The sequence below is a fragment of the uncultured Agrobacterium sp. genome (assembly GCA_913777615.1).
In the GTDB taxonomy this organism is placed as follows: domain Bacteria; phylum Pseudomonadota; class Alphaproteobacteria; order Rhizobiales; family Rhizobiaceae; genus Agrobacterium.
The window spans coordinates 167,900-224,927 of the sequence record CAJYTK010000017.1 but is presented as its reverse complement, the minus strand read 5'-3'; the positions used below and the strand labels follow the sequence as shown (position 1 = coordinate 224,927).

The window sequence follows — 57,028 nt, the reverse complement described above, 5'->3', positions numbered from 1 at the left end:
TGAAGGCGACACCTATGTCGGCTCCTTGCTCGTCATCGACAATGATCTCGACGTGCGGCCCAACTACGCACCTTGGATCGCCGCGCTCTGGGTCGATCCTGATTATCGAAAACAGGGCGTCGCTGCTGCTTTGATCAAAGACGCCCGCCAGCACATTGCGCTACTTGGGCGTGGCACCTGCTATCTCTGTGCGACAGCCGACAAGCGGCCGTATTATTTGAAACAGGGCTTCACCCTGCTGGAAGAGGACGTCACCGGTCTCGACGTGTTTTCCATCGAGACGCGGTAGACGTCACCACCTTTCAATGAGCGCGTAATGCGCCTGCCACCTTATGGATGTGGGCCGCGCCGATGCCGCAGCATCCGCCGATCATCGTTGCGCCAGCGTCCGCCCAGGTGCAGGCGAAGCGCGAATAGACGTCGTCGGTCAAATCAGTCCGTGTGCCATGCAGACCCTCATTGGCAGCGGAATCCCCCTGCTCTCCTTCGAAGGCGTTGGCATAAACGCCAATTTCCAGCGAGACGCCCTTTTCCTTGAAGGTGTTGGCAGCCGTCTCGACTGCAGCTTTCATCACCTCCGGCTTGCTGCAGTTGAATAGCAAGGCCGCAGCACCCGATCCCGCTATCCACTCTGCGGCGGCGCGGACGGTTTCACCGGACCGCAGTTTCGGTTCGGCTCCGTTCAACTGCGCCAGTTCATCATCCAGAGTGAAGGAAATCCAGAAGGGTTTGCCCGTCTTCGCAACGGCCTCACGGACGGCTTCACCTTCGGCTATCAGGCTGAGGGTCTCTCCAAGCCAGACATCGACAGAGGGCTCGAGATTGTTCACCAGAACACGCAGATAATCCTGAACGCGGGAGGCATCGAAATTCTCCGGCTCATAGGAGCCAAAGATCGGCGGCAACGAACCTGCGACGGTAATCTTGCGACCGGAGGCATCAGCGGCCTCACGCGCAAGACGACCGGACAGTGCAATCAGCGACGCTCCCTGCTCACGGAACCGCTCCTCGCCGATGTGAAACGGCACCAGCGCGTAGGAATTGGTGGTAACGACGTCGGCGCCGGCTTCGATGAACTCCGCATGGACCTGACGGACAATGTCCGGCGCATTGATCAGCGCGAGAGCCGACCATTCCGGCTGCCTCAGTTCGGCACCCAGCCGCTGCAATTCGCGGCTCATGCCGCCATCGAGAATGCGAATATCGCCCATTCAAAAAACTCCTGGTATTTGCGCCGCTAGATTAGCGTCTGACTGGCACCTGCGCTTCGATAATCCCGAAGCAGCGGGCAATGATAGCTGTGAGGATGAGATAGAAGACGGTCACGACAAGAAGCGGCTCGTAGACGAGAAGAGTGTCTTGCCGAACCTTGTAGGCAACTGCGTAGAGGTCCATCACCGTCACGGTAAAGGCGAGCGGCGTGGCTTTCAACTGCATCACCACCTCGCCTGCGATCGTGGGAAGCGCGTTGCGGATGGCGCGTGGCAGCCAGATGCGGCGGGCAAGCTTGAACCGGCTCATACCGAACGCGCGCGCGGCTTCAAGTTCACCCTTCGGCACGCCGAGAAGTGCCCCACGCAGGACCTCTGCCTCATAGGCCGCGTAGTTCAGAGTAAAGCTGACGGCAGCGAAGAAAAAACCTTCACGCAGGATCGGCCACAAAAAGCTCTGCCGCAGGCCAGGGATCATCGGTAGAAACGAACCGACGCCGTAATAAAGAAGCCAAAGCTGGATCAGCAGGGGCGTACCGCGAAAGAAGGTGCAGTAGCCGCGTGCCAGGAGCCGCGTGATCCTACCACCGCTGACCTGAGCGAAGGCAAGGCCAATCGCCAGAATGAAGCCGAGGCTGACGGAGATGAACAGAAGGGCGATGGTCTGCCATGCACCGGTGAGGAGAAGCGGCCAGTATTTTTCAATCCAGGAAAACGTCATCTTGTCTCCCTCACGCCAGCGACGGCTGGCCGCGGCGCACGCGCCGTTCGATCAGCCGGAAGACAAAATTGGAGACAAGCGTTATCGCCAGATAGATCAGTGCGGCAGCCATGAAGAACAGGAAATAATGCTTGGTGCTGGCCCCTGCCAGCCGTGTGGCGAGCGCCAGTTCCTGATAGCCGACGACAGCCACCAACGCGCTATCCTTTGTTACCGACAGCCAAAGATTCGAAAGTCCAGGCAACGCGTTCGGCAAGAGAGCGGGAAGTACTACGCGGCGAAAACGCAAGAACGGTGACATGCCAAACGCCTTGGCTGCCTCGATCTGGCCATTCGGGATAGACAGGATCGCGCCGCGCAGGACTTCCGTCATATAGGCGCCCTGCACAAAACCAAGGACAGCGACAGCCGCGACGAAGCCGTTGACCTCCAGCGGCGGTAGGCCCGCCATTTGCAGCAGGCGGTTCAAGCCGTCCGTTCCGGCGTAATAGAGGCCGACAATCAGAATGAGTTCCGGCACCGAGCGGATCAGGGTCGTGTAGAGATTGAGAATGATGCCGAGAGCCCGGTTATCGGAAAGCTTGCCAAGCGCACCCGCCATTCCGATGACTATACCGATTAGATAGGCGCCGGCGGAGATGGCAAGCGTCGCGGCAGCACCAGACAGCAATGTGCCTCCCCATCCCGGTGGATAGGGAGACAAAAGCTGAATGATGCTGTCAGGAGCTGCCATTTGCGAGAAGAACCAGACTTACTTCGCGCCGTAGATATCGAAGCTGAAGTATTTCTTGGTGATCTCGTCATACTTGCCGCTGGCGCGCACAGCTGCGAGCGCCGTGTTCAGCTTCTGCTTCAGTTCCTGGTCGTCCTTGCGCACGCCGCCGGAAACGCCACGGCCCAGAATTTCAGGATCGTCGGCAACATTGCCGGCATCGGCGCAGCAATCCTTGCCGGTATCGGTCTTCAGGAAGTCATTGAGAACGAGCGAATCACCGAAGACATAGTCGATGCGGCCGGCGGCCAGATCCTGGAAGGCTTCGTCCAGCGTCTGGTAGGTTTTCTCGTCGGCGACGTCCTTGAAGTACTTGGCGTAGTAAGCGGACTGAATGGTGGCAACCTGAATGCCGATCGTCTTGCCCTTTACATCTTCAGCCGTCGTACCCGGCTTGCCGTCCTTGGCGCCGATGAGCTTGGCTGGGGTGTTGTAATATTTATCGGTGAAGTCGATGACCTTCTGACGCTCGGCGGTGTTGGACATGGACGACCAGATCACGTCGAACTTCTTGCTTTCAAGCGCCGGAATCAATCCATCCCAGGAAAGCGCGACGATGGAGCATTTCTCCTTCATCTCAGCGCAGACGGCATCCATCAGATCGATTTCCCAGCCTTGCCACTTGCCGCTGGCATCCTGGGCAAAGAAAGGTGGATAGCTTTCATTCATGACGCCAAAGCGGACTTCGGCGCTGGCAGAGAAAGCCGATAATGCGAAGGCCGTGCCGGCCAGCAGGGATGCGACGAATTTCATATCAAACTCCTGTGTGACAATCAGTTGGCAAGCGCGCCGGTAAAATCTCGGGTCCGTGCGCTGATGGGGTTGCTAAAGACCTGCTGGGGAGATCCCTCCTCCTCCACGCGGCCCTGGTGCAGAAACATGACATGGCTGGACACATCGCGGGCAAAGCGCATCTCATGCGTCACAAGCAACATGGTGCGGCCCTCTTCCGCCAGATCGCGAATAACTTTCAGCACTTCGCCAACCAGTTCCGGATCTAGCGCCGATGTCGGCTCGTCGAAAAGCATGACGGCGGGCTCGACGCAGAGCGCACGGGCAATAGCGGCACGCTGCTGCTGCCCACCCGAAAGAAAGGCTGGATAGGCATCCCTCTTCTCGTAGAGACCCACCTTGTGCAGCAGCGCTTCCGCCTTCTCGACTGCTTCCGCGCGCTTTACGCCCATGACATGGACCGGGGCCTCGATGACATTTTCGAGAACGGTGCGATGAGCCCAGAGGTTGAAACTTTGGAAGACCATGCCGAGGCCGGTGCGCAATCGCTCCACCTGACGCCAACTTTGCGGGACAGACTTGCCATCGCGCCCATGCCTGACCGCGATCTCTTCGCCATTGACGCGGACACGGCCTCTATCGGGTATTTCCAGAAAATTGATGCACCTAAGAAGGGTGCTCTTTCCCGAGCCGGAAGACCCGATGATGGAGATGACATCGCCCTTCCTTGCCGTCAGCGAAATGCCCTTCAGAACCTCTTGATTGCCGAAGCTCTTGTGGATGTCCTCCACAGCGAGGGCGCAAGGCGCGTCGGTGGTCATTCGTTTTTCCTGACAACATCAAAGGATACCGCAAAAGTGAGCGGCGTGGCGATCTTTCAGCCGGAATAGACGCTCTCTCGCCATACCGAAAGGAAAATAATTCTACAGGGATAGAAAGTCATAAAATTACCCGGTGCGGCAGGCCGTACCGGGTAAAATTAACGCGTTTCCGACCGGAATCAGATCGGGTTGATGACGCCGCTGAAGAGCAGGCCAAGCAGCGCGACACCGATTACGATGCGATACCAGACGAAGGGCATATAGCTTTTCGTCGAAACTAGCTTGAGGAATACGACGATGACAGCATAGCCGACGACAAACGAGATCAGGGTTGCGAGGGCAGTCTGGCCCCAGCCGACGGTGTTTTCCTGACCGATGCTTTTGAAGAGCTGGTAAAAGCCGGAGCCGAAAACGGCGGGAACGGCGAGCAGGAAGGAGTAACGTGCAGCGGCTTCACGCGTGTAACCCATGAGCAAGCCAGCAGTAATCGTTCCGCCGGAACGGGACACGCCGGGGATCAAAGCCATGGCCTGCGCGAAACCGAAAATGATCGCATCGCGCCAGATCAGTTTGTTGATCGGATACTTCTTCTTGCCGATACGATCCGCCCAGCCCAAAATAATACCGAAGACGATCAGCATGACAGCGGTGATGTACAGATTGCGTAACGAGTGCTCGATCGCATCCTTGAACAACAGCCCAAGTAACACGATCGGCACCGAACCGACGATGATCATCCAGCCAAGACGCACATCGGCAGGGTCGTACGAACCGCCAAGCCTGAGGTGATGCCGAAGCCACGCGAAGGCGATCCGCATAATGTCCGACCAGAAATAGACCAGGACCGCCAGCTCCGTGCCGATCTGAATGATGGCGGTGAAGGCTGCACCCGGGTCTTCACCGGTGCCCAAAAATTCCCCGGCTATTCTCAAATGTGCGCTTGAAGAAACTGGCAAAAACTCTGTAAGCCCTTGAATAAAGCCGAGGATCGCGGCTTCTATCCAACCAATACCCATGCTGGTCCGTCCCTGAACTGACAAATCACTGCGCGCGAAATTATGAACTAATCCGGGCAGTTCGATGTTGCGGTGCAAAAAAATGTGAATGATGAGAGCCGGCGAATGCCGCGGCAAATCCTTCCTCCCAAATTGTCCGAAAATCAAGAGGACATTCTTCGCAAGAATGGTTCAGAAAAACACATCGCATCGATGTCAAGGTGCGCACTTATCATGTCCAAGTAAAGTATTACCTCAACATGAATGCGAAACAAAAAGTAGCTCGAACATTATAAATCCATATTTATTGCGACGAATGTGACGAATATTTTTGCATTCCTGGCGAGCACTTGTCGCTCAGGCTGAACCAAATCCATCCGCCATGAATCTGGGTTGATCGATCCCCATTCGTGCAGCAGTCAACCGCCGCCTTCGATGTCCGCTGTCAGTCCTGCCGTCCCGGCGAGGCTTATGCGCGGCATCTCGAATGGCTGCATGTAAACCAGTGCTCAATTCAGCGCAGCAGAAAGGCAATTGCCGCTTTCGTCAAACGCCCGTAGGGCGGGCGCAAACGGTTGGGAATGCTGAATCGCCCCTGGGAAAAGACGCCCTTGGCATGGCTCATCCGTCGAAAGCCCTCTATGCCGTGATAAGCGCCGATACCGCTTGCGCCGACCCCGCCAAAAGGAAGATCATCCTGCGCCACATGCAACACGGTGTTGTTGATACCAACATTACCCGACGTGGTGTTGGAGAGAATCTTGCGGCAGTCCTCGCTTCTTTCGTCACCAAAGACATATAGCGCCAGCGGTCGCGGTCTCTCGTTGATGTAAGCAATGACCTCATAGATATCGCGGTAGGTCAGCACGGGCAGGATCGGCCCGAAGATTTCATCCTGCATCACCGCCATATCGTCCCTTGGGTTGAGGACGAGCGTCGGCGAAATGACCCGTCGTCTCGGTTGCTCATCTGCCTTTCCACCGACCGGCCGCAAGGTCGCACCCTTGCGCTCGGCATCGTCGAGTAGCGCCTTTAAGCGGGTAAAATGTCTGTCGCTACAAATGGATGTGTAATCGGCGCTTTTCGAGCCGTCCGGATATGATTTCGAAACCGCTCGACCGAATTTATCGACAAAATCACCAACCTCGTTCTCTTGAACGAAGACATAGTCCGGAGCAACGCATGTCTGCCCGGCATTAGCCAGCTTTCCCAGGACAATGGCAGCCGCGGTCTCCTGGCTTGCCTTGCCCGGAAGAATGATGGTGGGACTTTTACCACCAAGCTCCAGCGTTACCGGAACAAGGTTCTCGCTCGCAGCTTTCATCACCGAGCGTCCGACTGCGGTGCTGCCCGTGAAGAACAAATGGTCGAATGGCAAGCCGCTGAATTCGGCGCCGATGGCGGCATCTCCCAGAATGACGGCAACCTTTTCTTCGGGCAACGCGTCCGCGAGCATCGCCTTCATCAAAGCGCTGGTTTCCGGTGTAAGTTCCGATGGTTTCAGCATCACACGATTGCCAGCTGCAAGTGCGGTTGCCAGCGGCACCATCGACAGCAAAAAAGGGAAGTTCCATGGTGACAGGATGCCGATGACACCGAGCGGCTGATACTCGACCCAAGCTCGCCCGCGCTGAAACAGTGCCGCCACGTGTCGTCGCTCCGGCTTCATGAAGCGCTTCAGATTACGGTCGAGATAATCGATCGCCCTTATTACGCCGACGATATCGAGAAGCGCCGTCTCATAGGGAGACCGTCCGCCGAAATCCGTATCTACCGCTCGTTCTATCTTTTGCCGATTTGACGTCACGACCTTGCGGAGTGCCTTCAGATCTGCGCGGCGCTGCTCCAGCGTCGGTTGTCCGTCTTGAATGAAGGCGTGTCGTTGCCTTTGCAACATATCGGTTGCCATGCTCATTCGGCAGCCGCCAGAGGCATGACGGAGTCCACAGCCGACGCGACTGTTTTAATGCCGTTCTTGCATACGACGTGCGCCTCCCCCCACGTTTTGAGGGCAGAAATGACTGGCTCCATGCTCTGGCCAAGTACGGTGAGGCTGTAATCCACCCTTGGCGGCACGACAGGAAAGACGGTACGGGAAATCAGACCGGCGACTTCCAGTTCACGAAGCTGCTTTGTCAGCATGCGCTGCGTCACGCTTGGAATACGGCGGCGCAACTCGTTGAAACGCAAGGTTCCCTCGCTCAACAGGTGATAGAGAATGACGCCTTTCCATTTTCCATCGAGATAACACAGCGTCGATTCCACCGGACAACCGGGAAAGTTATCCTTCAACTTGGCGCGGGGTCGGGACATCAAGAGGCTCCGTTTTTCGGGATCGATGAACGGCTACAGTATCCTTTTTGTCTGTATAGACACAAAATGTGCATTCTTGCAGCCTGTGCTGCTTTCTATCAAATAGCCCCCAACGCAACAAGCGAAGGAAAAGCATCATGCGAGCCATCGGTTTTAACAGCTGCAAACCCGTCACTGAAACAGACGCCCTAGTGGATTTCGAACTGCCTGCGCCAGAGGCCAAGGGGCGCGACATTCTGGTTGAAGTGAAGGCCGTTTCCGTCAATCCGGTAGACACGAAGGTTCGGCGCAACCAATCGCCGGAAAACGGCCAGACCCGCATTCTCGGCTTCGATGCCGCTGGCATCGTTAAGGCCGTTGGCGACAAGGTGAGCCTGTTCAAACCGGGCGATGAGGTGTTTTACGCGGGCGCTATCAATCGTCCTGGCACCAACAGTGAATTCCACCTCGTGGATGAGCGAATCGTCGGCACGAAGCCAAGCAGCCTGAGCTTCGAGGAGGCTGCGGCACTGCCGCTCACCGCGATCACCGCCTATGAGGCACTGTTTGACCGCCTCAAGGTAAAGGACAAGGTTCCGGGCGGCAGCGATGCTATCGTCATCATTGGCGGTGCCGGCGGCGTTGGCTCTATCGCGATCCAGCTCGCCCGACATTTGACGGACCTGACCGTCATCGCCACAGCGTCCAGAGCAGAGACGAAAGAATGGGTTCGGCAACTCGGCGCACACCATGTGCTGGACCATAGCAAACCCCTCTCTTCTCAGGTCGAAGCGCTCGGTATTGGCGCGCCTTCCTTCGTCTTCTCCACAACTCATAGCGATGTTCACCGCGCCGATAGCGTAGAGCTGATCGCGCCACAGGGACGCTACTGCCTGATCGACGACCCGGAAGACGGCTTCGATATCATGCCGTTCAAGCGCAAGGCCATTTCGGTTCACTGGGAGATGATGTTTACCCGCCCGGTTTTCGAGACTGTGGACATTCTGGAGCAGCACAACCTGCTGAACCATGTCTCCGACCTAATTGACCAAGGAAAGATCAAGACGACGCTGACAGACGTGTGCGGCAAGATCAACGCCGCAAACCTGATCAAGGCCCACGCTTTGATTGAAAGCGGCACCGCCAAGGGGAAGATCGTGCTCTCGGGCTTTTGAGCCGGCGCGCATCGTTCGCGCCTCTGTCCGATGTTTGCGACCTAACTAATGCCTTAGAGCGCTTCCTTCTCAGACGGAGCGCTCTAAGCGCCTAAACTCAATCGCGGGCTGGCTCTACGTTAGTCGTCTTCCGGGTCAGACGGGCAAGGCCAGGTGGCTGGCTTGGTCAGCCCCTGCGGAAGCTTCGTCTTGTCGTCACCACAGGCGATATCGATCTGTTTCTGCTCTAGTCCAGTGGCTGCGGAAAGATCCAGTCCTTCAATATGCGCCAGCAGCAGGAAAGAGTCGGAGAAATCGATTGAGCCGGTAAACTTGGCTCCCTCGAAACTGGCCCGAGAAAGATTGGCCTTGGTGAACTTGGTACCTGTCAGCACCGCACCATTAAAATCTGCGCGTCCAAGTTCTGCTTTGCTGAAATCGGCATTATCGAGCTTGGCGTTTTCGAAGTCGGCACGCTGCATTTCGGCGCTGTTAAATTTGGCATTGGTGGCGTTCACGTCGCTGAAATCGCTCCGGTAGGCCTCAACCTTCACGAGATTTGCCCCTTCAAGTTCAGAGGATGCCAGCGAACTGCGGATCAACTTGGCTTTTTGCAAATTAGCCTTCTTGAAGGACGAGCCTCGTAGATCTGTGTAGGTGAAATCCGTTCCGTGAAGGTCTGCACCATCGAGAATACTGCCGCCAAGCATGAGAAGGCGTTTGTTGCACTCGCTCCAATCTATGCTCGCTGCTGCATCAGCCCGGCAACTCGCCGCCATCGCAGGCTGGCTACCAAGAGAGGCAGCGCAAGCCACAAAAGCAGCAGCCACCGAAATAATGTTTCTCCGCAGCGCGAAAACCAAAGTGGCGCTTTTCGTCATGTACTCACTCCCAACCCCCGCCGGGGGCCATATCAACCCGATTGTCGCTTAGGGTCTAAGCCCGATCAGAACAGGTCTAGTACTAGTAGATGATCCTGCCCGTAGCTGCAAATGTCTCAATCGATCAGGACGATCGATGTTATAACCTCAAAGACTGACGGTTGTTCAAAAATGATGGCTTGATGCATTTCAAATCGCGCATCACAGATGCAAACGCATCGCGACCCGGCGCTCTGGATCGAGACCGGAATCGACTTGCGCCTTTAGTCTTTTCAGCAGGAATGCCGGCGTTTCCACCGCCGAAAGAATCCGAAAACCAAGCTTTTCGTAGAAGGGGGCATTGAAGGGCGCATAGCGATCTGTGGTCAGAACCGCCTCGGAGCACCCAAACCCACCTGCGCGCTCGAGCAAAGCGAGCATCAAAGCCTTGCCGATGCCCTTGCCCTGTGCCTCACGTTCCACGTCGATTTCGACGATGTGGAGCGTACTTTCTTCCATCAAACCAAGCGCAAATCCGACAGTCCGGCCACCCTCCTCGGCAACCAGAAGCAAATTCTCCTCCAAGCTCTGCTGAAGAAGATGGACTGGCGCGCAGGATGGCTCCTGCGATACGTCGCAAGCCTGAGCCCAGGTGACGAAGGCATCCAGTTCGATGTCTGCAAGACGGTCGAACTCCTCTTGTCGACCATCCCGAATTATAACCATGAAGAGGTGCTCCTAGAACACGGTCCGCTCGGATATCTCGCCAACAACTGTTCAGGCGGGCCGCGCCGATATTCGCATATTGGTGTGAGTCGGCGCTTCGCAGAACATCTTTGCTAACGGCGGTCCGGGCGGGCCGCGCCAATACTTACATATTGGCGTAGACCGGCCCTTCGCCGCCTTGTGGCGGAACCCAGTTGATATTCTGGTTGGGATCCTTGATGTCGCAGGTCTTGCAGTGGACGCAGTTCTGCGCGTTGATGACGAAAGTCGGCTCGCCGTCCTTCTCCACCCACTCATAGACTCCGGCGGGACAGTAACGCGTCGACGGTCCGGCATAGACGTCATGCTCGGAACGCTTCTGCAATTCCATGTCCTTGACCTGAAGATGGACCGGCTGATCCTCTTCATGATTGGTGGATGACAGATAGACCGATGACAAACGGTCGAAAGTCAGCACGCCATCCGGCTTTGGATAGGCAATCGGCGTGTGCTTTGCCGCCGGTTCCAGGCTCTCAGCATCCGTCTTGCCATGCTTCAGTGTGCCGAAGATGGAGAAGCCGAAGAGCTGGTTGGTCCACATATCCAGGCCGCCGAGGCCAACGCCGATCGCAGTGCCGAACTTCGACCAGAGCGGCTTTACATTGCGTACCCGCTTCAGGTCCTTGCCTATATCGGTGCTGCGCCATTCGTTCTCGATCTCGATCAATTCATCATTGGCGCGACCTGCTTCGAGTGCCGCCGCAATCTTATCTGCCGCCAGCATGCCCGACAGAACGGCGTTGTGACTACCCTTGATGCGCGGAACGTTGACAAGGCCGGCCGAGCATCCGATCAGAGCACCACCTGGGAATGTCAGCTTCGGCACCGATTGATAGCCACCTTCGGTAATGGCGCGCGCGCCATACGAGAGACGCTTTCCACCTTCGAAGGTGGGCGCAATGGCTGGGTGCGTCTTGAAGCGCTGGAATTCTTCGAAAGGATAGAGATAGGGATTCTTATAGTTCAGGTGAACGACGAAACCGACGGCCACCATATTGTCCTCCAGATGATAGAGGAACGAGCCACCGCCCGTTTTCATTCCCAGCGGCCAGCCGAAGGAGTGTTGCACAAGGCCTTGGCGGTGGTTTTCAGGCTTGACCTGCCAGAGTTCCTTAATTCCGATGCCGAATTTCTGAACGTCGCTGTTCTTCGACAGGTCGAATTTCCTGATGAGTTGCTTGGCAAGCGAGCCGCGTACGCCTTCGCCGATCAGCACATATTTGCCCATCAGCGCCATACCGCGGGTGAAGTTAGGCCCCGGCTCTCCATTTCGCTCGATCCCCATATCGCCGGTCGCGACGCCGATCACTGCGCCTTCGTCGTTATAGAGGACTTCGGTTGCAGCAAAGCCCGGGTAGATTTCAACGCCAAGCGCCTCCGCCTTCTCCGCCAGCCAGCGACAGACGAGACCGAGCGAGACGATATAGTTGCCGTGATTGTTCATCAGCGGCGGCATCAGGAAGTTCGGCAGGCGAATCGAGCCGGCAGGTCCCAGGAACAGAAACTGGTCGTCCTTGACTTCGGTCTTGAAGGGATGCCCCTCTTCTTCGCGCCAGCCGGGCAACAGACGGTCGATACCGATGGGATCGACAACTGCGCCGGAGAGGATATGCGCACCCACTTCCGAGCCCTTTTCCAGGACCACAACGGACAGATCCGGATTGACCTGTTTCAGCCGAATAGCTGCAGAGAGGCCAGCAGGTCCCGCGCCGACGATAACGACGTCGAACTCCATCGATTCACGTTCCGGCAATTCCATTTCTTCCGTCATAAGATCCTCGTCAGTTCGCCGGTCCCGTCCGGCTTTTCGTTATCCTGCCCTACACCATCACGCAGCCAAAGACGTGTGAAAAAACGTCGTCGCAACAAGCAGTTCGCGTCATCTGTCTTGGCAAAGGACAAGCGCTTTGTCGAGACCAATAGCAAGGAAGCGCGGTCGCAGCCATCGAATTGTCTGACAACCTGATGACAAACGCTTACTTTTACGTTCACGTAATACGAAGAATAGGAGTGCATGATGAGATGGTCAAGAGAAGAAGGTGCGCTGAGGAGTTGCTTTAGGCATCGCGTCTACAGGTAGCGAATCGCGCTGATTTCGAAGCTGCGTTGGAGGCATCCAACAATCGAAGACAATTTGCTGACCGGAACGCTTGGCAGTTCCAGGAGAGGCTATTAAACCTGTTCCCGTGAATGGCATGACAAAACGGCAGTAGAGATAATGGACGTACCGACGCTCACGACGCAGCGCTTTACTATGCGGAGCTTGATTGAAAGCGATGCAAAAGCTTTGTTCCCAACTTTTTCAAGTGCCGACCAGTGCCGATTTATGTCTCAGCCTCACTTTGAAGATATCGCGACATTTTCCGATTGGCTGAACGATAAGGAGTGGCCCGGACAAACCTGGATCGCCATTGACCGCGTGACCGACGAGGTTGCAGGTCGCTACGTCGCTTTTCCTGGTCGCGACGACGCCGTCATCGAGCTTGGATATATCACAGCCGCTGAGTGGCAGAGACAAGGAGTGGCGCACGAATGTATGACCGCGCTCATCGCCCATATCTTTACCATGGGCCGATATCGCAAACTTTACATGGAGATCGACGCCGAAAACCGCTCCTCCATTGCTCTGGCGGAAAGTTTGGGCTTCCTGCGCGAGGCGTACCTTCGCCAGCACGAAACAACCCATAACGGCGTCTGCGATCTGCTTGTCTATGGTCTACTCATCCGCGAGTGGCGCCAGCGGCAGGGAGAAGCAAGCTAGAGCGTTCCCCGCTCAAATTTCCAGAAGCGTCGATGGGCTTAGCCCGGTTAAAGCCTGTCGAACACGGAACCTGCCCCTGGTGAAAAGAGGCGCTCATAGGTCCTGATGAGATAGCCATCCGTCATTCCGGCAACGAAATCGCAGATGACACGCAAATCCCCGCCTGATTTTTCATAAAGGGGGAAGACATCGTCTGGCAGCAGCCGTTCGGCATCGGACTGGAGCGCTTCAAACACGGCAACAACCATTCCCTGGCCTTTGAACTCCATATGCTGGACACGCGGGCTTTTGATCACGTGTTTGCGCACCACATCCTGAAAGGCTTTCAGCAGTCGAACACGGTCCGCTCCAAGCTTCACACCGTGACGCAAGAGTGGCGTTTCGAACCGCTCGTCGTCCGCAAAGCGCGCATCCGTGATGAAATAGCCGACCAACATGCTGATGAACATTTTGCGGTCGCCGCTATGACCAAATAGCCCATCCACGATTTCGCGATAGACGTCATTGCCGCGCTTATTCTTATGGTTCTTGTTGAGCATCGCAATGAAGCTCTCGCAATGCTCCGCCGTCACCTCCTTCTCGAAGGCATCCCTGGTGATGAGCTGCATGGCGATGGCATCTTCAAGATCGTGGACCCCGTAGGAGACGTCGTCTGCAACATCCATGATGGTGCAATCGAGCGATTTGAAGAGGGACTTTGCGTGCTTGCCATCTTCACGCGTCGCCGTCTGAAAGAGATCGCGGTCGGACTCCGGCAGAGGATCAAGGATCCAGTCCACCACATCCGTCTCGCAATCCATGTAGCATTTTGGCGGCTTGGAAGCCTGCGTGTCGATGATGCGAAGCGTCGAAGGTCCGTCGTGCAGTTTTGGCACTCGCCCGGAATGAGCAGCTTTCGAATAGGCGACTGGGTATTTTAGAATACCTAAGAGCGTGCGCCGCGTGAGGTTGGCGCCGTGAGCTTTTGAAAATGTCTCAAGCCGGCTGAGAATGCGTAACGTCTGGCCGTTTCCCTCAAACCCTGCTTTTTTGATGTCGCTGATGACGCCATTGCCGTTGCGCCCCGCTTCATTCGGATCTGCCGTAACGCGCATGCAGTAATTCAGCGCGACCTCGCCTCCATGCCCGAAGGGCGGATGGCCGAGATCGTGGGCGCTGCCGATCGCCTGGATGAGGCTATGCTCTGGCAATTCGTCCGTTACCGGATGAAAAGGAAAGGACTTGCGCAGGTGCTTGACCAGACCCGCAGCGATCTGCGCCACTTCCAGCGAATGCGTCAGGCGGGTACGGTAGAAATCGCTGTCGCCGAGATTGAGGATCTGCGTCTTGCTCTGGAGGCGTCGAAAGGAGGTGGAGTGAATGATCCGCCCATAATCGATGTCGCTTTCGCTGCGGGCGTCGTCGCTCTTGCGGTTTTCGACTTTTTGACGCTCGGTCCACACGTTCAAGCCCGCCTCTCCAAACACAAAATTCTTCGGGGCTGTCTTACCGACGCGCAAGAGGCGGCGCAAGCAAACGCTGCCAATCTCAGCCGATGAACCCTTTTCAGGACTGGGCGCAGGGGCTACAAGCGGCAGCAATCGTCACGAGCATAAAGGACACCGTCATGGATTTGGGTATTTCCGGCAAGCGCGCATTGGTTCTGGCCTCATCTCGCGGCTTGGGTCTCGGCATCGCGACGGCGCTTGCGAAAGAAGGCGTCAACGTGCTCATGGTCGGACGCAGCGGCGAAAAGCTGGGCGCCAATGCCAGTAGGATCAATGCGCTTGGCAAGGGTAAAGCCGACTGGGTCTGGGGCGATCTTGCCGAAGAAAACTTTGTGCCGTCGATGATTGAGGCGGTGAAGACGAAGCTCAGCGGCATCGATATCCTCGTCAACAACACCGGAGGGCCGACGCCAGGGCTGGCACAAGATATCACGACGGACAAGCTAGACACCTTCTTTCAATCCATGGTGCTGCGCGTCGTCGCTCTCACCAACGCATTTCTTCCGCAGATGAAGGAACAAGGCTGGGGCCGAATACTGACGGTTGCCTCATCGGGCGTGTTCGAGCCCATTCCCAATCTGGCGCTGTCAAACACGCTTCGCGGTGCGCTCGTCGGCTTTAACAAGACGCTTTCCAGCGAAGTCGCAGGCTTTGGCATTACGGCCAACATGCTCCTACCCGGTCGCATTCACACCGATCGGATTGATGAACTGGATGGCGCCAATGCCAAACGTCTCGGTAAGAGCCTAGAAGAAGTACGCGAGGCTTCGGTAAAGAGCATCCCCGCTGGTAGGCTCGGCACCGTCGAAGAGTTCGCCGCCGCCGGAGCTTTTCTCTGCTCTGAACCCGCAAGCTATATTACGGGCACAATGCTACGTGTCGACGGCGGCGCAGCGAAATCGATCTGATTGCCTTCACCGGTGCTAGATTAGAGGCTTTAACTTGAAAGCCTTTACGGCTTAGTATCCGGGAAGGCTTTATTGGGGAAGCATCATGCGGGCACTGCGAACAATCTTGACTATCTTGGGCGCTCTGATCGCGCTGATCGGCCTCGTGTGGATCGGACAGGGTAGCGGCTATTTCCCCTACCCTGCGTCCAGTTTCATGATCAATCAAGGCCCTTGGATACTGCGCGGCGCACTAACGGCAGCTGGCGGCTTCATTCTGATTGTCGCAGCACGCCGTCTGCTCCGCTGAGCGCTATTTTACCAGCTTTGGCAGGTCGGCGATAAGGGTATCCCGTGTGGCGAAGCTGATTGGCTCGTCGCTCTTCCAATCCTCGATATTCAGGCTTGCAAATACGACCTTCCGATCACCCCTCTGCGCCCATCCGACAAACCAGCCAAGCCATCGATCCCCATCATAGGTGTTGGCCTTGGTGCGCATGCGACCGGACCCTGTCTTCCCATGGACAGTCCAACCATCTGCGGCTGAAAACTGCGGTATGATCGCTTCCGTTCTGGCGATGGCCTCTTTCGAAACCGGCAATTGACCATTGACGAAGCGGCGAACGAAAGTCGCTTGCTGATCGCCGGAGATCTTCAGCGACGACATGAGCCATGCTTCCGTCAGGCCATCTGTCTGGCCCGCTACGCCGCTGACATCGGCATTGCCGTAGTCGAAACGGCGAACATAGTCGGCAAACTTCGCCTTACCGAGCCTGCGCGTGATCTCCTGCGAGTACCAGACAATGGAGTCCCGCTCCCATATCGTCGGATCGACAGCTTTCTGCTCGCGCTTCGGCCTTTTCCATTCCTTCTTATAGGTCCAGCGCGGCGTTGTCGCATCCTTCAGGATACCGGAATCATATCCGATGACGGCAAGCGGCAGTTTGAAGCTGGATTGCGGTGCAAAACCTTCGTTGCACGTTCCATCCCGATGCAGAACCTGACCGCTTTTGGCATCGAGAATGACGGTGCAACGCAACCGTTCTGCCGCGATGGCCTCAATGGAGGACATCCCGGAAACTGCTGTTGCGAGAAGAAGAATCGATCTCAGCTTCTTTGTCGTGGTTGTTGGCATGGGCACTTAAGTCTCCTGTACTCGACCGCCCGCTTGAGCGGAACGAGCACCACTTAAGACCGTTTGCCGGCGTGGCACAAATAATGATATCTACCTCCTGACATGAATTAAACTTGGCCTCACTTACTATCATGGTTCGTCCTCACCTTCCGCTCAACGCTTTACGCGCCTTCGAGGCGGCGGCCCGCCACTTGAGCTTCACACGTGCCGCCATCGAACTTTGCGTCACGCAAACAGCCATTAGTCATCAGGTAAAACTGCTTGAAGAGCGACTTGGCACCGCGCTTTTCAGACGACTTCCGCGCGGACTGATGATCACCGACGAGGGCCTGGCCCTACTTCCGACGCTTCGCGATTCCTTCGATCGCATGGCCGATATTCTCGAACGCTTTGAGGACGGGCATCTACAGGAGGTGTTGACCGTAGGCGCCGTCGGAACCTTCGCAATCGGCTGGCTGCTGCCGCGTCTCAGCGTATTTCAGGAGCGTTACCCATTTATCGATCTCCGTCTCTCCACCAACAACAACCGGGTAGATATCGCTGCTGAGGGCCTGGACTACGCAATCCGCTTCGGCAATGGCGCCTGGCACGACACGGACGCGGAAGAACTTTTTTTCGCTCCGCTATCGGCACTTTGCATCCCGGCGATAGCGCGGCAACTCGCAAGCCCCCACGACATCGCGCATCAGACACTGCTTCGCTCCTACAGAACCGACGAATGGCCCGAATGGTTCGTCGAAGCCGGTGTCCCTATCCCCCGGATCAAAGGCATCGTGTTTGATTCCTCGGTTCCTATGGTCGAGGCTGCCCTTCAAGGTGCGGGCGTGGCACTTGCCCCGCCGCTGATGTTCCAGCGACACTTGTCATCAGGAACGCTCGTGCAGCCATTTCCAATGACTGTATCGAAGGGCTGCTACTGGCTCACACGGTTGAAGTCCCGTCCGGTCACCAGTGCCATGGCCAGTTTCGCTGATTGGCTGAAAGACGAAGCCGCAGGAATGCCGTCGCCTCGTGTAAAAAACTGAGGCTTGCCTGCTTGCCATTCACAATTCGCTGTGCCATCACGCGCCCTCCTCAAAACAGGCAGGCGCGAATGCGCGCCTTTGATTGCCCGGATGCCCGCATTCCGGCACAGCTTTCTTGTCGACGTAAGGACATTTTGCCATGACACGGACACTCGGCCTCGATTTCGGCACGACCAATACAGTTATGGCGCTTTCCGACACAGGCACCACCAGCCACTCCATGCGCTTCACCTCAAGCGCTGGAACGACGGACAGCATGCGCACCGCCCTTTCCTTCATGAAGGACAAGGGACTTGGCGCTGCAGCGCTGCAAGTCGAAGCCGGTCAGGCAGCCATTCAGCAGTTTATCGATCATCCCGGCGAATGCCGTTTTCTGCAATCGATCAAGACATTTGCTGCCTCGTCGTTGTTTCAAGGCACGCTGGTCTATGCGAAGCGTCAAAGCTTTGAAGACCTGATGGAAGTGTTTCTACGCAAGCTCAAGACCTACGCGGGAGACGAGTGGAAGGACGATGTTTCCACCGTAATTGCCGGACGCCCCGTGCGCTTTGCCGGCTCCAATCCCGATGAAGCATTGGCGCTTGCCCGCTATAACGAAGCGCTGACGCGCGCCGGCTTTCCGCAAATTCATTATGTCTATGAGCCGGTAGCAGCGGCGTACTACTTCGCCCAGAGCCTGAAGAAAGACGCGAACGTTCTGGTTGCCGACTTTGGCGGCGGCACCACCGACTACTCCTTGATCCGCTTCGAAAAACAGGCAGGGCAGCTTTCCGCAACCCCGATCGGCCATTCCGGCGTCGGCGTCGCTGGCGATCATTTCGACTTCCGGATGATCGACAACCTGGTTTCGCCGGAGATCGGCAAGGGCAGCAAGTTCAAAAGCTTCGACAAGGTTCTGGATGTTCCGTCGGGTTACTATGTCAATTTCGGGCGATGGAACCAGTTGTCCATCTTCAAGACATCGAGAGAGTTTGCCGATCTGAAATCTCTGCTGCGCTCCGCGCTGGAACCGGAAAAGCTGGCGCTTTTCGTCGAACTGGTGGAGCATGACGAGGGCTACCCCCTGTATCAGGCGATATCCTCCACCAAGATGGCGCTTTCCTCTCAGGAGGAAGCGGAGTTCAACTTCGCGCCGCTGGGTGCCGCCGGACGAAAGATGGTGAAGCGGTCCGATTTCGATCGATGGATCGCGGACGATCTCGCCAAGATCGAAGAGGCTCTCGACGAGGTTTTGACCAAGACGAACACTGCACCTCAGTCCATCGATAAGGTCTTCCTCACCGGTGGCACCTCGTTCGTTCCTGCCGTACGACAACTCTTCACGCGCCGGTTCGATGCAGACAAGATCGAAAGCGGCGGAGAACTGCTCTCCATCGCCCATGGTCTTGCCATGATCGGCGAAAGCGGGGACATTGAACGATGGGCCGCATGATAACCGGTCTCACGCCCGCGACGGTTTTGCTGGTGCTGCGTTGGAACATCGGTTAGTTTGCCGGACATGATCTCGGCGCAAGACCTCTCCCCGGCAGAACTGGCTGCACTTTTGCATTTTCATGCGGATGCAGGGGTCGATTGGTTGCTGGAAGATGCGCCTTTGGACCGCTTTGCCGAGTTCGCGGCAAGCCGTCAGGCGCGTGCGCCGCAAAGCGGCGCGCAACCGCAACAACGCGAAACGCAGAATGCGCCGCCACAGCCACCCTCTCCGTCCAGACAGGGCTCTCCAACGGCAACGCGCACACCGGCGGCAGCACCGTCCACCCCCGTCACTGTGGCGCTTCCCGACGACCAGGCGATTGCTTCGGCACGCTTTGCCGCCGAGAGCGCGCGGTCGCTCTCCGAATTGAAGACAGCGCTCGAAAGCTTCAACGGTTGCAATCTTAAGAACAGTGCCCGCAACACGGTGTTTGTGGAAGGCGATCCCTCCTCCGGCATTATGGTTATCGGCCCGATGCCCGATGCCGACGACGACCGGGAAGGCCTTCCCTTCACAGGCAAGACAGGATTGCTTCTAGATCGTATGCTGGCAGCGATCGGGCTCGATCGCGCAAAACTGATGCTCACCAATGTCGTCCCATGGCGCCCTCCGGGCAACCGCTCGCCCTCCGGTCCAGAAATGGAGATATGCCGTCCCTTCATCGAGCGGCAGATCGCATTGGCCGAGCCGAAGGCACTGTTGCTTCTCGGCAACTTCACCGCGCGTTTTTTCTTCGGCGGTTCCGGCACGATCCATACTCTACGTGGGCAGTGGCGAGATGTCGCAGTGGGTGCTGGAACAGCGAGCGCAATTGCAACGCTGCACCCGCAGGAGCTTTTGAACGCTCCCGCCAGCAAGTCCTTGGCCTGGCAGGATTTATTGGCATTTCAGGCACGTCTGCGCGATATGTGAATGCTTCCTTTTTGATCAATGTAAATGAAATGTGAAAATTGCCATGCAAATGACGCATAACAGCGGCGCATTTGCCCTGATTGCCGAATCTATGCCGCACTGCAATAAGCCAACTGTCTTGGGAGGAACAGGTTTAAGGAACCAAGGCAATGACTACTCGCTTCCGTCCGGTTCATTCCGGCTTTGAAACGCTCCGATTGGCGGGCCTCGGCCCACGCTCCACTCAGGGCTACCACCGCTTCGGCGTAACGAACGAACAGTTGACCGCTCGCGCCTCCACGCAGCAGGTTCGCACGACCCGTCCGTCTGCGGTGTTTGTAGACTTTCGTGAACGCTAAGCGCCCTGCGTCCTGTTGGACGCACGTGGACGCGTCATATTTTTGAATCCGCGCATCGTGTTTTTTCGAGAATCGTTTCGGATTTTTGGGCTGATGCTTCAGGATTCAGTTTGGCACAGACGCGCCCGCGCAGGTTTAATTCGCAACAATGTTCATCAAGCGCCTTTCGTCCGAGAGGCGCTTTCGAATTTTTAGAAACGCTTCAGCATCGGCGCAAAAACTGACAGCGTTTCTCAAAAAAAGACAGTGGATCAACCCGCTGCGGAGCCTTTGCGCGTTCTAAACGAGGCACAACGCTCTTGGCTCTTGGCTCTTGGCTCTTGGCTCTTGGCGCTCGCCGCGTCATCATCTAGCGAGATGCATCCGATCCTCAAGCATTGATTTTGCGCTCTCGAAAGCGTCCTCGACATGCTTGAACTTCCTTGCCTGCCAACGCGAATATTCCAGCAGATAATCGCGAGAAATCCACATGGCGCTACGCGGCGTGTCGTCGATCCAGCCGACGCTGCCCTGTTCCGCCGCTCTGTTAAGGAGCCGCTGCAAATGCGTTCGCGACATCATGAAGGTCGTAGCCATGGCGCGGACATCGACATAGCCGATGTCGACCTTGTCTCTTTCATCGCGCGTATCGCGGATCCGGATGATGAAATCGTCCATGACCAGTCCCCCGGCTTCGGTCCAGAGGAAAAGTCCCACTCGCGGCGTCGGCTCCACCCACTCCTTGTCAGCGAGGCACGCCCTTGCGGTTGCGGGGTGAGCAATCTCTATAAGTCCCGGACGCGCCATCAAAGTAGACGCGCGATGACCATTGTCCATACCATCGATAGCCGCAAGATTGGCCAGGTACCATCCGAAGATGCCTGTCTCGCTGATTTGCGTGGCGCGGTAGCGCTTCGGTCTTACCGCTGGGACGCGATGAACTTTCTCGATATAGCGATAGAGTTCAAGTTGATCGAGATAGTTCTGAACGGTGTTGCGGCTGGCCACTCCAAGCGGCGTAACCATTTCGCGCAATTGCGCAACGGTGAAGCCGTTGTCACCGTATTCGGCGTTCAGGGCCATCGCCGCCTGCGTCAAAAGCCATTTCTGATGGGCCGACAGTAGCCGTGCCAAACGCGGATTTTGGTTGAATTTCCCGCGCAGGACCGCAGCCAGATTTTGTAGTGCGGACAAGAGAGCAGGATGAGCGGCGAACTCTTCATGGGAGTAGCTCACGACGATGCCCCCCTCACGGGAGACCTCAAAAACGTCGTGCGGCTGCGCAGACAAAAACGTCTCACGACGCCCCGGTCCTGCTCACCGCTTCGCAGACGAACCCGTTCTGGCCTGACGTTCCCACTCAAGATGCACCACCCAACACCACAACCCAAATCTGCATATATCACATTACTCGCGTGATATACATGATTTTATTAAAATTCACAGGTGTTTAGTCATAGATGCAGTGCATCAAACCGTAGGGCTTGAGGCTTTGCGGGCGGCCTTGCGTTGAAGACCGAGCTGATGCTCCCGAAAGATGATGAATATGCCGGCGGAAATAACGATACTGGTTCCAACGAGCATCGTGAACGTCGGCACATCACCAAAAAGAATATAGGACACGCCGATGCCGAGCAGGATCGAGCTATACTCGAACGGCGCAATGGTCGACACTTCAGCATGGCGGTAGCTTTCCGTCAGCAAAATCTGCGCGACGCCGCCGGCTATGCCCGCCGATACTAGTAGAACGGCCTGCTGCATATCCAACCACTCCCAGCCGAAAGGCATGCTGAAGGCTGAAATGAGCGTGCCGGTCAGCGAGAAGTAAAGCACGATCGTTGGCGTGCGCTCAGTCACGACCAGTTGGCGCACCTGCACCATCGCCAATCCACCGAGCACTGCACCGAACAGAACCGCAAGCGCGCCGATGCTTTCGCCTGCCTCCAGACCGCCATTCTGTAGCAGAGTCATCTTGGGCCACAGGATAATGACAACGCCCATCATGCCGACGACAACCGCCGACCAGCGATAGATACGTACCGTTTCGCCGAGCATCAAGGCGGCAAAAACCACCGACATAAGCGGCGAGGCATAACCGATTGCGATAAATTCCGGCAGCGGCAGCAATGTCAGTCCGTAAAAACCGCACATCATCGACAAAATGCCGAGGAAACCGCGCTTGAAATGGCCGAACAGGTTGCTCGTATGGAAAGCACGCGTGAGGCTGCGAAGCCATGCCAGATAGAGAACGATCGGAATGATGGCGAACGCTGAGCGGAAGAAGGTGATCTGCCCCGCAGGAACGTCTGGTCCTGCGGCCTTGATGCAGGTCTGCATGACGAGGAAGAACGCGACGGAGGTGAGTTTGAGAACAATACCCCGGACGGGATTGTACGTGTCTGCACTCATGGGAAATTGCGATCGGGATTTGCAGACCAGATGCCCGCAGGATTGGATTTTGACCCGAGCGCACGAGCACAGCAGATCGACTTTCATGTTCATTAGATCACGCTGGACAACCGAGGTAAACCGATTTGACTGGGCGATCTGCCCTCATCGATCCAGTGGAGGCTGAGATGTATGCCGAAGCGAGGCTGATTTTCGAGATATTCGCTTCCTGCATGGTCACAGCTTCAGTAATCGTTCAACATTTCATGAAATCATGCCTCGATAAGAAATGCCCAGATGCGAGTTAAAGCTTCTGTCTGGCAGTATTTCAGGGATGTTTGTCCCCCGCCTCTCCATGATGGTGAAGCGCATCGGCAAGTTTACTTTCACCCATCATGTCCGCATGATGGACAGACAGCGGCAGACGCAAGGTTCATTCGGGAATAGTTATGCGAACAGATACGGGTCAGATTGTTCAGTTGGCGGATTATCGCCCAACGGATTTCGTGCTTGAACGGGTTGACCTCACATTCGAACTGGCCCCCCAAAATACCAAGGTGGAAGCGCGGCTGATTTTCCACCGGCGCGAGGGTGCCGACAAGGCCGCACCGCTGGTGCTGGATGGTGACGAGCTTACGCTTTCGAGCCTGCTTCTCGACCAGATCGAGATGCCTACGGAGCAATATGACGCCACACCGGAAAAGCTCACCATTCGCGATCTTCCGGAGGGGGCTCCCTTCGAGATCTGCGTTACCAATTACATCAACCCGGAGAGCAACACTCAGTTGATGGGCCTCTATCGCACCAATGGCGTCTATTGTACCCAGTGCGAGGCCGAGGGTTTCCGACGCATCACCTATTTCCCAGACCGTCCGGACGTGCTGGCCCCTTACACCATCACCATCATTGCTGCGAAGGAAGGCAATACCTTTCTTCTGTCGAACGGCAATTTCCTCGGTGGCGGCAACTACGACGAAGGGCGCCATTTCGCCGCTTGGTTCGATCCGCATCCGAAACCAAGCTACCTCTTTGCGCTTGTCGCGGGCGATCTCGGTGTTGTCGAAGACAGCTTCACCACCATGTCGGGCCGCGAGGTCGCGCTGAAGATCTATGTCGAGCATGGCAAGGAGCCGCGTGCGGCTTATGCCATGGACGCGCTGAAGCGCTCTATGAAATGGGACGAAGAGCGTTTCGGTCGGGAATACGACCTCGACATCTTCATGATCGTCGCCGTGTCGGATTTCAACATGGGCGCCATGGAGAACAAGGGGCTCAACGTCTTCAATGACAAATACGTTTTGGCCGATCCGGAAACCGCGACCGATGCCGATTATGCCAATATCGAGCGCATCATCGCGCATGAATATTTCCACAACTGGACCGGTAACCGCATCACCTGCCGCGACTGGTTTCAGCTTTGCCTGAAAGAAGGCCTTACAGTCTACCGTGACCAGGAATTTTCTTCCGACATGCGCTCGCGCGCCGTCAAGCGCATTGCCGATGTGCGCCACCTGAAGTCCGAGCAGTTTCCCGAGGATGGCGGCCCGCTGGCACATCCGCCACGTCCGGACAAATACCGGGAAATCAACAACTTCTATACGACGACCGTATATGAGAAGGGTGCCGAAATCACCGGCATGATCGCAACGATCCTGGGTGAGGAAGGCTTCCGCGAGGGAACGGATCTCTATTTCGAGCGTCATGACGGCGATGCCGCGACGGTCGAGGATTTCGTGGAGTGCTTCGAGGATGCCTCCGGACGTGATCTGACGCAGTTTTTCCTGTGGTATGTGCAGGCTGGCACGCCACTTGTCAGCGTATCCACCTCCTATGATACGGCCACAGCCACATTCACACTTTCGCTCGAGCAGACAGTTGCGCCGACACCTGGCCAAAACCTGAAGAAACCGCTGCACATTCCGCTTTCGACCGCCCTTATTCTGGACAACGGCCAGATCGCCACACCGGCAAAGGTAGAGGGCGGCGAATTCAGGGACGGCATCTTGCACCTGACCGAGCGCAGCCAGAGCTTCACATTCTCCGGCATTTCATCGCGCCCGGTCCTGTCATTGAACCGGGGCTTTTCGGCGCCGATCAACCTGCATCTGGAACAATCGTCTGACGACCTGATCCAGATTGCCCGTCACGAAACCGATCTCTTCTCCCGCTGGCAGGCACTGACTGCTCTTGCGCTGCCGAACCTGATTGCCGCAACGCAGGCGGTGCGAGCAGGCAACGAGGTTAGCGTCGATCCGGCCTTTATTTCCACACTGATCGAGATCGCAGGCAACGATGAGTTCGAGCCGGCCTTCCGCGCCCAGGCCCTCGCCTTGCCAAGCGAGGCGGATGTGGCGCGCGAGATGGGCAAGGACAATGATCCAGACGCCATTCATAAAGCGCGCAACGGTGTCATGCGTGCAGTCGCAAAAGCCGGCATCGAGACCTTCAAGAGCCTCTTCTCGACCTACGAAGAGAAAGGCGAGTACTCGCCAGATGCAGAAAGTGCCGGTCGCAGGTCGCTGCGCAATATCGCCATGAGCTATCTGTCCTATGCGGAAGAGACGCCCGACCGCGCCGCGCAGACCTTTGCCAACGCTTCCAATATGACCGACATGGCGCATTCGCTCAGCGTTCTGACACAGCGTTTCCCGGACTCGGCAGAAGCATCCGATGCGCTGGCAGCATTCGAAAAACGCTTTGCCGACAATGCCCTGGTGATGGATAAATGGTTCGCGCTTCAGGCGGCGATTCCGGGTGACGGCGCATTGGCCCGGATTACCTCGCTGATGGCGTCGAGGCATTTCATCGCCACCAATCCAAACCGGGTTCGTTCTCTCATCGGCACCTTCGCCTTTGGCAATCCTACTGGCTTCAACCGTGCCGATGGCACGGCCTATGATTTCCTGGCGGAGCAGATTGTTGCCATCGACAAGCGCAATCCACAACTGGCTGCGCGCATCCTCACCTCGATGCGCTCTTGGCGATCGCTGGAGGCAGTGCGCGCCGATCATGCACGTGAGGCTCTCTCCAAGATCGAACGTAGCGCTGGTTTATCGACTGACGTGCGTGACATCGTCGAACGCATGCTGAAGGGCTAAGGCCATATCATCATTCATGAGAAAAGGCCGGGTTTCCGGCCTTTTTATTGTTTCAGATCAAGATCAAGCATGGCTTCTCCTCGTAATTTGGCCTCATCGACATGCACGAGGAGACTGATCATGGCCATCAGCCCGGCATTCCAGAACTTCGCCAAGGAAGCACCCCAGCAATACGTAGCCTGGTTTCAGGCCGTTACCGAACTCGGCAAGGCTTCAGCGCTTGATGCCAAAACCCAGAGCCTGGTCTATATCGGCATCCTTGCCGCCATGCGTTTGGAAGGCGGTCTCGCCTTTCACGTTCAGGAGGCCAAAGCGCATGGCGCCTCGCGAAACGAGATCATCGGCGCTATTCTGGCGGGACTGCCCGCGGTCGGAAACTGCGCCACGCAGGCGCTTCCGGCAGCGCTTCAATCCTTCGATAACGACTGACGTAAGGGCAGCCAAAAGACCCTCTTTGAAGCTTCGAAAAAAAGCGCGAGTCGGTTCAAGGGGTTAAAAATCTTTTAACTTTCAGCTCTGGACAAGCCGAATCGGCTTTGATTCATTAGTGACAGATTCGAGCGGCGGCGCTTCGAATTGACACGAGGGATATCAAGGCGGGACAATGACGAACGTGCGGCGGGCGACTGCGGGCGATGATCGACCGTATGCCAGATTTGCTGAATTGGCGGCGTTGGTTCACAAGGCGGCAGAGGGTCTGTCCTCGGTCCGCAGCTTGCCCGGGCTATTGTGGCCGGTCAACAGGCTCGAAACCCTTCTCAAGAGCCTCATTCCCATTCTCATCCTTGCATTTCTGGTGGTAGTTGCCGCATCGCGCATGTTCGGCATCACTGCGGAATATAGCCGTATGGAAAGTGCCGCCCGTCAGGCGACAGCGCTATCGGCTTTGACGGCGCGTGCGGCGCTGTCCGGCGGGGAAAATCTTACCGCCACACAGGATAGAGCGACGGTCGATCGCCGGCTGAACGAGCACTTCCCGACAGGGAGCCTGGATGACGACACCGTCGTCCTCGTCGCCGGCATGAACGGCCGTATCTTCAGCGGTGTGGGCATGCATGCATCTTCCTACGTCGGAACGTCGCTAACGACGCTACTGCCTGAAATTGCCATCGTTCGCCGCTTTCCCGGCGCTCCGGGAACGATCGAAACCGATATCAACACCACCCCGCATTATGCCACCATGCTGCCGCTTGGCCCCGATGGTGGCATGATTATCGCAGCGCACTCGCTAGAGCCCATGCGCACCTTCTGGCGCAGCGAAGTGGCCATGAATGTCACTCTCTTCACCGGCATTTCCGCCATCCTGCTTGTGATCCTCTATGCTTATTACATGCAGGTGAAGCGAGCCCGCACTGCCGATGAGGTTTTTGTGGAGGCCAACCTTCGCGTCGAGACCGCACTTTCACGTGGACGCTGTGGCCTCTGGGATTTCGACCTCGCGACGCGGCGCATGTTCTGGTCCACTTCGCTTTATGAAATCCTTGGCCTGCCTCCAAGGACGGAGCCGCTGTCCTTCAGCGATGCGGCCCGCATGATGCATTCCGAGGACGGCAACCTCTATGAACTGGCACGCTCCGTCGGCTGCGGCGACCTGCGCCAGATCGACCAGATTTTCCGCATGCGCCACACCCATGGGCACTATGTCTGGCTGCGCGCCCGCGCGCAGGTCATTCATACGGCAAACGGTCCGCGCGTTATCGGGATCGCCATGGACGTGACCGAACAGCATCGTCTGGCGCAGCGTTACGCCGAGGCAGATCAGCGTCTTGCCGATGCGATCGAATGCACGTCGGAAGCCTTCGTCCTGTGGGACAAGAACGATCGTCTCGTCATGTGCAACACCCACTTCCAGCAGGCCTATGGTCTGCCGGACAGCGTCCTTGTGCCCGGTACGGAAAGATCGGTCGTCTACAGCGCGGCAGCTCGCCCCATCGTCGAGCGGCGTGTGGCAGACTCCGATCAATCGGGGCTGTCGCGCACGACGGAAGTGCAGCTTGCGGATGAGCGCTGGCTGCAGATTACCGAACGACGCACACGTGATGGCGGCCTCGTTTCGGTCGGTACCGATATCACGCTCCTCAAGCGGCATCAGGATCGTCTTCGCGAATCCGAGCGGCGCCTGATGGCGACCATTGGCGACCTCTCCGCCTCCCGCCATAAGCTTGAACGACAGAAGACAGAGCTGTCAGATGCGAATGCGCTCTACCAGGCCGAAAAGGAACGTGCCGAAGCTGCCAACAAGGCAAAGTCCGAATTCCTTGCCAACATGAGCCATGAACTGCGCACACCCCTCAACGCGATCCTCGGCTTCTCCGAAATTCTGGTTGCGGAAATGTTCGGACCGGTCGGGTCGCCGAAATATAGCGAGTATGCCAGGGACATTCACGACAGCGGCAAGCATCTGCTGAACGTCATCAACGACATTCTCGACATGTCGAAGATCGAGGCAGGCCATATGCGCATCAACCGCGAAAAGGTCGATCTCGCACCACTGGTCGAGGAGACGTTGCGCCTGACAGCCATTCAGGCTGCGCAGAAGAATATCACCATTCAGCAACGCGTCTGCAAGAATATGCATATGAGCGGCGACCGCCGTGCCATGAAGCAGATCATGCTCAACCTCCTGTCCAACGCGGTGAAGTTCACCGATGATGGCGGACGCGTCGAGCTTCGGACCCATATTCACGAAGGCGGACTTATGCTGACCATTGCCGATACGGGTATCGGCATTCCGTCTACCTCGATCGAGAAGATCGGTCAGCCATTCGAACAGGTCCAGAGTCAGTATGCCAAGAGCAAGGGCGGATCAGGTCTTGGACTTGCCATCTCCCGGTCGCTGGTGAGGTTGCATGGCGGCAAGATGAAAATCCGCTCCTGTGAGGGTAAGGGCACGGTTGTGACGATCCTCATCCCGCATGTCCATACCGCGAAGGACGTTCCCTATCTGGCATATCAGGCTAGAAACAAGCTGGAGCTTCTTCGCTCGCACAGACTGAACTGATGGGCCTCTCGGTCGCGCCTCAGCGAGACCTCAAGGTGATGCGGGTTAATTCGGATTGAACACCGAGCCGGAGCGCAAAGCCTGGCCAAAGCGCCGTGCCGTTATTAACGTAAAGCTTCATGCCATCGACGTCGTAGAAGCCCGAGACAAAGCCGTTATTTGGGCGAGCAACCACACGATCAAGTCCAAGTACCATTCCGCCATGGGTATGGCCGGAAAGCTGAAGCGCAACACCCAGTGCTGCATTGTCAGCCGCCTGACGGGGTTGGTGGTCGAGCAGGACAACAGGCGCATCGACTGGTGCGCCTTTCAGCGCAGCCACCGTGTCATGCACGGGAAATGCGGTCCGTTCCGACGAGAGGTCGGTTACGCCAGCGATGACAAGTTTGGCGTTGGAACGCTCGATCACAGCATGGCTGTTTGCAAGAGTAATCATAGTCAAGCGCTGATAATAGGCCATCCACTCTTCGTAACCGAAGAAGTATTCATGATTTCCGGGAATGGTGTAGACGCCATCACGTGCCTTCAATTCTGCCAAGGGCGCGATATCGCTACTTCTCGCCTCCACCTTACCGTCGATCAGGTCGCCCGTTATAACGATAAGGTCAGCCTTAAGCGCATTGGTTTTTTCCACCACGGCTTGGGTCCAGAAGGCGGGAAAGAGACGACTGATGTGCAAATCCGTCAACTGGACGATCCGGTAGCCATCGAAAGCCGGATCGAGGCCCGGAACAGCAACCTCGATATCCTTCAACGGCGGCACACGAATGGCCTGGCTGACAGCGAATGCCGATAGACAGAAGGCGACAGCAGCCATGCCATAACGCACAGCGGAAGGCACAATCGGAAAATGCCCCTTGAACAGCATCAAGATCAGCGACACGACATCCAACACGATCTGAAAAACTGCGAGCAGGAGCATGAAGCCGAAGAGCAGGTTGAAGCCGATAATCAAAGGCCTCGGAAACTCCGGCGAGAAGACAGAGCCGGAGGAGAGTCGGCTGAAGAGGTGATATTGAGAAGCTGCGAGAAGCAGCAGCGCGAGCGCGAGCTTCAAAGGCCAAATCCAAGGCAATGGCAGGATGAAGCGGACAGCAACCACTAGCCACGGAATTCCGAAAATAAGGTGAAACATAAAGACGCTCTCGTTTTAGCTTTCGCCATAAGTGGGGGTGGCGCCTTGATCAATCCAGCCCGGCAAAATCCGTTCCAGTGCCGGGAAACTTATGTGCCCCTCTGGACCTGCGACGGATACAGAGTCTTTTCTGGATCCCTCATTCGGCTTTATGAACTGCCTTTCGCAGTGACCAGTGTGGAAAAAGTCTTGCGGACCGCTTTCGACAGCCGCTTAACCTCACCCTCCAAGGTCGCGAGATCAGGGCAATCGCCAGCTCTGCACACGAGATCGACTAACCCGGCGGGTGCTTGCTTTGGATCGAAATCCGTATCGATGCAAAGCCTTATAATCTGCGATAACTCCGTGAAGAGCCGCATCGCCTCAATGCAATCGTCACGCGCCTGCGGCTCCATCGCTTGCGAGGCAATGCGTTTTAGCACGTCGAAAGTGCTCTCTCCCGGCTTGTGCAGCGGCAGATCTTTCGTGGGCGCGACCAGCGTCAGATATTGCGCAATAAACTCCAGATCGACCAGTCCGCCAGGAATGAGCTTAAAGTCCCAGGGACTTCCAGGCGGCTTTTCCTTGTCGATGAGTTGACGCATTTCATGAACGTCGGCGGCAATCTTCACCACGTCGCGTTTGTGCGACAGGACCGAAGAGATGATCTCCCTAGCATCGGAGATTAATGTGGCGTCACCGCAGATGAGGCGGGCTCTGGAGAGCGCCAGATGCTCCCACGTCCAGGCTTCCTCGCGCTGGTACTTTTCGAATGTGGAAATACGGGTTGCCACCGGCCCCTTGTTGCCCGAGGGTCTGAGGCGCATGTCGACCTCGTAGAGCACGCCCTCGGCCGTCGGTGCAGACAGCGCCGCGATCAGCCGTTGGGTCACGCGGGTAAAGTAGCGCACTGCATCGAGTGGCTTTGCACCGTCGGACTCGGCGGCTTCGTCGTGATAATCATAAAGCAGGATGAGATCGACGTCCGAACCGGCGGTCAGCTCGAAGGAACCGAGCTTGCCCATGCCGATGACGGCGACGCGACCGCCCGGATAGACGCCATGCGCCGTCTCCATCTCCACGAGTACGGCGTTCAAAGCCGCTTCGATGACAAGATCGGCAAGGTGTGTAAAGGCGCGGCCTGCCACGTCTCCGGTGATTGCGCCCGTCAGAAGACGCACACCGATGAGAAATCGCTGCTCGGCGGCGAAGATGCGCAAGCGGTCGAGGACATCCTCATAATGACGGGCCGGTGCGAGGAAACCCCTCATTCGCTGGGCGAGATAATCGCGTGTCGGTATTTCCGTCATCAGCGCGGGATCGAGCATCCCGTCGAAAACGTGCGGGCGCGCCGCAATGATCTCTGCCAGTCTCGGAGCGGACGACATGATCGTTACCAAGAGAGACAGGAGCGCTGGATTGTTGCCGAGAAGAGAAAACAGTTGGATGCCGGCAGGCAACCCGGAGAGAAAATTATCGAAGCGCAGCAGCGCTTCGTCGGCGCGCTTGCTCTCGCCGAAAGCCTTCAACAGGTCGGGTGTCAGCTCGGTCAGCCTTTCTCGCGCTTCGACCGATTGCGTTGCGCGGTAGCGACCATTGTGCCATGTGCGGATCACACGCGACATATCTTCAGGACGTTCGAAGCCGAGCCGCTCCAGCGTCTTCAATGTGTCGGGATCATCCTTCTGACCCGTGAAAACCAGATTGCCGCTCTCGCCCGAAAGCTTGGTTTCCTGCTCAAAGAGAGCGGAGTATTTCCGCTCCACCAGCCGCAGCACCTCTTCCAGCTTTTCTGAAAATGCCTTGTTATCGGTAAAGCCCAGCATGAAGGCGATGCGCTTCAGTTCGGTTTCCGTATCGGGCAGGATATGCGTCTGCTCATCGCGCACCATCTGAATACGATGCTCGACCTCGCGGAGAAACCAATAGGCATCCGTCAGGCTGTCACGCGTCTCCGCGTCGATCCATTTTGCATCGGTCAGCGCCGCAAGCGCTTCTTCGGTCGAGCGGACACGCAAGGGCGCCATGCGCCCGCCGGCAATCAATTGCTGTGTCTGGGCGAAAAACTCGATTTCCCGGATACCACCACGTCCGAGCTTGACGTTGTGACCTTTCACAGCAATCGCGCCATGGCCCTTATGCGCATGGATTTGTCGTTTGATGGAATGGATATCGGCAATCGCGGCGTAGTCGAGATATTTGCGGAACACGAAAGGGGTCAATTCACGCAACAAGCCCTCGCCTGCGTTGATGTCGCCGGCAACGGCTCTTGCCTTAATATAGGCCGCCCGCTCCCAGTTCTGCCCTCTTCCCTCATAGTAGAGCAGCGCCGCATCAACCGGAATGGCAAGCGGCGTTGAGCCGGGATCGGGGCGAAGGCGAAGATCGGTTCGAAACACGTAGCCGTCGGCTGTGCGCTCCTGCATGATGCGGATCAGCCGCCGCATCATGCGTCCGAAGGTTTCCAGCGCATCCAGTGGATCGGGCACAATGCCCGCCATTGGCTCGAAGAAAACGACGGCATCAATGTCGGAGGAATAGTTGAGCTCGCGCGCGCCGAGCTTGCCCATGCCAAGCACGATCAGGCCGGACCCTTCACTAGGGTTCTCGGGGCTCTTCAACTTGAGCTTGCCGCTATTGTGGTTGGCAAGAAGAAGGTGGTCGATTGCCGCCGACAGCGTCGCATCGGCCATGTCGCTCAACCATCGTGTCGTATCGCGGGCGGTGAAAATGCGTCCAAGATCGGAAAGTGCGGCAATGAAGGACAGGCGACGTTTGGCAACGCGCAGTGTCGTCATCACCTCCGCCTCGGTCGGGATGGCGCCACCCTCATCCGGTCGCCAGCAATGACGGGCCTGCTCGACCAGTCTGCCGAGCGATGCCTCGACCGGCTCGGAGATGGCAAGTGTCAACAACCCCTCATCGGCGCTCGCTGCGTCCCGCAGATAGGGAGACAGGGTAAAGGCGCTGGCAATAAAATCCTTGAGCGGGCTGTCGCCAGCCATCAATTCGGCGATAGCGGATTCGCGCTTCGCTATATCTCTTAGAGACGAGAAAACGGATTTCAGTTCGGTCTGGGTCAGCGCGCGGACCGTTCCCGGCTGCACATCGTCAAGCCGCAATCCGGCTGGTGCCGCATCTGTCATGGTGTTTCCTCCTGCATGTCACCCCTTTAGACGGGCTTAGACTCTCCCTGAACAGCTGTGCAGTCACCGCCGTCACGGAAAGAAACTAACCTTAAGGCTTCGACGCTGGAAAGACCATGGACACGGTCAGGCCGGGTGAGGTTCTATTGTCCGGATCGGTATCGGAAAGACGAAGCGCCCCACCGTGAAGCTCCATCACCGCTTCTACCAGGGACAGGCCCAAGCCTGTACCGGGCTTTGAGCGGCTTTCGTCCAGCCGCACGAAGCGTTTGATCACCTCGCCGCGCTTTTCAGCCGGAACGCCGGGACCGGTATCGGCAACCGAAAGAACGATCCCTTCGTCACTCTGAGCAAGATGAACGGACAGGCGTTTCGGGCCATCATGCCCGCCTGCATATTTAATGGCATTGTCGATCAGATTTGTTAGCGCCTGGCCGATCAGTTCCCGATTTCCCTGCACCACAAGTCCTGGCTCAATAGCTGTGGTCAGCGTCAGACCTTCCTCTTCCGCGACCGGCTCGTAAAGCTCTGCACTGTCTTCGGCGATGGCTGAGACATCCACATCGGTCATCTCAGCGGCGATCGAGCCTGCCTCGACTCGCGAGATCATCAAAAGCGCGTTGAACGTGCGGATCAATTGATCGGATTCAGCAATGATGCCTTCAAGCGCTGCGCGACGCTTGTTTTCATCTTTATCGTCGAGCGCATCTGCCGCCTTGTTGCGCAGACGCGTCAGCGGCGTCTTCAGGTCGTGCGCAATATTGTCGGAAACTTGGCGCAAGCCTTCATTGAGCTTTTCGATGCGGCCAAGCATGGCGTTCAGCGAACCGGAGAGACGATCGAACTCGTCTCCGGAACGGCCTTGCGGCAGCCTTTGCGACAGATCGCCCGCCATAATCTTCTTCGTCGCCGCGGACATGCGATCAAGCCGCTTCAGGGCGTTTTGCCCGATCGCGAACCAGATGATGAGCGCGCCGCCCCCCATGATGGCGAGGGCCACCATTAGCGCATTTCGCACCAACAACCTGAACTTCGTGGGTTCTCCCAGGTCGCGTCCGACGAGGATGCGAAGACCATTGTCGAGGACGAAGATATTGGCGGTGGCGAGGTGTTTCACGCTGTCTCCGCTTTCAGAGTAGCGTTCGTAGGTGAAGGGAAAATCCGTCCAGCCTTCGCTGTCGAAAACGCCCGGCTGAACCGAGGCGACGTTACCCGCCAGGATCTCGCCATTGGGACCCGCTATCACATAAAGGCTGGCACCAGGCTGTCGGGCGCGCCGCTCCATCATCCGCAACAGCGGATTGATACCGCCGCGCTCATAAATCCGCTGGACGTCATTGACCTCCTGAAGCACGGCGTCGCGCGTCTGCTGGTTCAAAAGACGCTCGGAAAGTGCGGTGACGTAGAAAACCAAGAAAGCAGCGCAAAGCGCGAAAAGCAGAATATAAAGCGCGGACAGACGGACAGCGGTGGAGCTGAAAAGAAGGCGCAGGCGCGAAGGCATGGCTAGCCTTCATCCTTCATCATATAGCCTGCACCGCGGATGGTCTTCAGCAACGGCTTGTCAAAATCCTTCTCGATCTTCGAGCGGAGCCGCGACACGTGAACGTCGATCACGTTGGTCTGGGGATCAAAGTGATAGTCCCAGACATTTTCCAGGAGCATGGTGCGGGTCACCACCTGACCGGCATTCTTCATCAGATATTCCAGCAGGCGAAACTCACGCGGCTGAAGCAGTATTTCCTTGCCGTTGCGGCGCACGTCATGAGAGAGCCTGTCGAGTTCGAGATCGCCCACACGATAAATCATGTCCTGCTCAGGCTTGCCCTTGCGGCGGCCAAGCACCTCGATGCGGGCGAGCAGTTCATTGAAAGCGTAGGGCTTCGGCAGATAATCGTCGCCACCGGCACGAAGACCCGTCACGCGGTCATCGACCTGACCAAGCGCAGAGAGGATGAGGACTGGCGTCTCTATGCCCTTCTTGCGCAACTCGGAGATGACGGAGAGTCCGTCTCGACGCGGCAGCATCCGGTCGATGACCATGACGTCGTAGACATTTTCGCAGCCCATAAACAGACCGCTTTCGCCATCGCTTGCATGATCGACAACAATACCCGCTTCACGAAACGCCTTCGTCATGTAGGCGGCAGCTTCCAGATCATCTTCAATAACAAGTATTTTCATGTGGGGAACATTAACGTCCATATCATTCAGCGCACAACCGGAAAGAGGTTCGCCCGAAACATTATGCAGATGACTTTCCATGGATTGGCTCATAAGGTCCGCCATGACGATGTCTCCTGACTGCTCGGCCTGTCACGCGTTGAAGAGGCGGGCAGTGACTTTGGCCGTGGATGGCCGACATCCGACCACCATAGCTGATCGCAAAACGCCAAGACGCCGAACTCATCGGCGATGTTTTTGTTGTTCTGCGACTAAAAATGAGAGGGGCAAAACGCCCCTCTCCCGTCTTTGCTAATCAGCCCTGATCAATGTCGAGGGCGATGAAGCGGCTGCCCTGTTCGGTTTCGATCTGGAACAGAGCCTTGGTGCGACCGTCCTTCTTGGCTTGCGAAATCACCTTCTCAACATCGGCCGCGGATGCGACCTGCTGGTTGTTGACCGAGGTGATCTTTTCACCGGCCTTCAGGCCACGGGTCGCGGCATCGGAGTCCGGATCGACATCGGTGATGGCAAGGCCATTGCCATCTTCCGCAGGCGCGACCGTCAGGCCGAGGCTGGAGAGAGCCTTCTCGCTGGAGGACTGACCGCCGCGATCGTTGTCGTTTTGACCCTTGGCGCCCGCAGATGCGTCATCGCTTGCAAGATCGCCGAGCGTGACACTGACAGACTGGGACTTACCATTGCGCCACAGCGACAACTCGACCTTGGTGTTGGGTGCCAGCGCACCGATCCGACGAGACAATTCACGGGCATCCTTGATCGGATCGCCATTGACCGCGGTGATGATATCACCCTGCTTGATGCCGGCCTTATCACCTGGAGAGCCCGCCTGCGGAGCGACGACCAGAGCACCCTTGGCTTCGGAGAGACCAAGCGATTCGGCTATATCCTTGCTGACGGGCTGGATCTGCACGCCGAGCCAACCACGCTCGACCTTGCCGTCCTTGATCAGATCCTGAACGACATCCTTGGCAACGGATGCGGGAATGGCGAACGCGATACCGACATTGCCGCCGGAGGGAGAGAAGATCGCGGTATTGATGCCGACCACTTCGCCATTGAGGTTGAAGGCAGGGCCACCGGAGTTACCACGGTTCACGGCTGCGTCGATCTGCAGGTAGTCGTCATAGGGACCGGAGCCGATATCACGACCGCGGGCCGAGACGATACCAGACGTCACCGTACCGCCGAGACCAAAGGGATTACCAACGGCCACGACCCAATCACCAACGCGAATCTTGCTGTCATCGGCGAACTGCACATAGGTAAACTTGCGATTCACATCGACCTTCAGAACCGCAAGGTCGGTGCGGCTATCGCGGCCGATCAACTTGGCATCATATTCCGTACCGTCATTGAGGACCACAGTGTAGGCAGATCCATCGTCAACGACGTGGTTGTTCGTAACGATGTAGCCGTCTTCGGAAATAAAGAAACCAGAGCCCTGAGCGACAGGGCGAAGCGGGCCCTTCCCTTCACGATGGCGGTTCGGACCGCGCTTGTCTTCATTTGCACCCGGACCACCGAATTCCTTGAAGAAGCGCTTCAGCGGGTGATCGTCAGGAAGCTGGTCGAGACCGCGACCGCCGAAGGAAAAGCCGCTGCTGTCGTCAGACACCGGCTCGACATTGGATTTCACACGGACCGAAACGACCGCGGGAGAAACGGCATCAACCACATTGGCAAAGCTCGGCACCTGCGGCGCATTCACCTCGACTGGCGCTGCAAAGGAACGGGCTATCGGGCCGGCGACACCGGTGGTGAGCATCAACGCGGCAAGACCGCCAACGGCGGAAGACTTCAGAACGGTCTTCAACGAGGAGCGTCCGTTTTGCAATTGAGACATGTGATTACCTTCTCTGTTCATCTGACTGGAGCCTCCGAGGGAACCGGAGTAGCGGTGGATGATGAAAGATATAGGGACTTCCACCTTACAACGAAGTGTCTGCAGAATGAAAAAATAGTAATCTTGTCAAAGCCGCCGCATAAGGTGCGCTCGGTCAGCGTTCCAGCAATTGGCGGATGCGCGCCTCTTCATCCGAGGTCAGTTTTTCACCTTCGGCGAGAGCCGCACGACGACGTGAAAAGACGAAAACCGCGACGCCGCCGATCAGAAGAAGGCCGATCGGCGCACCCCACAAGACGAGCGTCCGCGCAGTGAAGCGTGGTTTCAGCAGCACGAATTCGCCGTAACGGGAGACGACATAGTTGATGACGGCCTCGTCGCTGTCGCCCTTGACCAGCCGATCCCGAACCAGAAGACGCAGATCGCGAGCAAGCTCCGCATTGCTGTCATCGATCGACTGGTTCTGGCAAACCATGCAGCGCAGTTGTGCGGTGAGGTTGCGCGCGCGCGTTTCAAGTGCGGGGTCGGACAGCACCTCGTCCGGGTTGAAGGCGAAGGCCGGAAAAGCGCTGAAGGCCAGAAGAAAGAGCAACGACACTCTCGCCAGAACCGCCGTCATTCCGCAGCCTCCAGGGCCGCGGCCTTGGCAGGTCTGGCCTTGCGATTGGGCGCGCCGACGCGCAGGCGACGGTCGGACAGCGAGATGAACCCTCCAAGCATCATGAAGAGCGCCCCACCCCAGATGCAGAGAATGAAGGGCTTCCACCAGATGCGTACGACGATACCGCCGTCCTGCATGGGGTCGCCAAGAGAGACATAAAGCTGCGACAGGCCGAAGGTCATGATACCGGCTTCGGTCGTCGGCATCCGGCGTGCGGTGTAAAGTCGTTTGGAAGACCAGACATCCGCGACTTCCGCACCGGCCTTGCGAGCGGTGAAGTGACCTCGATCTTCACTATAGTTCGGGCCGACAAAGTGACGAATTCCGTCAAAGGTAAGGCTATAGCCGCCGGCTTCCACCGCCATGCCCTGCTTCATCTCTACGACAGTTTCGGTCTCGAAGGTGGTCACTGTCACGATACCAAGCACCGTAATCCCAAGACCCATATGCGCCAGCGCAGTTCCGAAGGTCGAACGCGGCAGACCTCTCAATCGGCGCAAAGCGATGCTAAGGGCCAGCTTGCCAAAGTTTGCACGATACCAGAGATCGGCAAGTGCGCCGAAGATCAGCCAGAAGCCTGCGGCAATACCGAGTGCGGCCAGCACCGGCCCGCCATTTTCGATATACCAGAGCGCCAGCCCGGCAAGAGCGGCCAGAGCCGCTGCCACGTAGAGCCGCTGGAAGGCGCCAAGAAGGTCGCCCCGCTTCCAGGCCAACATCGGTCCGAAAGGGGTAACGATCAGGACCGGGATCATCAACAGGCCAAACGTGATATTGAAGAAGGGCGCACCGACGGAGATTTTTTCGCCTGTCAGCGTCTCGAGAACCAGCGGATAGAGCGTGCCGGTCAGCACCGTGGCGGTGGAGACCGTCAGTATCAGGTTGTTGAGAACGAGCGCGCCTTCTCGCGAAATCGGCGCGAACAGACCACCCGCCTTCAGTGTCGGGGCGCGCCATGCGAAGAGCGAGAAAGCACCGCCGATAAACATCGTCAGGATGCAAAGAATAAAAATACCGCGGCTCGGATCGGTGGCGAAGGCGTGGACAGAGGTCAATACGCCCGAGCGAACAAGGAAAGTGCCAAGCAGCGACAGCGAAAAGGTCATGATCGCAAGCAGCACGGTCCAGATTTTCAGCGCCTCGCGCTTTTCCATGACGAGCGCCGAATGCAAGAGCGCGGTTCCCGCAAGCCAGGGCATGAAGGAGGCGTTTTCGACAGGGTCCCAGAACCACCAGCCGCCCCAGCCGAGCTCGTAGTAGGCCCAGTAAGAGCCCATGGCGATACCGGCAGTCAGAAAGGTCCAGGCAGCAAGGGTCCATGGCCGCACCCAACGCGCCCAGGCCGCATCAATGCGACCTTCCATCAAGGCAGCAACCGCAAAGGAGAAGCAGACGGAAAAGCCCACATAGCCCAGATAAAGCAACGGTGGATGGATGGCGAGACCGAGATCCTGAAGGATTGGATTCAGATCCTGCCCTTCAGCCGGCACCGGGTCGAGGCGCAGAAAAGGGTTGGACGTCAGAAGGATGAACAACAAGAAAGCCGTACTGATCCAAGCCTGTACCGAAAGCACATTGGCCTTCAGCGTTTCGGGAAGGTTGCGACCATAGACGGCGACGAGCGCGCTGAAAAATACCAGAATCAGCAGCCACAAGAGCATCGAGCCCTCATGGTTTCCCCATACGCCAGTGAGCTTGTAGATCATCGGCATCAGGGAATGCGAGTTCTCGAAGACGTTTTTCAGCGAAAAGTCGGAAATGGCGTAGGCGCGCGTCAGGGCGGCAAAGCTCAAGCCGACCAGAAGGAACATCAGTAGTGAACCGACGGAGGCAACGTCCATCAGCGCGCGATCGTAGCGGCGCACGCCGATGACGGGAAGAATCGAAACGACCAAGGACACCGCAAGTGCGAGGATCAGACAGTAATGGCCGATTTCGGTAATCATTTGGTCGCCCCAGTCTTGTTGCCCTCTTCAGTATGCTGCCAGAGACCCTTGTCCTTCAGCCGATCGGCAACTTCTTTCGGCATGTAGTTCTCGTCATGCTTAGCCAGTACGCTGTCGGCCATGAAGGCATGGGTTGCGGCATCGAACACACCTTCCGTTATAACGCCTTGGCCTTCGCGAAAGAGATCTGGCAGAATACCCGTATAGCTGACCGGGACGCTTCCCGTTCCATCCGTCACGGTGAAGCCCACCGTGCGGCCTTCGCCGCGTTTCACCGAACCTTCGGCAACCAGCCCACCTAGACGGATGCGGGTTCCGGGAGCGACAGCATTCTTTTGAAGATCGGCAGGCATGTAGAAGTAAGCGATGGACTGACCAAAGGCAAACATCACAAGAAACACGGCAAGCATGATGAAGCTCACGCCCCCGCCGATAATGGCCAATCGTTTCTGCTTGCGTGTCATTGGGTCGCTCCATCGGCATTAATACCGAGCTGTTGTGCCAGCGCCAGAAGCTTCTTGCCCTGCTCACCACCGGGCGGGAAAGCTTTCAGGCCGTTGCGCAGCGCTTCCTTCGCCTTGTCTTCATTATTCAGCATGGCATAGGAGCGCACGAGCCTCATCCAGCCCTCGAAATTATCGGGCTGTTGTCTAAGCTTGCCATCCAGGCTTTCCACCATGCCAGAGATCATCGCCTGGCGATCCTCGGGCGACATGGTATTGGCCGCCTCGATATCCTCTGCCGTTGGGTTTGCGGGCGCTTCAGGCTTTTGCGCGGCAGCAATTGCAGCATCGCCGCCCGTTGCCTTCAAATGAGCCTGAACCAGCGCAATCCACGGCGCACCTGCCGGAGATGTCTGCAGGATTTCGGCAAAGGCATCGCGTGCTTCATCCATCTTGCCAGCCTGCTCCAACGCCAGCGCCAAATAGAACTGCGCCCGGGGATTGCCCGGACGCATCCTCTCCGCATCGGCGAAGGCAGACTGCGCCTCGTCGGTGACGATGCCCTGACTGGACGTCACCAGCGTTTCGCCGAGGCCGGTCAGTCGCTGAGCATTTTCCCCCAGAATACGGATCGCATTCCGGTAGGCCATTTCGGCATCGGCAAATCGCATCGTCTTGAAGTAGATTGGTGCCAGCACGTCCCATCCAGCACCATCCTGCGGGTTTTGCGCCAGGTGTCGTTCAGCCTTGGCGATCAAAAGGTTCATATCGTTGCCGGGATTTTCCAGGCGTGCTTCCAGCGGCATGTCCGGGCGGTTCGGACTGCCCATCCACAAGTATAGGCAGAGGCCTGTCAGCGGTATCAGCGCGGTGACAATGGTCGCAATCACATTGTGGCGGCGTTCCGTCGAAGTGCCATCGGGCTGGTTTGATCCAGAAGCAGCGGCCAGTAGCCGGCGTCCAATCTCAGCACGCGCATAATCTGCCTCCGTTTCACCAATCAGGCCGGACGCACGCTCTCGCTCAAGTTCCGCCAACTGATCGCGATAGACAGCAACCTCGCCCTGCCGATCGGCAATGGCGGCCTGCCTGCTGCGCATCAGCGGATGGGTGAGAACGATGGCGACAGCCGCCGTCAGTATGGCAACGAGAATCCAGAACATTCCCAATCAACTACTCGAATGCGCGTTGCTTTGAAACACGTCGCAACAGGATGACACGAATTTGAGGCCATCGGCCGCGCGACTTTCTCTCATAGGAAGACCTACGCCTTCCTTGACGCAAGTCAAATGGAAGAATGTCGATCACGAGGAGGATTGGCCGCAACCAAGACGGGAGTGACACTATGCCATTTCAAAGCGGCGCCGGACGTTTCGCCACGTCCTCAAGTCAGCGGCGTCCATGTCCCGTCTGCGTTACGACACGCTGCACCGCGCACCTTCGCTTCGCGGCCATTATCCGTGATGGTATGGGAATATTGGCGGCAATTCTGATTGCCCACCTGATAGGGCGCATTGGCGACGACTTCACCCTTGGCGCTGCCGCTCCAGGTCACCGCCTGCCCGCCGGGCGCTGTTTCAAGAGCGCGATATTCCGCTTCCAAGGCCTTGTTGTAATCGCCTCTGCTCAATTGAATTCCACTGCGCGACACGATCCCGCCCTGAAGGCTGGAAATGTAGGAAACGGACGCAGAGGAACCTCCGCCGAAGAGACCCGTGCCGCCTGCGCCGCCGCGGGTATTGGATGTTGCGCAGGAGCTCAAGACGGAAACGACGACCAGCGACAGCACGGCAGACCCTGCCGCGCGAGCCCTTGCTGACCTCATACCTGAACTGCACTTCGCTTCGATCAAAATACCACTCCTTGACAACTCGACGCATGAACCTGTCGGTCACGGCACAGAACCGCGCCTGGTCAGGCAGGTTTTAACGTTCTTTCAGTTTGAATTAATTGCCTTTTCCCATGCCTTAAGCAAGTTCTTTCGAAAGGCCCGGCAAAAGCAGCGCGGCCTTCAACCCGCCGAGTTCGCTTCGCGACAAGGCAAACTTGCCGTGATATTCGGAAACTACCTCGCTGACGATGGAAAGGCCAAGGCCTGTACCGGGTCGGCTTTCATCGAGCCTTCTGCCACGCTTGAGCGCTTCGGTAATTTGGTCGGGCTCAAGACCGGGACCATCATCTTCGACCGTCAGTTCTACCCAGGCGCGACGGGTAATGTCCGGATCGGATGATGTGTGACTTCCGGTCGTCATACGCACGACGACGCGCTTGTTGGCAAACCGTGCCGCATTTTCGAGAAGATTGCCGACGACTTCTTCCAGATCCTGCTGCTCCATGGCGAGAAGGACACCGGGCTGGTGAAGATCGAGTTCGAATATTTTATCGGGATTGAGACGCCGCATCACACGGATCAGACGCTCCAGCGCCGGCTCTGCTTCGGCGCGCGCCAGGATCGAGCCACGCTGTGCGGCGATGCGGGCCCGCGAAAGATAGGACTGAACCTGCGCCTGCATGGCATCGGCTTGCGCTCGTACCAGATCGCCATGCTGGCTGTCCAGCGTGCGCGCCTCGTTCAACAAGACTGCAATCGGCGTCTTCAATGAATGGGCGAGATTGCCGACCTGCATGCGCGCGCGCTCGACGATACGCCGGTTGCTTTCGATCAGCGCATTGACCTCATGGGCGAGTGGCTGAATTTCCCGGGGGAACTCACCCTCGAGCCGCTCCGCCTCGCCACCGCGTATCTTGCCGAGCGCCACGCGCGCGTGGTCCAGCGGGCGGAGACTATAGAGGATGGCAAGGCCATTAACGACGAGACTGCCGACGCCGAAGACGGCGAGCGCCAGATAAAGGCTATTGGAAAAATCCCGCACGTCGTCTTCCACGACGTTCAGATTGCCGGTCACGCGAAACCGCGCCGCCCTGCCCTCTCCATCCAGCACGACCTCGGTTTCGGCCACCTGAATGCGATTTCCGGCCTGATCGGTCAGCGTGTAATAGCGCTCGTAGCGGTTATCGAAGGGAACATCGAGAATGCTGGGAACTGCAAGCTTGGACACACCCAGCGAAGAAGAGACCAACTGCGCTGTCTGGAAGTTGCCGAGGGGTTCAACAACCCAGTACCAGCCGGTGTCGGGCTGGGAGAAACGCAGATCGCCAAGCTGAGGGCTGCCCGCAAGCGTGTTGTCATTGGAAATCGTCACGGAATTGATGACGTTGTAAAGCTGGGCGCGCAACAGATCTGTAAAGCTGCGCTCGACGCCCTGGCGATAGAGCGTCGAAATCACCACTGCGATCACCACCAGCGCCAGCACGGACCATGCCGACGCCAGCAACAGAACGCGGGCGGTGAGTGAATTACTTCGCATCTTGCGGCGCTTGCATCCGGTAGCCGAGGCCACGAATGGTCTCGATCAGATCGACCCCGAGCTTCTTGCGCAGTCGACCAACAAAGACTTCGATCGTGTTGGAATCCCGATCGAAATCCTGATCGTACATATGTTCGACGAGTTCGGTCCGCGATACGACCTCACCCATGTGATGCATGAGATAAGACAGCAGACGGAATTCGTGGGAGGTAAGCTTCAAGGTTACGCCGTTGACCGTTGCCTTGGAGGACTTCGTATCGAGCCTCACAGGGCCGCAGACAATCTCGGAGGACGCATGGCCAGCGGCGCGGCGAATCAAAGCGCGCACGCGGGCAAGAACCTCCTCCACATGGAAAGGCTTTGTCACGTAATCGTCCGCGCCCGCATCTATACCGGCGACCTTATCGCTCCAGCGGTCACGTGCGGTCAGGATCAGAACAGGCATCGACTTGCCGGACGAACGCCACTTTTCGACGACGGTGATGCCGTCCATCTGCGGCAGGCCGATATCGAGGACGATTGCGTCATAGGGCTCCGTATCGCCGAGATAATGCCCTTCCTCGCCGTCGAAAGCCTGATCGACCACATACCCCGCCTCTTTCAGCGCGTCGGTCAATTGACGGTTCAGGTTGGTATCGTCCTCGACCACGAGAATGCGCATCGTCTGCCCCTTTTTCAGTCCAACCGGCCGCGGGCCGGCATTCGAAACATGTCTATAGGAGATGTACGGAGATTTAGGCCGGGATTCAACTACATAGGTACGCGCATGGTCACCTTGCGCGGACGTTCGCCATTGCCCTGCACCAGCACCGTGACCACGCAGGACTGACCATCGCCGGACGGATAGACGGAAAGAAGCTGACCGCCAGTTTCACGGACGACGCGGGAAACAGCGCCGGTACAATCGCTGGCAACGCGCACGATCGGCGCTTCGACGGCACCGGCCCGCAAATCCACTTGCGGCGCGGGGAAGCCGGATAGTCCAGCCGCAAGCGTCGCAATGATGAGAGGAGATGCCATTTGCAAAAACTTCCACAAAAAGTCGGATGCGCGTCAAATAGTTTGTTGCCGCAATATTTAGCTCAAAGCGCCTGAATGGCAAATGAATGTGGTCTTTTGCTGCGGTTCAAGCTGGGGACGGCCGCAGCCTTACAATGGCAAACCGCGCATCGGTCAGTCAGAAATGGATGGCGAGGTGACGCATCCGCTCCACTGGCTTCTAGCCCCGTTTCCGACGCGCTTTGCCCCTTCCTTGAATCTTTTGAACCGTTTCAACGAAAAACCTGCCGAGCAGCTTTCGGCCGTTAAGGCGACGACTGAGGAAAGCAAAAGGCTTGTCTCACCCGCCTAGATGATTGGCGCCTTGACGGCTTTGTCGGCGTCGAAGTCAGCGGCAACCCGAGTATCGCGCAGCGGTTTCACGGTGTTGGTGGAAAGCTCATAGGCGGGGTCGGCCTTATAAGCAGCCAGTGCATCTTCACTTTCGAATTCGCCATAGACGATGAAATCCACCGAATTCCCCCACTGATCTTTCTTGACGTTCTCTCCAATCTCCAGTTTCGAGGCATGCGAGATCGCAGTCAGGCCGGACAGGCCCTTGCGCACGGCATCACGGTTAGCTTCCGGTACAGTGAAGAAAACGATGTGGCGGATCATGAATGTGCACCTGTCATTGAACACGTCGCGACAAATTTAAAGGGACCGCCTATCACCCTGTGGCGACGCGTTCAATCCGCTAGCCAGCGACTAACCACGCGTGTTCATCAAAATGATGTGCCGATCCGGTTGTCCGGACCGCAAGGACGGCGCCTCTGCCGCTTTTTAGAGTGTTTAAGTGGGCACATAACACTTGGATAGGCGCAAGAATCATCGCCCGCAAAAGCTCATGAAGCGCCTGGAAAATGCAACTGCAGGCAAGTGACGGATTTTTCCCCACTCGGAGCGTCACACTTAAATCGATTTGAAAAAATCTTAATCGATTTTAATAGCTACGAACCGATTTAAGGAAAAATTTTTGCTTGAATTCCGGAACCTCTCGCCCTCTTACTTGGTTTCAGAGCCCGCAAATGGAGCTGCATCAACCAGTCAGGAGGAATGCCATGACAGCGACAATTCCCCAAAATATTTACGACCGCCTCGAGAGCGAGTGGCGGCAGATGCGCGAAGGCGGAAGTCAGCCAAAGCCTTCACAGTCTCCAAAGAAGTGATTGCCGCACACACGCCATGATGGCGGTTTTCGGCATGTGAGAACAGCCCGTGATGTGACGAAAGTCCATCGCGGGCTTTTTTACTCTGTGATTTCTTTCCTAGGTGCAAAGCCCGAACTGGATTGACCATCGCGCAGTCGCGATGCTTCAGTTCAATTTAGAACGCTCAGCCAGAATCATGGGAGGAGTCGCTGCTTGCGATGGATCAGGCGCTTTCTCGGACCGCTCTCCAGTACTGGTGTCGTTTTCGGCACGCTGCTGTTCTGCGCGTCGCTCACCCCTTCGCTTCTGCCACGTACCTTCATCATGCAGGGCGTGCTTTGCGGATTTTCCTTTGCAATCGGGTATCTGATCGGCATCCTGCTGAAGACGATTTACGTCTATCTTGAGTTGCCGCAACCCTCCAGGCATGATCGGCGCGGCATCCGCTTTGTCTTGTCGCTTGCCGCTATCGTTTCCGCAATCGGTTTTCTCTGGCAGGCGGGGCGTTGGCAAAACTCCATCCGTCTGCTGATGGAAATGAGCCCGCTGGACAGCAGTCACCCCATCAGAACCGGAGCGGTCGCGGTGGCCGTTGCCGCTATTCTGATTGGCTTCGGGCGGCTTTTCCAACTGGTGCGCCTTTTGCTAGCGCTGCGCAGTCGACGCTTTCTTCCGCGCAGGCTGGCCAATGTCGTAAGCGCGATTGCGGCACTAGTGCTCGGCTGGATGGTGCTGAACGGCCTGATTTTCGATATCGGACTGCGCTTTGCCGATAGCTCGCTGAAGCAGGTGGACAGCCTTATCGAGCCCGACGTCCCCAAGCCGACCGACCAGCTGAAAACCGGCAGCGATGGCTCGTTGATGACGTGGCAGTCTCTCGGCCGTCGCGGACGGGAGTTCGTTGCCACCGGCCCCACCGCGCAGCAGATCGCCAGCTTCACGGGCCGTCCCGCTCTTGAGCCGATCAGGGTCTATGCCGGCCTCAACTCGGCAGATACGCCGGCAGAACGGGCAAAGCTTGCACTCGAAGAGTTGAAACGAACGGGCGCGTTTCAGCGTCAAACGCTGCTCGTCGTGGTACCGACCGGCACGGGCTGGATCGATCCGGAAGCTCTGGATACGGTCGAGTATCTGCACAATGGCGACATAGCCAGCGTTGCGGTCCAGTATTCCTATCTGTCCAGCTGGATCGCCCTTCTGACGGAGCCGGATTATGGGGTCGAGACGGCGCGAGCTCTTTTCGAAGAGGTCTATGGCTATTGGACGACGCTGCCCAAGGAAACGCGGCCAAAGCTCTATCTTCACGGGCTTAGCCTTGGTGCGTTGAACAGCCAGAAATCGTCAGATCTTTATGACGTGCTGGCGGATCCGTTTCAGGGCGCGCTGTGGAGCGGACCACCTTTCGCAAGTCCTACATGGCGCATGGCAACCAATGGGCGCGTCGATGGAACACCGCAATGGCTGCCTCGATTCCGCGATTCGTCCGTCATTCGCTTCGCCGATCAGTATCAAACCGCCAAAATGCCGAATGCGTCCTGGGGGCCGATGCGGATCGTGTATCTGCAATATGCCAGCGATCCGATCACGTTCTTTGAGACGTCATCTCTGTACCGGCGTCCCGAGTGGATGAACCAGCCTCGAGGGCGCGATATCTCCTCATCGTTCCGCTGGTTTCCGCTCGTCACCTTTCTGCAGTTGACGCTTGACGTGGCCGCAGCGACGACCGCTCCGATCGGCTACGGTCACGTCTATGCACCGGAACATTACATCGATGCATGGATGGAGGTGACCACTCCGCAGGGCTGGAGCGAGGACGAGCTTCAGCGGCTGAAGATGTTCTTCAAGGCTCGGCGCGGAAGTCTCGATCAGGCGTGAGGCGATCGTCGACGAAAAAGAGGGCGTCTCACCGAGAAATCCGCGTGGATAGAATGATCGACGAGAGGGTGCGCTCAACTCCGTCCAATGCCCCGATCTTGTCGATCAAACCGTCGAGTTCCGCAATGGAGGGGGCGGCAAGGACGGCAATAAGGTCGAAGCTGCCGCTGACGGAGTGCAGCGTCGTCACTTCCTTTATGGCAGACAGCGACATCGTCACCGCTGCCAACGCCTTTGGGGCGATGGTGATCAGCACATGGGCGCGCACAAGCCCGGACAGATAGTTTTCCGAGAGCCTGAGGCCATAGCCGGCGATTACCCCTTCTGCTTCCAACCGCTCAAGCCGCGCTTGTACCGTCGTTCGCGAAAGGCCGAGCTTGCGCGCCAATTCCGCTACTGGCATGCGGGCATTGCTTCCCAGCAAAGATAGAAGAGCGCGATCCTTGTCGGAGATGGTCATAATGCCTGTTTCCTTCGGCGTTATGTCTAAACTTACACATCTATCTGATCGAAATAAAGCTACGAATCAAACGCGGGCAACGGCATTCTGTTACCTCAATACATAATCTCAAGGGGACGGATCATGAAACACATCGTTGTCGTGGGCGCGGGCAATATCGGCTCTGCCATTTCCTGGATGCTGGCGGTGACAGGCGATTACCGCATCACCGTTGCCGATCGTGCGGTCGAGCAGCTATCCAATGTTCCGACGCATGAGCGGATCGATACGGAAGTGGTGGACATTACCGATCGGCTCAGCCTTCAGGCTCTGTTGAAGGACAAGTTTGCCGTCCTGTCCGCAGCGCCCTTCCACCTGACCGCAGGTATTGCAGAAGCTGCGGTTGCGGTTGGTACGCATTATCTCGATCTTACCGAAGATGTCGAATCCACTCGCAAGGTGAAGAAACTCGCCGAGACATCGGAAGTGGCGCTCATCCCACAGTGCGGCTTGGCACCCGGCTTCATTTCTATTGTCGCTGCCGACCTGGCTGCTCGCTTCGACAAGCTGGACAGTGTGCGCATGCGCGTTGGCGCCCTGCCGCAATATCCGTCCAACGCCTTGAACTACAATCTTACCTGGAGCACGGACGGCCTGATCAACGAATATATCGAGCCTTGCGAAGCCATCGTTGAGGGTCGTCTTACAGCCGTTCCGGCTTTGGAAGAGCGAGAGGAATTCTCACTCGACGGCGTTACCTACGAGGCCTTCAACACATCCGGAGGTTTGGGAACGCTGGCTGCCACGCTGGAAGGCAAGGTGCGCACCATGAACTACCGAACCATCCGCTATCCTGGTCACGTGGCAATCATGAAGGCGCTTCTCAATGATCTCAACTTGCGCAATCGTCGCGACGTGCTGAAGGATCTGTTCGAAAACGCGCTCCCCGCCACGATGCAAGATGTGGTCATCGTGTTCGTCACCGTGTGCGGGACGCGCAACGGTCGCTTCATGCAGGAAACCTATGCCAACAAAGTCTATGCCAGCCCGATCTCCGGCCGCATGATGAGCGCAATCCAGATCACCACGGCAGCTGGTATCTGCACCGTTCTCGACCTCCTGGCCGATGGCAAATTGCCGCTTCGCGGCTTTGTCAGGCAGGAAGATGTGGCTCTGGATGCGTTTTTGAGCAACCGCTTCGGCCAGCATTACGTGCCTCGTGAAGGCTTGGCGAAAGTCGGCTGATACGGTTCTTCTCGCAACGAGCGTGTCGCAGTCTTCCAGCTTCGCTCACGTTTTAGACATGTAAGGCTGGCGTCATTTTTATGAATGTTACGCCAGCCCGCCGGCTGTATTTGATACAACCGTCGTTGCTTAACGAAAAGCAAAAGCCGACCCGAGGGCCGGCTTTCAATTTCAGCTCGGTCAAGTGCGAAGAAGATCAGCGGCCGGACTTACGGCGCTGTCCAAGCCCCATTTCCTTGGCCAGACGCGAGCGCGCTTCGGCATAGGCAGGTGCGACCATCGGGTAGTCCACCGGCAAATCCCACTTTTCGCGATATTCTTCCGGCGTGATGCTGTGGTGCGTCGTCAGGTGACGCTTGAGCGACTTGAAAGAACCACCACATTCCAGGCAGATGATCTGATCATCCTGAACCGACTTTCGAACAGAAACCGCCGGCTTCTGTTTTTCAACGCTCACCGATGCCGCCACCGGAGCGGATGTACCGCTCAGAGCGTTGTGTACATCGGAAATCAGGCTTGGAAGTTCCGCGACCGGAACAACGTGGTGGCTAACATAGGCGGCAACAATATCCGCAGTCAGTTCGACAAGCAGATTCTGGGCTCCGCCATATGTAGTTTCCGTCATTTCATTGTCTCCTGTTCATGTCTCGCATAGCGATGGGCAGAGCCACATGCGCCAGTATTGCAAAGTAAAAACCAACAAAACTGCACTGTGTGTATGACACGAAGCCAGCCCCAAGCTTCATGCAGAATAGGCGGGATTACTGATGCGACCAACGTGATCCGCGACTGTATCTCTGGCACTAACCCAACAAGACTTTCCGGTCTCATGTAGGGCGTAGAGAAACGCCAATAACGAATAGCAAATCAGCTTCAGAAACTTTGCGTATCGTTGGATATCACCAAACCAAAAAAAGTCCAGATATTATTTTGGAACAACTCAGACCATATTTCCGGAAATTCATATATAAAAAATAACGGGTAACAAAATATTTAGTAGCTAGAAATCCGTACAAGTTAACGGCGAAGTTGTTTTTTCACTTGGACTTCCGATCTGCTTCCAAGTCATCCGCGATTGAGTGAAAAGACAATTTATATCCAACCTGATGCGCCGATTTTGCAAGCAAATGCGCAGATATTGGGGCAGTAAGAATAACGAACAGAAAGCCTGCGAAGGCGCGCGCAAATACTGCAAGGTCTTGGGAATAAAGGCCAACTCCAAGAAGAAGGAGCCCTGAGCCGACCGTGCCTGCCTTGGATGCTGCATGCATTCTTGTGTAGAGATCGGGCAGACGGTTAAGGCCAATGGCCGCTGTCAGGGAAAACAGCGCCCCGACGATGAGCAGCACAGTTATGATCGTTGCAAGTACCCAAGTCATCTCTTCTTGCCTTTCTTCTTTGTTCCCCTGCCCTTTAATTTTGTACCCGCGACATTTTGCATATTCATCTCCGCAGGCAGGACATCTGGACCATCGAGAATCTGTCTTTTTCCACTCTTTTCTTCAGGCCGGCGTGACAATATGAAGCGGGCAAAGGCCACCGTCGCCAAAAAACCGACGAGGCAAAGGGCAATTGCGATATCAATGTAGAGATTGAAGCCACTGCGCACCGCAATCACCGCGATAAAACCAATGGCAATCCCCACCAGCATGTCGAGCGCCACGACACGGTCCGGCAGCGTCGGGCCGACCACGACGCGATAGACGGTAAGCAGAAAAGCGATACAAAGAATAAGGAGCGCCACAAGCGAGGCGTAAGAGACGAGTATCTCCGGCGTCATCTGGCGAAAGCCTCCATGATCTTGCGCTCGAAGCCATCGGCGATGGATCGTTTCGTCGCCTCGACGTCGCGGCAATCCAGAGCATGGATGTAGAGCGTCTTGCGATCTTCCCCTACATCCACGGCAAGAGTTCCTGGGGTAAGCGTGATCAGATTGGCGAGAAGGGCGATTTCGAAATCACGCTCAACCGTCAGAGAATAAGCGAAGATGCCGGGCTTCAATTCCATCCTTGGCTTCACGACGAGTTTTGCGACAGTCCATGCGGAAAGCGCCAACTCCTTGATGAAAAGCAGGGCCAGCGAAACCGTGGCCAGAGGTCGGATGCCCGCTCTGTCACCCCTCTTGATCTGGTGGCGAATAAGCCCAAGCGACAAGGCCGCCACCACCGCCCCGAAGAGCAGGTTGGGAACTGTGTAGCTGCCGGAGATGGCAAGCCAAATCAGCACGAACACAAGGCCGGTGAAAAAGAGGCTCATCGAAGCGCTCCTTGCGGAAAGACCGAACGAATATAGGCGGAGGGATCGCCAAGCGTCTGGGCCGCGCTTTGGCTGATCTTCATAAGGGGCTCGGGAAAGAGACCCGCCACGACGATCAAAAGAGTGAGAGCCGCCACGGGCATCATCGATGGCGGTCTTCCGGACGCCGACGCCAACGGCGCCCTGGCTGGCCTCGACATTTCAGGTGCGGCTGGTTTCCAGAAGCATAGGAGAAACGCACGCCCAAGAGCGATTGTAATGATAAAACCCGAAATGAGGATTGATGCAGCAAGCCACCATGCGCCGATGTCGATCGCGGATTTGGTGAGCATGGCCTTCGGCCAGAAACCGGAAAAGGGTGGAAGGCCCGCGCCGGCAAAGAAAAGCACTAGAACCATGGCGGAGAACCATGGCGCCCCGGCATAGAGCCCCCTCAATCCAGACAGCGTCCATGCGCCGCCGAGACGAGCCGCGTGACCGATGGCAAGGTAGAGCGCCGTCATCAGCACGATGGAATTCAGCGCATAGAAAATTGCGCCGCTCAGCGCTGCCTGTGTGCCGATCGCCACACCCGCCATGATGGAACCGATGCCGGAAATGACGATGTAGCCAAGCATGCGGCGCAGGTCATTCTGTGCGAGCGCTCCCATGGCGCCGAGAATCATCGTCAACGCAGCGGAGACGGCTATCACAAAACTGAGTTCCTCGCGCTGCACCGGAAAGAGCATCACCATGACGCGCAACAGAGCGTAGACGCCAACCTTGGTGAGCAAGCCGCCGAATAGCGCGGAAACGACGATCTTGGGTGTGTGGTACGATGCGGGTAGCCAGAAATTCACTGGGAAAGCTGCCGCCTTCATCGCAAAGGCGAGCGTAAAGAGCGATGCAAGCGTCATCAGAGGCGCGGTCGGCCCAAGTGCCGTAGCTTTCCTTGCAATATCGGCCATGTTGAGAGTGCCGAAAATGGCATAGAGATAGCCGACGGTAATTAGGAAAAGCGTCGTTCCGAGAAGATTGAGCACGGCATATTTCAATGCGCCGTCGATCTGCTCTCGCGTAGAGCCGAGTACGATGAGGCCGAAAGAGGAGATGAGCAGCACCTCGAACCAGACATAGAGGTTGAAAATATCTCCGGTCAGAAACGCACCTGTGACGCCGGCCATCATCAACATCATGAACGGGTAGAAGCCGTAGCGTCGCTCCCGATCCTCACAATCGCGCGCCGCGTATATAGCACAGGCAAGCGCTGCAATGGCGCCAGCCAGTGCCAGCACAGTTCCGGTCAAATCCGCCGTGAAGGCTATTCCGAAAGGCGGAAGCCAACGGCCCATTACCATTGTGAATGGCCCTTGCGACGCCACGCGCCAGAGCAGTGCCGCGTCCAGCGCCACAAGAAGGCAAAGGCCCATTATCGTGATTGGAGCATGAAACCTTGTCCGATGGCGAATCATCATCAGCACTGCGCCGAGACCGATATAGAGGGCGACCGGCATCACGATCACCCAGTCGGCAAGTCCAGTGGGTTGCATGACGAGAGCGGCAGATAGGTCGACGGCGGCGGGGCCGGATGCTGCGATAAGAAATTGCGTGATCATTAATACCCCACCGGCGGGAGCGGCTCGCCTTGCGGCTCAGCTGCACGCATTTCGTCCGTATCGTCGGTCTTCAACTCCTGAAACGCGCGCCAGACGAGTACCAGCAGAAAGCAGAAAAAGCAGAATGAAATGACGATCGCCGTCAAAATAAGAGCCTGCGGCAGGGGATTTGCCGTGTCCGGCGGCAGCGCGTCCATACCTGCTGGAATGATAGGTGGGACTTGGCGATGCAGGCGGCCGGCGGTGAAGAGCAACAAATTGACGGCGTTGCCAAGGATCGCGATGCCAAGCAGAAGCCGAACGCTGCGGCGAGACAGCATGAGATAGATCGCTGTCGAGAAGAATACGCCGACGAGGATGGAGAATATCGCTTCCATCAGTCACGATCCCTTTCTTCCAGCGCGAGCGCGATGGAGGTGAAGCCACCGACAACGACCAGGTAGACGCCTATGTCAAAGGAGATGACGGTGGCCAACGGCATTTCCACACCGAAGAGGCTGGGGTAAATCCACAAGCCCGTCATGAAGGGTACGTCGACGAAGATCGAGATCATACCGGACAGCGTCGCCAGCAAAAGACCGAAGCCGGCAATCGACAAGGGGTGGAAAATTATGGCACGCCGGACCGCGTGTACGCCATAGGCGATACCATAAATGGCGAGCGCTGAAACGGCAATCAGACCGCCAATGAAGCCACCGCCAGGTTCATTGTGACCGCGCAGCAGCACGAAGATCGAAAACAGTGTCATGACACTGGTTATGACGGGCGTAGCCGTCCTGAAGATCAGCGTATTCATGCCCTGCCCTTCCCTACACGATCATAATCGTCATCCGGATTGTTATCCGCAGGACGTAGTTTCGAGCCTGTGCGGATGCGGATAAGCGACAGAATGGCCAGCGCCGTGATCATCACCACGGCAATTTCTCCCAATGTATCGGTCCCGCGGAAATCGACGATGATGACATTCACCACGTTGTTTCCATGGGCGATAACCTTGGAATAAGCATTGAAGAACGCGGTCAGGCTATTGTCGAAGGGCTGTTCGGTCGATTTCAGCAGCATCAAGGCAAATCCGATGCCGCAGGCAACCGCAATCGTTCCATCCATTAGCTTCTGACCAAACCCGCGGTGATCCGATGGCAATAGACGCAGGCGTGTCATGACCAGAGTGAGGATCACCACCGAGAGTGTCTCGACCATGAACTGCGTGAAGGACAGGTCCGGCGCACCGAATAGCAAAAAGAGCACCGCGACCGCGAAACCCTGAATTCCAAGCGCGACAATGGCGGTCAGTCGGCTGGACGCCATCAGCACGGCGACCAGGCCGATGACGGCGATCACCACGAAGGTCAGCTCCTGAATTTGAGCCTTGGCTGGCCAGATCGGCATGGCCGGCAACTCGTCGTATATAAAAAGCGGGATCAGAAGAGCAGCTGCGATCATCGCGCATGTCGCGGTAACGTAAAATTCGAGCCTGCCCGGCTGAAGAACTCGCGTGAGACTGGCGGAGACGCGCACGAGACCGGAGACGAAGGCATCGAACCCCTTGTCGGGTCCGGGACCGACGGCATCCAGCGTGCGGGTCATCAGATCACGCGCCTTGGCGAGCATCGTGAATATCATGACGCCAAGGCCGATGGTGAACAGCGAAAGCGCTAGCGGTATACCGATATGCGGTATCAGCGACATTTCGACGGCCCGAGGATCGCCGGCAACTGCACTTGCCATGGGTGTGGAGACAGCCGCGTGAAATGTGTCTGAAAATACGGCAGAGACCAGACCGAAGAATGCCAGCACCGTGGGTCCGAGCCACAAAAGCACGGGTCCTTGATGTGCTGCTTTCGGCGTCTTCAGTGGCACGCCGACGAAAGGCTTGAGCCCCACCGCAAGAGCGATGGCCAGCATCAATGCGTTGCCGATGATTGCGACACCGGTAAAGAGAATTGCGCGCGGGTTTGCGTGGGCCAACGCATAATAAATCTCCTCTTTCGCCAGGAAACCGAAAAAGGGTGGCAGCCCCGCCATGGAGAGTGCGGCGGCGAAAGCTGCGGCAAAGGTGATCGGCATCGCCTTTCTCAAGCCCGCGAGCTGGCGCACGTCGCGGGTTCCGGTCTCATGGTCGATGATCCCGGCCACCATGAAGAGGGAGCCCTTGAAGAGGGAATGAGCGATCAGATAGAGCACAGCCGCTTCGAGAGCATGCTCCGACCCGAAGCCGATCAGCATGACCAGGAGGCCAAGCGACGACACGGTCGTGTAGGCGAGCATAAGCTTGAGGTCGGTCTGGCGAATAGCCATCAATGCGCCGATCAGCATCGTCAAGCCGCCGAAAAATGGCAGCAGAATTTGCCACGCAGCAGTATCGCCCAGGACCGGGTTAAGGCGCATCAACAGGTAGATGCCTGCCTTTACCATGGTCGCCGAATGCAGATAGGCGGAGACAGGCGTCGGCGCTTCCATGGCGTTGGGCAGCCAGAAGTGGAAGGGAAACTGCGCGGATTTTGTGAATGCACCGCCGAGCACCAGCACCAGCGCCGCGAAATAGAACGGGCTTTGGCGCAGCACATCGCCGCCATGCACAAGCAGCGAGAGCTGTGTCGTGCCGCTGATGTTCCAGATGAAGAGAAGCCCCGCCAGCAAGGCAAGACCGCCTCCGCCCGTCACTAGAAGCGCCTGGAGCGCGGCACGACGGGAGGCTTCGCGATGATGATCGAAGCCGATAAGCAGGAACGAGGTGATCGAGGTCAGTTCCCAATAGACGAACAGCATCATCAGGCTGTCGGATATCACGACGCCGAGCATGGCGCCCATGAAGAGAAAGAGAAAGGCCAGAAAGCGGCCCTGCTGCGGATGGCCTGCCATATAGCCACCGGCATAAAGCACGATCAGCGTTCCAATACCGGCGATCAGCAGTGCGAAGGTAAGCGAGAGTCCATCGAGGAACCAGGAGAAGCTGAGATTGAAGCTCGGTACCCAGACATAGCCGCCGGTTACCACCTCGCCAGCAGCGACTTCCGGCAGAAACCGGAGGAAATGCGCGAAGACGAGAACTGGAACGAGGGCCAGTATCCAAGCCGCCTTGGATCCCAGTCTGGCCACCAGGACCGGAGCAAGCAGCGCTGCCAGAAATGGTGAAAAAAGCGCGATGAATGTCAGCGACGTGACATCGAATGCCATCCGGCCTCCTCTCAGAGCCGACCGCGGCTCTCAATGCTGATGCCTGAATTACGAGAAAGGTTAATATCTCTCAACCCTTTGGGCGGCAAAAAGCAGGGAAGACACGCCGATTTGACCCTCTTTCAATGAACGCGCATCGTTACTATATCTAGGCCAACAGAAAGGGGCCTCTGATGAGCGATCTCAAATCTCCCAAAATTACCAAAACCGATGAGCAATGGCGTGAACAACTCACGCCCGAGCAATACCGAATCTTGCGCGAACACGGCACAGAGCGCGCCTTTACCGGGCCATATTGGAACAGCACCGAAAAAGGTCTCTATCGCTGCGCCGCCTGCGACGAGCCGCTCTTCGTTTCCGATACGAAGTTCGATGCCGGATGCGGCTGGCCCAGTTATTTCGAACCCGTGAAGCCCGATGCCGTGACAGAGCATCGCGACATCAGCCACGGGATGGTGCGCACTGAAATTCGCTGCGCCAATTGCGGCGGACATCTTGGTCACGTCTTTCCCGATGGCCCGCCACCGACAGGCCTGCGTTACTGCATCAACGGTCACTCCATGGTGTTCGAGCCGCAAGATTGACAGCGCGAAAAACGGGTTGGCGCGTCTGCGACAACTCGTAACAAAGGCAACAAACGAAAAGTTGCCATTGGTAGTCCACCCTTGATGCACAAGAGGGCGCCCAAGACCTCTGGTCTGACGGAAAAGCGCGGCCGCTGGACGGCGGTCGGCTC

53 protein-coding genes (1 of these 53 only partly in view) are annotated in these 57,028 nt (G+C 57.1%); 15 read left to right on the top strand and 38 right to left on the bottom strand.

The genetic code is table 11. The features are described from left to right. Positions 1 to 289, top strand: partial view of a GNAT family N-acetyltransferase gene (locus QZ862_RS15670; RefSeq protein ID WP_296100864.1) — the 3' portion only. It extends 164 nt beyond the left edge of the window; 289 of the gene's 453 nt are visible here — the last part of the coding sequence; the start codon falls outside the window, past its left edge; it ends in the stop codon at positions 287 to 289. Between the two features lie 13 nt (positions 290 to 302). Here QZ862_RS15670 and QZ862_RS15665 read toward each other — a convergent pair whose 3' ends face one another. The 8 genes from QZ862_RS15665 to QZ862_RS15630 form a co-directional block, all read right to left on the bottom strand. After that, entirely contained in the window at positions 303 to 1,211 is a 909-nt protein-coding gene (locus QZ862_RS15665) for a homocysteine S-methyltransferase family protein (protein ID WP_296100863.1), read from the bottom strand. Between the two features lie 31 nt (positions 1,212 to 1,242). Beyond that, on the bottom strand, positions 1,243 to 1,932 hold the full coding sequence (locus QZ862_RS15660; protein ID WP_296077608.1) for an ABC transporter permease: 690 nt from the start codon (positions 1,930 to 1,932) through the stop codon (positions 1,243 to 1,245). Positions 1,933 to 1,942: 10 nt separating this feature from the next. Then, the gene (locus QZ862_RS15655) at positions 1,943 to 2,665 is read right to left on the bottom strand and encodes an ABC transporter permease (protein WP_296017942.1); all 723 of its coding nucleotides are present in this window, start codon (positions 2,663 to 2,665) and stop codon (positions 1,943 to 1,945) included. An 18-nt stretch (positions 2,666 to 2,683) separates the two neighbouring features. Continuing rightward, entirely contained in the window at positions 2,684 to 3,457 is a 774-nt protein-coding gene (locus tag QZ862_RS15650) for a transporter substrate-binding domain-containing protein (protein WP_296077610.1), read from the bottom strand. Positions 3,458 to 3,477: 20 nt separating this feature from the next. Further along, complete coding sequence (locus tag QZ862_RS15645; RefSeq protein WP_296017946.1) at positions 3,478 to 4,257, bottom strand: ATP-binding cassette domain-containing protein; 780 nt, start codon at positions 4,255 to 4,257, stop codon at positions 3,478 to 3,480. A gap of 179 nt (positions 4,258 to 4,436) precedes the next feature. Beyond that, a complete protein-coding gene (locus QZ862_RS15640; RefSeq protein ID WP_296034659.1) occupies positions 4,437 to 5,273 on the bottom strand; it encodes an undecaprenyl-diphosphate phosphatase in 837 nt (278 codons plus the stop codon). A gap of 493 nt (positions 5,274 to 5,766) precedes the next feature. After that, positions 5,767 to 7,167, bottom strand: coding sequence for a coniferyl aldehyde dehydrogenase (locus tag QZ862_RS15635; protein ID WP_296100862.1), 1,401 nt, complete (start codon positions 7,165 to 7,167; stop codon positions 5,767 to 5,769). Beyond that, positions 7,164 to 7,565, bottom strand: a complete 402-nt coding sequence (locus QZ862_RS15630) for a helix-turn-helix domain-containing protein (RefSeq protein WP_296017952.1) — start codon at positions 7,563 to 7,565, stop codon at positions 7,164 to 7,166. The genes QZ862_RS15635 and QZ862_RS15630 overlap by 4 nt, the downstream gene beginning before the upstream one ends. Positions 7,566 to 7,702: 137 nt before the next feature. Here QZ862_RS15630 and QZ862_RS15625 point away from each other — a divergent pair, with 137 nt between their 5' ends. After that, positions 7,703 to 8,719 (top strand): zinc-binding alcohol dehydrogenase family protein, encoded by a 1,017-nt coding sequence (locus QZ862_RS15625; RefSeq protein ID WP_296100860.1) that lies wholly within the window; start codon positions 7,703 to 7,705, stop codon positions 8,717 to 8,719. Positions 8,720 to 8,838: 119 nt separating this feature from the next. On the opposite strand, the gene QZ862_RS15620 is transcribed toward QZ862_RS15625, so the two are convergent. The 3 genes from QZ862_RS15620 to QZ862_RS15610 form a co-directional block, all read right to left on the bottom strand. After that, the gene (locus QZ862_RS15620) at positions 8,839 to 9,579 is read right to left on the bottom strand and encodes a pentapeptide repeat-containing protein (RefSeq protein WP_296100859.1); all 741 of its coding nucleotides are present in this window, start codon (positions 9,577 to 9,579) and stop codon (positions 8,839 to 8,841) included. Between the two features lie 201 nt (positions 9,580 to 9,780). Continuing rightward, positions 9,781 to 10,284 (bottom strand): GNAT family N-acetyltransferase, encoded by a 504-nt coding sequence (locus QZ862_RS15615; protein ID WP_296017957.1) that lies wholly within the window; start codon positions 10,282 to 10,284, stop codon positions 9,781 to 9,783. A 145-nt stretch (positions 10,285 to 10,429) separates the two neighbouring features. Continuing rightward, positions 10,430 to 12,094: an electron transfer flavoprotein-ubiquinone oxidoreductase gene (locus QZ862_RS15610; RefSeq protein WP_296100858.1), complete on the bottom strand. Its 1,665-nt coding sequence runs from the start codon at positions 12,092 to 12,094 to the stop codon at positions 10,430 to 10,432. Positions 12,095 to 12,541: 447 nt separating this feature from the next. On the opposite strand from QZ862_RS15610, the gene QZ862_RS15605 reads away from it, so the two are divergent. Continuing rightward, positions 12,542 to 13,084 (top strand): GNAT family protein, encoded by a 543-nt coding sequence (locus QZ862_RS15605; protein ID WP_296100857.1) that lies wholly within the window; start codon positions 12,542 to 12,544, stop codon positions 13,082 to 13,084. A gap of 47 nt (positions 13,085 to 13,131) precedes the next feature. Here QZ862_RS15605 and QZ862_RS15600 read toward each other — a convergent pair whose 3' ends face one another. Continuing rightward, positions 13,132 to 14,526, bottom strand: coding sequence for an anti-phage deoxyguanosine triphosphatase (locus QZ862_RS15600; RefSeq protein ID WP_296101032.1), 1,395 nt, complete (start codon positions 14,524 to 14,526; stop codon positions 13,132 to 13,134). A gap of 164 nt (positions 14,527 to 14,690) precedes the next feature. On the opposite strand from QZ862_RS15600, the gene QZ862_RS15595 reads away from it, so the two are divergent. Next, positions 14,691 to 15,479 carry an SDR family oxidoreductase gene (locus QZ862_RS15595; protein WP_296100856.1) on the top strand — a complete coding sequence of 263 codons (789 nt, stop codon included), beginning with the start codon at positions 14,691 to 14,693 and terminating at the stop codon, positions 15,477 to 15,479. Positions 15,480 to 15,564: 85 nt separating this feature from the next. Beyond that, positions 15,565 to 15,768, top strand: a complete 204-nt coding sequence (locus QZ862_RS15590) for a hypothetical protein (RefSeq protein WP_296017964.1) — start codon at positions 15,565 to 15,567, stop codon at positions 15,766 to 15,768. A gap of 3 nt (positions 15,769 to 15,771) precedes the next feature. On the opposite strand, the gene blaOXA is transcribed toward QZ862_RS15590, so the two are convergent. Continuing rightward, positions 15,772 to 16,530, bottom strand: a complete 759-nt coding sequence (gene blaOXA, locus QZ862_RS15585) for a class D beta-lactamase (RefSeq protein WP_363315942.1) — start codon at positions 16,528 to 16,530, stop codon at positions 15,772 to 15,774. 194 nt (positions 16,531 to 16,724) lie between these two features. On the opposite strand from blaOXA, the gene QZ862_RS15580 reads away from it, so the two are divergent. The 4 genes from QZ862_RS15580 to QZ862_RS15565 all read left to right on the top strand — a co-directional run bounded on the left by QZ862_RS15580 (position 16,725) and on the right by QZ862_RS15565 (position 20,342). Further along, entirely contained in the window at positions 16,725 to 17,618 is an 894-nt protein-coding gene (locus tag QZ862_RS15580) for a LysR family transcriptional regulator (RefSeq protein WP_296101028.1), read from the top strand. Between the two features lie 139 nt (positions 17,619 to 17,757). Next, positions 17,758 to 19,050, top strand: coding sequence for an Hsp70 family protein (locus tag QZ862_RS15575; RefSeq protein WP_296100854.1), 1,293 nt, complete (start codon positions 17,758 to 17,760; stop codon positions 19,048 to 19,050). A gap of 66 nt (positions 19,051 to 19,116) precedes the next feature. After that, the gene (locus tag QZ862_RS15570) at positions 19,117 to 20,004 is read left to right on the top strand and encodes a uracil-DNA glycosylase family protein (RefSeq protein WP_296101027.1); all 888 of its coding nucleotides are present in this window, start codon (positions 19,117 to 19,119) and stop codon (positions 20,002 to 20,004) included. A 149-nt stretch (positions 20,005 to 20,153) separates the two neighbouring features. After that, a complete protein-coding gene (locus QZ862_RS15565; RefSeq protein ID WP_296017967.1) occupies positions 20,154 to 20,342 on the top strand; it encodes a hypothetical protein in 189 nt (62 codons plus the stop codon). 345 nt (positions 20,343 to 20,687) lie between these two features. On the opposite strand, the gene QZ862_RS15560 is transcribed toward QZ862_RS15565, so the two are convergent. Both QZ862_RS15560 and QZ862_RS15555 read right to left on the bottom strand, forming a co-directional pair. Continuing rightward, a complete protein-coding gene (locus tag QZ862_RS15560) occupies positions 20,688 to 21,557 on the bottom strand; it encodes a hypothetical protein (RefSeq protein WP_296100853.1) in 870 nt (289 codons plus the stop codon). A 234-nt stretch (positions 21,558 to 21,791) separates the two neighbouring features. Then, positions 21,792 to 22,730: a DMT family transporter gene (locus tag QZ862_RS15555; protein ID WP_296077626.1), complete on the bottom strand. Its 939-nt coding sequence runs from the start codon at positions 22,728 to 22,730 to the stop codon at positions 21,792 to 21,794. 428 nt (positions 22,731 to 23,158) lie between these two features. On the opposite strand from QZ862_RS15555, the gene pepN reads away from it, so the two are divergent. The 3 genes from pepN (at position 23,159) to QZ862_RS15540 (ending at position 28,808) form a co-directional block, all read left to right on the top strand. Beyond that, complete coding sequence (pepN, locus tag QZ862_RS15550) at positions 23,159 to 25,807, top strand: aminopeptidase N (RefSeq protein WP_296100852.1); 2,649 nt, start codon at positions 23,159 to 23,161, stop codon at positions 25,805 to 25,807. A gap of 120 nt (positions 25,808 to 25,927) precedes the next feature. Next, on the top strand, positions 25,928 to 26,236 hold the full coding sequence (locus QZ862_RS15545; RefSeq protein WP_296100851.1) for a carboxymuconolactone decarboxylase family protein: 309 nt from the start codon (positions 25,928 to 25,930) through the stop codon (positions 26,234 to 26,236). Positions 26,237 to 26,411: 175 nt separating this feature from the next. Next, on the top strand, positions 26,412 to 28,808 hold the full coding sequence (locus QZ862_RS15540) for a PAS domain-containing sensor histidine kinase (RefSeq protein ID WP_296077633.1): 2,397 nt from the start codon (positions 26,412 to 26,414) through the stop codon (positions 28,806 to 28,808). 19 nt (positions 28,809 to 28,827) lie between these two features. Here the strand turns inward: QZ862_RS15540 and QZ862_RS15535 are convergent, their stop codons facing one another. The 14 genes from QZ862_RS15535 to QZ862_RS15470 form a co-directional block, all read right to left on the bottom strand. Further along, positions 28,828 to 29,943, bottom strand: a complete 1,116-nt coding sequence (locus tag QZ862_RS15535; RefSeq protein ID WP_296100850.1) for a metallophosphoesterase — start codon at positions 29,941 to 29,943, stop codon at positions 28,828 to 28,830. A gap of 149 nt (positions 29,944 to 30,092) precedes the next feature. Then, positions 30,093 to 33,068: a bifunctional [glutamine synthetase] adenylyltransferase/[glutamine synthetase]-adenylyl-L-tyrosine phosphorylase gene (locus QZ862_RS15530; RefSeq protein WP_296100849.1), complete on the bottom strand. Its 2,976-nt coding sequence runs from the start codon at positions 33,066 to 33,068 to the stop codon at positions 30,093 to 30,095. Positions 33,069 to 33,159: 91 nt separating this feature from the next. Beyond that, positions 33,160 to 34,572, bottom strand: coding sequence for a HAMP domain-containing sensor histidine kinase (locus QZ862_RS15525; RefSeq protein WP_296036967.1), 1,413 nt, complete (start codon positions 34,570 to 34,572; stop codon positions 33,160 to 33,162). A 2-nt stretch (positions 34,573 to 34,574) separates the two neighbouring features. Further along, entirely contained in the window at positions 34,575 to 35,333 is a 759-nt protein-coding gene (locus tag QZ862_RS15520; RefSeq protein ID WP_296015618.1) for a response regulator transcription factor, read from the bottom strand. 214 nt (positions 35,334 to 35,547) lie between these two features. After that, positions 35,548 to 37,098, bottom strand: a complete 1,551-nt coding sequence (locus QZ862_RS15515; protein ID WP_296036970.1) for a Do family serine endopeptidase — start codon at positions 37,096 to 37,098, stop codon at positions 35,548 to 35,550. Between the two features lie 154 nt (positions 37,099 to 37,252). After that, complete coding sequence (locus QZ862_RS15510; RefSeq protein ID WP_296100848.1) at positions 37,253 to 37,717, bottom strand: cytochrome c-type biogenesis protein; 465 nt, start codon at positions 37,715 to 37,717, stop codon at positions 37,253 to 37,255. After that, on the bottom strand, positions 37,714 to 39,705 hold the full coding sequence (locus QZ862_RS15505) for a heme lyase CcmF/NrfE family subunit (protein ID WP_296100846.1): 1,992 nt from the start codon (positions 39,703 to 39,705) through the stop codon (positions 37,714 to 37,716). Before QZ862_RS15505 ends, QZ862_RS15510 begins: the two co-directional genes overlap by 4 nt. Next, positions 39,702 to 40,169, bottom strand: coding sequence for a cytochrome c maturation protein CcmE (gene ccmE / locus QZ862_RS15500; RefSeq protein ID WP_296100845.1), 468 nt, complete (start codon positions 40,167 to 40,169; stop codon positions 39,702 to 39,704). The genes QZ862_RS15505 and ccmE overlap by 4 nt, the downstream gene beginning before the upstream one ends. Then, on the bottom strand, positions 40,166 to 41,311 hold the full coding sequence (gene ccmI / locus QZ862_RS15495; RefSeq protein WP_296100844.1) for a c-type cytochrome biogenesis protein CcmI: 1,146 nt from the start codon (positions 41,309 to 41,311) through the stop codon (positions 40,166 to 40,168). Before ccmI ends, ccmE begins: the two co-directional genes overlap by 4 nt. A gap of 221 nt (positions 41,312 to 41,532) precedes the next feature. After that, on the bottom strand, positions 41,533 to 41,973 hold the full coding sequence (locus QZ862_RS15490; protein WP_296077645.1) for a hypothetical protein: 441 nt from the start codon (positions 41,971 to 41,973) through the stop codon (positions 41,533 to 41,535). A gap of 142 nt (positions 41,974 to 42,115) precedes the next feature. After that, positions 42,116 to 43,516, bottom strand: coding sequence for a HAMP domain-containing sensor histidine kinase (locus QZ862_RS15485; protein ID WP_296100843.1), 1,401 nt, complete (start codon positions 43,514 to 43,516; stop codon positions 42,116 to 42,118). After that, positions 43,506 to 44,177: a response regulator transcription factor gene (locus tag QZ862_RS15480; protein WP_296036985.1), complete on the bottom strand. Its 672-nt coding sequence runs from the start codon at positions 44,175 to 44,177 to the stop codon at positions 43,506 to 43,508. The genes QZ862_RS15485 and QZ862_RS15480 overlap by 11 nt, the downstream gene beginning before the upstream one ends. Positions 44,178 to 44,266: 89 nt before the next feature. Further along, positions 44,267 to 44,536 carry a hypothetical protein gene (locus QZ862_RS15475; protein WP_296015535.1) on the bottom strand — a complete coding sequence of 90 codons (270 nt, stop codon included), beginning with the start codon at positions 44,534 to 44,536 and terminating at the stop codon, positions 44,267 to 44,269. A 327-nt stretch (positions 44,537 to 44,863) separates the two neighbouring features. Beyond that, on the bottom strand, positions 44,864 to 45,172 hold the full coding sequence (locus QZ862_RS15470) for a Dabb family protein (protein ID WP_296077649.1): 309 nt from the start codon (positions 45,170 to 45,172) through the stop codon (positions 44,864 to 44,866). 746 nt (positions 45,173 to 45,918) lie between these two features. Between QZ862_RS15470 and QZ862_RS15465 the strand changes: the two genes are divergently transcribed. Beyond that, a complete protein-coding gene (locus QZ862_RS15465; RefSeq protein WP_296100842.1) occupies positions 45,919 to 47,580 on the top strand; it encodes an alpha/beta-hydrolase family protein in 1,662 nt (553 codons plus the stop codon). A 28-nt stretch (positions 47,581 to 47,608) separates the two neighbouring features. Here the strand turns inward: QZ862_RS15465 and QZ862_RS15460 are convergent, their stop codons facing one another. After that, positions 47,609 to 48,040, bottom strand: coding sequence for an Lrp/AsnC family transcriptional regulator (locus QZ862_RS15460; RefSeq protein ID WP_296036992.1), 432 nt, complete (start codon positions 48,038 to 48,040; stop codon positions 47,609 to 47,611). Positions 48,041 to 48,163: 123 nt separating this feature from the next. Here QZ862_RS15460 and QZ862_RS15455 point away from each other — a divergent pair, with 123 nt between their 5' ends. Beyond that, positions 48,164 to 49,264, top strand: a complete 1,101-nt coding sequence (locus QZ862_RS15455) for a saccharopine dehydrogenase family protein (protein WP_296100840.1) — start codon at positions 48,164 to 48,166, stop codon at positions 49,262 to 49,264. 196 nt (positions 49,265 to 49,460) lie between these two features. On the opposite strand, the gene QZ862_RS15450 is transcribed toward QZ862_RS15455, so the two are convergent. The 8 genes from QZ862_RS15450 to QZ862_RS15415 form a co-directional block, all read right to left on the bottom strand. After that, on the bottom strand, positions 49,461 to 49,889 hold the full coding sequence (locus QZ862_RS15450) for a MucR family transcriptional regulator (protein WP_296015542.1): 429 nt from the start codon (positions 49,887 to 49,889) through the stop codon (positions 49,461 to 49,463). Positions 49,890 to 50,301: 412 nt separating this feature from the next. Continuing rightward, the gene (gene mnhG, locus QZ862_RS15445) at positions 50,302 to 50,643 is read right to left on the bottom strand and encodes a monovalent cation/H(+) antiporter subunit G (RefSeq protein ID WP_296015543.1); all 342 of its coding nucleotides are present in this window, start codon (positions 50,641 to 50,643) and stop codon (positions 50,302 to 50,304) included. Further along, on the bottom strand, positions 50,640 to 51,044 hold the full coding sequence (locus QZ862_RS15440) for a cation:proton antiporter (protein WP_296036998.1): 405 nt from the start codon (positions 51,042 to 51,044) through the stop codon (positions 50,640 to 50,642). The genes mnhG and QZ862_RS15440 overlap by 4 nt, the downstream gene beginning before the upstream one ends. Then, a complete protein-coding gene (locus tag QZ862_RS15435) occupies positions 51,041 to 51,520 on the bottom strand; it encodes a Na+/H+ antiporter subunit E (RefSeq protein WP_296100839.1) in 480 nt (159 codons plus the stop codon). Before QZ862_RS15435 ends, QZ862_RS15440 begins: the two co-directional genes overlap by 4 nt. Beyond that, a complete protein-coding gene (locus tag QZ862_RS15430) occupies positions 51,517 to 53,097 on the bottom strand; it encodes a Na+/H+ antiporter subunit D (RefSeq protein ID WP_296101025.1) in 1,581 nt (526 codons plus the stop codon). Before QZ862_RS15430 ends, QZ862_RS15435 begins: the two co-directional genes overlap by 4 nt. Before the next feature lie 17 nt (positions 53,098 to 53,114). Beyond that, entirely contained in the window at positions 53,115 to 53,492 is a 378-nt protein-coding gene (locus QZ862_RS15425) for a Na+/H+ antiporter subunit C (RefSeq protein ID WP_296100838.1), read from the bottom strand. Next, complete coding sequence (locus tag QZ862_RS15420; RefSeq protein ID WP_296100837.1) at positions 53,492 to 53,911, bottom strand: Na(+)/H(+) antiporter subunit B; 420 nt, start codon at positions 53,909 to 53,911, stop codon at positions 53,492 to 53,494. Before QZ862_RS15420 ends, QZ862_RS15425 begins: the two co-directional genes overlap by 1 nt. After that, positions 53,908 to 56,292 (bottom strand): putative monovalent cation/H+ antiporter subunit A, encoded by a 2,385-nt coding sequence (locus QZ862_RS15415; RefSeq protein ID WP_296100836.1) that lies wholly within the window; start codon positions 56,290 to 56,292, stop codon positions 53,908 to 53,910. The genes QZ862_RS15420 and QZ862_RS15415 overlap by 4 nt, the downstream gene beginning before the upstream one ends. A 173-nt stretch (positions 56,293 to 56,465) precedes the next feature. On the opposite strand from QZ862_RS15415, the gene msrB reads away from it, so the two are divergent. After that, the gene (gene msrB, locus QZ862_RS15410) at positions 56,466 to 56,876 is read left to right on the top strand and encodes a peptide-methionine (R)-S-oxide reductase MsrB (protein WP_296015553.1); all 411 of its coding nucleotides are present in this window, start codon (positions 56,466 to 56,468) and stop codon (positions 56,874 to 56,876) included. Positions 56,877 to 57,028: the final 152 nt, after the last annotated feature.

Excerpts from the sequence above, each read along its gene's own strand:
- QZ862_RS15665 (WP_296100863.1), bottom strand. The coding sequence starts at position 1,211 with ATGGGCGATATTCGCATTCTCGATGGCGGCATGAGCCGCGAATTGCAG.
- QZ862_RS15660 (WP_296077608.1), bottom strand. The coding sequence starts at position 1,932 with ATGACGTTTTCCTGGATTGAAAAATACTGGCCGCTTCTCCTCACCGGT.
- QZ862_RS15655 (WP_296017942.1), bottom strand. The coding sequence starts at position 2,665 with ATGGCAGCTCCTGACAGCATCATTCAGCTTTTGTCTCCCTATCCACCG.
- QZ862_RS15650 (WP_296077610.1), bottom strand. The coding sequence starts at position 3,457 with ATGAAATTCGTCGCATCCCTGCTGGCCGGCACGGCCTTCGCATTATCG.
- QZ862_RS15645 (WP_296017946.1), bottom strand. The coding sequence starts at position 4,257 with ATGACCACCGACGCGCCTTGCGCCCTCGCTGTGGAGGACATCCACAAG.
- QZ862_RS15640 (WP_296034659.1), bottom strand. The coding sequence starts at position 5,273 with ATGGGTATTGGTTGGATAGAAGCCGCGATCCTCGGCTTTATTCAAGGG.
- QZ862_RS15635 (WP_296100862.1), bottom strand. The coding sequence starts at position 7,167 with ATGAGCATGGCAACCGATATGTTGCAAAGGCAACGACACGCCTTCATT.
- QZ862_RS15630 (WP_296017952.1), bottom strand. The coding sequence starts at position 7,565 with ATGTCCCGACCCCGCGCCAAGTTGAAGGATAACTTTCCCGGTTGTCCG.
- QZ862_RS15625 (WP_296100860.1), top strand. The coding sequence starts at position 7,703 with ATGCGAGCCATCGGTTTTAACAGCTGCAAACCCGTCACTGAAACAGAC.
- QZ862_RS15620 (WP_296100859.1), bottom strand. The coding sequence starts at position 9,579 with ATGACGAAAAGCGCCACTTTGGTTTTCGCGCTGCGGAGAAACATTATT.
- QZ862_RS15615 (WP_296017957.1), bottom strand. The coding sequence starts at position 10,284 with ATGGTTATAATTCGGGATGGTCGACAAGAGGAGTTCGACCGTCTTGCA.
- QZ862_RS15610 (WP_296100858.1), bottom strand. The coding sequence starts at position 12,094 with ATGACGGAAGAAATGGAATTGCCGGAACGTGAATCGATGGAGTTCGAC.
- QZ862_RS15605 (WP_296100857.1), top strand. The coding sequence starts at position 12,542 with ATGGACGTACCGACGCTCACGACGCAGCGCTTTACTATGCGGAGCTTG.
- QZ862_RS15595 (WP_296100856.1), top strand. The coding sequence starts at position 14,691 with ATGGATTTGGGTATTTCCGGCAAGCGCGCATTGGTTCTGGCCTCATCT.
- QZ862_RS15590 (WP_296017964.1), top strand. The coding sequence starts at position 15,565 with ATGCGGGCACTGCGAACAATCTTGACTATCTTGGGCGCTCTGATCGCG.
- blaOXA (WP_363315942.1), bottom strand. The coding sequence starts at position 16,530 with ATGTCCTCCATTGAGGCCATCGCGGCAGAACGGTTGCGTTGCACCGTC.
- QZ862_RS15580 (WP_296101028.1), top strand. The coding sequence starts at position 16,725 with ATGGTTCGTCCTCACCTTCCGCTCAACGCTTTACGCGCCTTCGAGGCG.
- QZ862_RS15575 (WP_296100854.1), top strand. The coding sequence starts at position 17,758 with ATGACACGGACACTCGGCCTCGATTTCGGCACGACCAATACAGTTATG.
- QZ862_RS15570 (WP_296101027.1), top strand. The coding sequence starts at position 19,117 with ATGATCTCGGCGCAAGACCTCTCCCCGGCAGAACTGGCTGCACTTTTG.
- QZ862_RS15565 (WP_296017967.1), top strand. The coding sequence starts at position 20,154 with ATGACTACTCGCTTCCGTCCGGTTCATTCCGGCTTTGAAACGCTCCGA.
- QZ862_RS15555 (WP_296077626.1), bottom strand. The coding sequence starts at position 22,730 with ATGAGTGCAGACACGTACAATCCCGTCCGGGGTATTGTTCTCAAACTC.
- pepN (WP_296100852.1), top strand. The coding sequence starts at position 23,159 with ATGCGAACAGATACGGGTCAGATTGTTCAGTTGGCGGATTATCGCCCA.
- QZ862_RS15545 (WP_296100851.1), top strand. The coding sequence starts at position 25,928 with ATGGCCATCAGCCCGGCATTCCAGAACTTCGCCAAGGAAGCACCCCAG.
- QZ862_RS15540 (WP_296077633.1), top strand. The coding sequence starts at position 26,412 with ATGACGAACGTGCGGCGGGCGACTGCGGGCGATGATCGACCGTATGCC.
- QZ862_RS15535 (WP_296100850.1), bottom strand. The coding sequence starts at position 29,943 with ATGTTTCACCTTATTTTCGGAATTCCGTGGCTAGTGGTTGCTGTCCGC.
- QZ862_RS15530 (WP_296100849.1), bottom strand. The coding sequence starts at position 33,068 with ATGACAGATGCGGCACCAGCCGGATTGCGGCTTGACGATGTGCAGCCG.
- QZ862_RS15525 (WP_296036967.1), bottom strand. The coding sequence starts at position 34,572 with ATGCCTTCGCGCCTGCGCCTTCTTTTCAGCTCCACCGCTGTCCGTCTG.
- QZ862_RS15520 (WP_296015618.1), bottom strand. The coding sequence starts at position 35,333 with ATGGAAAGTCATCTGCATAATGTTTCGGGCGAACCTCTTTCCGGTTGT.
- QZ862_RS15515 (WP_296036970.1), bottom strand. The coding sequence starts at position 37,098 with ATGTCTCAATTGCAAAACGGACGCTCCTCGTTGAAGACCGTTCTGAAG.
- QZ862_RS15510 (WP_296100848.1), bottom strand. The coding sequence starts at position 37,717 with ATGACGGCGGTTCTGGCGAGAGTGTCGTTGCTCTTTCTTCTGGCCTTC.
- QZ862_RS15505 (WP_296100846.1), bottom strand. The coding sequence starts at position 39,705 with ATGATTACCGAAATCGGCCATTACTGTCTGATCCTCGCACTTGCGGTG.
- ccmE (WP_296100845.1), bottom strand. The coding sequence starts at position 40,169 with ATGACACGCAAGCAGAAACGATTGGCCATTATCGGCGGGGGCGTGAGC.
- ccmI (WP_296100844.1), bottom strand. The coding sequence starts at position 41,311 with ATGTTCTGGATTCTCGTTGCCATACTGACGGCGGCTGTCGCCATCGTT.
- QZ862_RS15490 (WP_296077645.1), bottom strand. The coding sequence starts at position 41,973 with ATGAGGTCAGCAAGGGCTCGCGCGGCAGGGTCTGCCGTGCTGTCGCTG.
- QZ862_RS15485 (WP_296100843.1), bottom strand. The coding sequence starts at position 43,516 with ATGCGAAGTAATTCACTCACCGCCCGCGTTCTGTTGCTGGCGTCGGCA.
- QZ862_RS15480 (WP_296036985.1), bottom strand. The coding sequence starts at position 44,177 with ATGCGCATTCTCGTGGTCGAGGACGATACCAACCTGAACCGTCAATTG.
- QZ862_RS15475 (WP_296015535.1), bottom strand. The coding sequence starts at position 44,536 with ATGGCATCTCCTCTCATCATTGCGACGCTTGCGGCTGGACTATCCGGC.
- QZ862_RS15470 (WP_296077649.1), bottom strand. The coding sequence starts at position 45,172 with ATGATCCGCCACATCGTTTTCTTCACTGTACCGGAAGCTAACCGTGAT.
- QZ862_RS15460 (WP_296036992.1), bottom strand. The coding sequence starts at position 48,040 with ATGACCATCTCCGACAAGGATCGCGCTCTTCTATCTTTGCTGGGAAGC.
- QZ862_RS15455 (WP_296100840.1), top strand. The coding sequence starts at position 48,164 with ATGAAACACATCGTTGTCGTGGGCGCGGGCAATATCGGCTCTGCCATT.
- QZ862_RS15450 (WP_296015542.1), bottom strand. The coding sequence starts at position 49,889 with ATGACGGAAACTACATATGGCGGAGCCCAGAATCTGCTTGTCGAACTG.
- mnhG (WP_296015543.1), bottom strand. The coding sequence starts at position 50,643 with ATGACTTGGGTACTTGCAACGATCATAACTGTGCTGCTCATCGTCGGG.
- QZ862_RS15440 (WP_296036998.1), bottom strand. The coding sequence starts at position 51,044 with ATGACGCCGGAGATACTCGTCTCTTACGCCTCGCTTGTGGCGCTCCTT.
- QZ862_RS15435 (WP_296100839.1), bottom strand. The coding sequence starts at position 51,520 with ATGAGCCTCTTTTTCACCGGCCTTGTGTTCGTGCTGATTTGGCTTGCC.
- QZ862_RS15425 (WP_296100838.1), bottom strand. The coding sequence starts at position 53,492 with ATGGAAGCGATATTCTCCATCCTCGTCGGCGTATTCTTCTCGACAGCG.
- QZ862_RS15420 (WP_296100837.1), bottom strand. The coding sequence starts at position 53,911 with ATGAATACGCTGATCTTCAGGACGGCTACGCCCGTCATAACCAGTGTC.
- QZ862_RS15415 (WP_296100836.1), bottom strand. The coding sequence starts at position 56,292 with ATGGCATTCGATGTCACGTCGCTGACATTCATCGCGCTTTTTTCACCA.
- msrB (WP_296015553.1), top strand. The coding sequence starts at position 56,466 with ATGAGCGATCTCAAATCTCCCAAAATTACCAAAACCGATGAGCAATGG.